The sequence below is a fragment of the Vibrio sp. RE86 genome, assembly GCF_013114545.1.
Classification (GTDB): Bacteria; Pseudomonadota; Gammaproteobacteria; order Enterobacterales; family Vibrionaceae; genus Vibrio.
In genome coordinates this window covers 288,357-346,027 of sequence record NZ_VTXI01000002.1, presented here as the reverse complement: position 1 = coordinate 346,027, position 57,671 = coordinate 288,357, and the positions used below count along the sequence as shown (strand labels likewise).

Sequence of the window (57,671 nt, the reverse complement as noted above, 5' to 3'; positions counted from 1 at the left end):
ATGATTGAGCCATTTGCAAAAGCCGGATTAAACGTATTTGGGTTCTCTCCTGCAAGATACTTTGGGTAGCGAGAAGAGTACTGGCAGTAGGTAATCAAGGCTTTACGAATGTTGCCTAGCGTTGCCATCGACGACTTCATACGTTTGAAGTTAGGAATGTGCGCCGACATGAACGCTTCAAACAACAACACGCCATTTTTCTCAGCCACATCAAACATCTGCTGCGCCAACGCATAACTTGATGCCATTGGTTTTTCGGCAACCACGTGCTTGCCCAGTTCCATCATTTGAATAGCTTGAGGGCCGTGAAAACTGTTTGGGCTCGCAATGTAAACTACATCGACCAATGGTGATTTGCCTAAGTCTTCTAAATCAGTAAACAGTGTTGGAGACTCATATTTTTCTGCGAAAGATTGAGCACTCTCAAGTGAGCGAGAGTAGACACCCGTTAACTGATATTCCCCGGTTTGTAACGCTGCTTCAATAAACTGATCGGTAATCCAGTTTGTTCCTATTACGGCCAACTTTATCATTATTATTTTCTCCCTAGTGTCGCCCGATGATTAATCAAGTAATCACTTGTTATACGGTGAGTACAACACGGACAGCAAGTAAAATGAGTACAGCGCCAGACAGTCGATCAATCAGCTGCGCTTTAGAACGAATTCTATCAATTATTCGTGGGCTAGAAAGTAAAAATGTAATCAGCGTATACCATAGGCCATCCACAATTAGCGGAGTAAGCACAATAAGCCCCTTAGCTGTGACACTGTCACCCACCGCAACAAACTGACTGAACAAAGCGATGAAGAACAGCGCAATTTTCGGGCTAAGCAAAGAGATAAGAAAACCTTCTTTTGCTGATTGCCAAACACTGGTGTGTTCTCCCGACTCTAAACGCGCAGCCACTCCCCCTTTTGAGCGCAATGCGTTATAGCCCAAGTAAGCTAAATAAGCGGCACCTGCATAGCTGATCGACTTAAAAAGAAAAGGTGACTGTTGTAAGACAACCGCCAAACCAATCAAAGTGATAAAAGCATAGATACCAATACCAATAGCATGAGCCCATGCCGCCGCGAGGCCATTTAATCGGCCACCAGCCAAGCTGTGTTTTGCCACCATCGCCAAGCTTGGGCCAGGAGACATAGCGCCTAAAATACAAATGGTGAAAAGCGAGAGCCAAATCGTGAATGTCATTATGGTATTCCTTTAATTCAGTGCAGCGTTTGGGGTACTAGCCCCATGTGCAAAAGCGATTAACACTCACGTTAAAGCAGTTAAGTAATGATTTGAAATCAAACTTAGTCATAGTCGGCATCATTTCAGATCATACCGATAGAATATGGGGAGGTTCTCATCGCATCAAGCACCTTTTCTCTCATCCATTGATGCGCTTTATCGTTATCAAATTTAGGGTGCCACATTAACCAATAGAGGTGAGCCTGTGTGTCAAAAGGAAGGGGCAAATAAGTGAGAGAGGCTTCTTTGGATAAATTGATGGCAATGTGCTCAGGGACCACCATTAGATAGTCACTACTGGTTAAAGCGTTCACGGCAGCCGAGAAAAACGGCACCTTTAACGCGATTCGACGTTGGTAACCCAGCTTGTTCAAAGCGATATCTGCGTTAGAGTCTTTGTCGCCGCCTCCCGTTACTTTAAGGTGAGGATACGAAGTCAGCTCTTCACAGGAAATACGCGCCTGAGACGCGAGTGGATGCTCACTTCGCATTAAACAAACAGATTTATCTTGGCCAATTTGCACGCTACTCAACTGCTGAGGTTTCTCAGCAAGCATGGTCGATGCTAAGTGAATGCCGCTGCGGTCAAAATCCGCCAAAAATTCAGGCTGCCACAAGCGATAGGCAATATTCACTTTTGGTGCTTGTTCGACCACGACGGACACGACATCAGGCACTATGTATTGCGCAACATAGTCACTCGACGACAACACAAACTCTTGTTGCCACACTTTAGGGTCAAAGGGTTTATCCGCCAATAAAGCATCAAACTCTTCAAGCAGTACTCTTAGCTTATCTTGTAGAATTTTTGCTCTGGGAGTGGGTAACAACTGGTTTCCATCGCGCACCAAAAGCGGGTCATCACACAACTCTCTCAGCTGCGCTAGCTGACGACTCATGGCAGATTGAGTGATGTGCAAACGTGCTGCGGCTTTGCTGACATGGCACTCTTCGAGTAATACATACAGAGAACGCAACAAGTTAAGATTGAGATTATTTAGCATAATGCAGAGTATTAAAAAATTCGGTTAGCACTGTATGAGTCATGAGATGACGAAGTTCTGATATGTGTTGCAGCTCATCGCGTATTGCGTTCAAGCGGGTCATTGTCTCTACTTCGACGTAAAGCATCATATCCGTTTCACCACTGATCGCATGGCACCATTTTACGCCATCAATCTTATAAATACGTTCTGAATACGCCTCGCAGTTATGAGTCGATGAGGACGTATCAAACTTCAATGCGAGATAGGCCTTGATGAGCTCTTTACTCTCTTGCTGAGCGACATCAGCGTGGTAGCCCAGTATTACCTTCTCGCTTTCTAGCTTCTGAATTCGAGCAGTGACCGCAGAGCGAGATAAATTCACTTGCCTTGCGATATCACTGATACTTGCCCTTGCGTTCTTCTTGAGTAACGTAATGATTTGATGGTCAAATTTGTCCATATTGAATGCCCTGCTTCCAACTTATCCTGTCGGTTCTAGCAATGTGACACAAAATATCTTGAGATGAAAGCCGACAAAATGACAGATATATAAATTCAAACCGACAATGTGACACTTATCTGCGACGAAATGACTAATGCATGATTAAGCCGCTTCAGATACATTATCCTGAGAAAGTGATTGATAACGCAGGGAGTGCTCATGAGCCAATTAAAACAAGAAATTACCTTACTATCTGGCATTGGACAGCTCTCAACGACTTTATTGGGTACTGGTTTGTTTATGGTGCCTGCCATTGCTGCGGGTATTGCAGGTCAACTCTCGTTATGGGCATGGATCGTTCTATTTGTCGCGATTTGCCCTATCGCCCTCACCTTTGCCCAGCTCGGGAAGCAGTATCCAAACGCTGGTGGTACTGCCTATTTCGTACGTAAAGCTTTTAACTCAAAGCTGGAAAGAAGCGTGGCGTGGCTATTTCTAAGTGTCATTCCTGTTGGAGTTCCCGCGGCGATTGCACTTGCGGCAGGCTTTTTACAGCAGCTGTTACCGACAAGTATTAATAACTCTCTGTTTGCCCAACTTCTCACAGTGGCGCTGCTTATTGGCGTCAATTTAGCAGGTGCAAAATCATCAGGCCGACTACAAACCCTCATTGCGTTAGCGATTTTCGCGCTCATCGCAGCGTTCTGGTGGAAAGGCGGCTTTTCTGCCAGTGACCTAGCGTTACCTACCGTTTCTTCCGACAGCTTAATGCCTATTGGATTAGCGCTAGGCGTCATGTTTTGGTGCTTTGTGGGTATTGAAGCGTTCGCGCACATGGGTGAGGAATTCAAGAACCCACAACGTGATTTTCCTATCGCGATTGTCATTGGCTGTTTCGTCGCTGGCGCAACGTATTGGATTTGCTCTGTGATTATTTTGAAAATGGGAGCATACGGCACACCAGAGTTTGATAGCACTTCGATTCCATGGATTTCTGAACACTTGTTTGGTCCAGAGTTTAAAACCATGATCAGTGTGATTGGTTTTGCGGCCTGCTTCGCTAGTGTAAACCTCTATACGCAAAGCTTGTCTCGTATGGTTTGGGCACAAGCGCGAGACTACAACCCAAACAGCGCGTTAGCACGTCTGTCGATTCGTGGTGTCCCTGCCAATGCAACGTTAGCGGTTGGTGTCGTTGTGGTACTGTCTTGTTTCGCTGGAGAGCTTTCGGGGCTCGACTTGGAGTTTTTTCTTAAACTCGCGAATGGTATTTTCGTTCTTATCTATCTACTCGCAATGTTGGCAGCCTACAAGTTACTGACTGGGGTTAGTCGTCAGCTGGCAGGGTTAGCACTTTTGCTTTGTACTGCGGTGTTTATCTGCCTAGGCTGGTCGATGCTCTACGCCGTCACCGTGTTTGGCCTGCTAAATATGCCATGGGAAAAGTGGCGCACTGCCAAACAGCTCTAGAACTTTCCTTCGGCTGAGCTTGACCATATAGAGCTCAGCCGACTTTCATTTAGATATTAAGACTCCCTTAATATCAGCTACATTTAAATAGCTGTGCCAGCTTCCTCATGCTTGGCTCGATATCAGTCAATGCAACATTACCGAAACCCAAAATCGCACCTTGCCATGAGCGTTCACTGCAAGGCGTATGTTCGAAGTAACTCATGGCGCGAACTGCAATGCCCTCTTGAGCAGCTTCAGACACCAAATCATGCTCAGAAATCCCGTTGTTCCATTTGATGGTGATATGCAGTCCCGCGGCTTGGCTGATTACTTCAACCTGTGGCCCTAAATGCTGCGCGATAGCCTCCATCATTAATTGATGTTTCTGCTTGTACAGACGCCTCATTTTTCGGATATGTCGAATGAGTTCCCCCTCTTGAATGAAATCAGCCAGCGCTGCTTGAGTATGACTTGGGGAGTCTCCTGATATCGCATCTTTTATCTCCAATGCTTTGGAAACCTGATGATCAGGCAGCACTAAATATCCCAATCTAAGACCGTTGAACATGACCTTACTTAAAGAGCCGACATAGACAACGTGGTTTTGATGCCCCATTTTCGCAGCCAGCCCCTGCAAGCTTGGGTACGGTCGATGAGCAAATTGGAACTCACTGTCATAGTCATCCTCTATGATGACGCCATTCACTCTGCTCGCCCATTCAATCAGTCTGAGCCTTTGATTGATGTCCAAGCTTGTTCCCATTGGGTACTGATTACTCGGCGTGACATAGATAGCGCTCGCGCTACTTTGCTCGACCTTATCTAGATTTAATCCTCGCTTTTCGAACACTTCCACTGGGTTTAATGGGCAGTTAAACAGTGAGAGTACTTTGGCCATCTGCGTATAGCCGGGCTGCTCCATCAACATTTCATCTTGGTTAGGGACTACTAGTTTGGTCGCTATAGCCAATGCTTGCTGAGCCCCTGAAGTAATGACGACCTGATCTGGATGACAACGAACCGATCGGCTGCTTGCAAGATAGTTAGCCAGTGCTTGTCTGAGATTAACGTCCCCCTGCACATCCTGAGAACCGAGAAGAGAAAGACGATTTGAATGACGCATCAAGATCCGTTGCCATTTAGAAGTTGGAAACTCACTCAGGTCGGGAACGCCAGGTGCAAATGCGCTCTGAACTCTAATATTCGTCGTCGCATGTTGGTTAAGTGGAGCATTTGATTGTCCACCGACAAATTGATCTGGAAGTTCCAGTGCAACAAAGTTACCCGCGCCAGCTTTACTTTCAATGTATCCTTCTGCCAACAACTGATCATAAACATGGAGCACCGTGTTTCTGCTTATTCCCAGCTCTAGCGCGAGTTTTCTCGTGGAAGGCAGCTTTAATCCTTTCGCCCAAAGTTGGCTAACGATCTTCTCTCTGATCGCATTAAAAAGTGCAGCCTGCTTAGTACAATTCGCCTCGTTGATTTGCAAATCACCGATATCTATCAACGCCATAACTGGATCCATCCATTGGTAAAAAGTGGCTCTAAAAGTAGAACCACTTTAAAGCTACCTTAGAGCTAAAGCAAACAACGAATCAGGGAGCTAAGATGCTATCGACAACAAGAAGAACGGAGTTAAAAAAAGCGGCGCACAAAGCGGCATCAGAAGTAGAAGCGCTTTACGATATCATTGATGAATCGCTGATAGCACATATCGCCATCTATAAAGATGAACAGCCATTTATCATCCCTATGTTGGCTTGGCGTGTTGAGGACAAGGTGTATATCCATGGCGCTAACAATAGCAGACTCATGCGCAGCTTGAATCAGGGGATAAGCACCTGTTTAACCTTCACATTATTTGATGGCTGGGTACTTGCTCGTAGTGCTTTTCACCACGGCGCTCATTATCGAAGCGCTGTCGTTCTCGGTCAGTTCACTGCCGTCGAAAATAGAGAAGAAAAAGACCGGCTATTGAATCACTTTATCGAACATATAGCGCCAGGGCGAACCGAGGATATTCGTTTGAGCAATCAAAAAGAGCTCGACGCAACCATGCTGCTTGAGATGCCGCTGAATGAAGCATCGGTCAAAATCAGCCAAGGTGACGTAAACGATGACCAAGCCGATCTTGATATGACGTGCTACGCTGGCTTTCTGCCCTATCGAACCGTGGTTGGTCCGTTAAAAGCAACGCACGACTCACGCCATTCTCATGAACCTGACTACAGTGCTGCATATCAAGAACGATGGCATTCAAAGTTTGATTAGAAAGGTTTAACGCTCGTCTAAGCTGAAGTGCTGAACATATTGGGTGGGCGTTAACCCGCGATTCTTTTTGAACATACGATTAAAGCTCGCTGGGTTTTGATAGCCTAAACGACGAGCAACTTCGTCAGCTTCAATCCCTGCAGTGAGCATTGAAACCGCAATGTTACTCATCACATAACCGCATACCGTCGAAAAGTTCATGCCCTGCTTACGAAGACTGCGCTGAAACTGTTGCGTCGACATACCCAGTAATCCACTCACGTGCTCTAAGGTTGGTAATCCATAGAATCGACTGTAGTTAAGCACCTCATAGATCACTTTCACTTCATCTTCAGGATCCGGCATATTAAGAAGCTCATCGAGATCAGAAAAGCTCATCGCTAACCGACCTTTCTTTACTTTGCTCTGCTGCTTTGTTGCTAAGCGTAACTCAGAATGGAACCAGATTTCCGTGCACGAATGACTCCATTCTACTTCACAACCAAAGAAATCTCGGTACTTTTCAATGTTCTTTCGAGAGCCTGACAACAATACTCTCAACGGCGCAAAGTCTGCGCCTAGATAACTGCGCATCACTTTAACCAGTATCATCGCCATGCGAACACTGTCGTGCACTTTACAATCGGCGCTGACACTGGGATTTCGGTAAGTCCACTTAATAATAGGGCCGCTGATGGCTGCAGAGAGAAACGCACCATTCTGTAAGCTACTCAATCCATAATTCATCCGGCGAATAGTTGAAGCAAAGTCAAAGCCTGACAGTAACCAATGATTGATGGCACCAATACGTGAAATGTCTTGATCCCTCATCGATTCCAAAACGATGTCAGGGTTGTCAGTGAGCCGCTCAAGGTTGCGGTACCAATCGTTGACTACCGAGACAGGGATGAGTGTCATCGCATTATTAAACACCTCTTTCGGAATCCCTAACTCACCGTCATCCAACTGATAGCGCTTATGTGCAGCTAAGCGAAGGTTATATATACCTATAGCTCGCATGAATCTTACTTTATTCATTTACAGATCAAATCAATATTGGCTCCAATATGAATCAATTTGTCATAGCGTAAGTTATTTTTCAATTCCAAATCACAATCAACCCATCACTGAGATTTGGAGACCTGAATGAGTTTACTAAGTGTCCCGTTTGTTGGAACTGGCGCTGACACCGCTTTACACGTTGTCGCCGCTGTCGTACTTGTCGCAACCGTTGGTGCTGCAATCTACGGCTTTTGGAAATTCCACGAACTACCAATCAACAAAGCCCATAGCAAGGATCACCATCAGCTAGGGCTAATAACCGCATTAACATGGATTGGTTTTATCTGGCACTGGGTTTGGGTTGTTGCCGTTATTCTTGCATTCGTCGATATGGAGAAAGCGATCATTAACTTGCGTGACACTTGGCGTCATGCACCAAAAAGCACACCAACCGACCGTGAGGAGGCATAATGTTAGAAGGTTTAGCCGTCTGGGCTCTGTTTATATACCTACTGCGACTGGTCGGAATGCCTTGGAACAAGGGGACTAAGTCGTTCGCCTATCTCGGTGGTGTTTCATGGTTAATGTTCGTTTGGGTTGGCCTGATCAACTATACGCCAATGGATCTCTCTGGCGGTTCGGTGGTGCAATCACCTCACATTCAACTGCGCCCTGATTCCGCTAACGTGACGGGCAAAGTGGATAAGATCCACATTGAACCAAACCAAAGTATTAAGAAGGGTCAATTGATCTACGAGATCGACCCAACTCAATACCAAATCGCATTGAACCAAGCAAAAGTCGATGAGGAAGCCGCAGAAGTGGCGTACCAAGTGGCCAAAGAAGACATCGAAATTGCCAAAGCTACTCATCAATCGATGTTACTCGATGTGAAAACCACGGAGAGTCGCCTTGCTACAGCAAAGAGCGACCATGAACTTCAAGTCAAAATGCTCAAGCGATACCAAGAGCAAAACCGTGTGGTCGAAAACACCATCACGGCAAGTGATATCGACAAGCAACAAACTGCTGTAGACAAGGCAAAGCACAACATCACGACAATTGAGTCAGAATTGAGCACTAAGATCGTCAATGCTGACAAAGCAAAGCTGAACATTGGTAAAGCTGAATTGACGGTGAAAAGTGAAGAAGCCGATTGGAAAAAGGCACAAGAAGTCTTGGCAAAAGCCCAGTGGGATCTCGATAGTACTAAGGTACACGCCCCTGCAGACGGGTTTGTCACTAACTTCATCTTACGAGAAGGTCAGCGTGTTTCAATGATGCCTCGTCTTCAAATGTACACCGATGAAAAGTACGTATTGATGCGAGTGAACCACCAAGCGATCCGCAACGTGAAACCAGGCCATGCCGCTGAGTTTTCATCATCTGTCTACCCGGGTAAGATATTCTCAGCACAGGTGGAAGGCATCGTAGAAGCAACCGGAGAGTCACAAGCCAACCTACTCGGCTTAGACCCTTCAGTGCGCACGACAACAGGTCAAAACCTGCAGAATAAGCACCACTTCGTTCGCTTAAAAATTGAAGAAACGGAAGGTTATGACATCCCAGTAGGCTCTGTTGGCCTTGCATGGGTGAGCGGTGATAAGCCAATCAGCTTTATGGCGTTTCTTGATGTGATTCGAGGCATTATCATCCGAATGAAGTCTCAGCTGTACTACTTCTATTCAATCTAAACTCTAAGAGCCCAGTTTTACTGGGCTTTTTGCATTACTTTTACCTTCTCGCTTGCTCCCTTTCTGCTACTATGTTCGCAACATGGAATTTATACCGTAACAATACGGAGCAGTTTAGATGAGCGAGTTTCAAGACTTATCTTTTCAAATTGAACGAATCGCGCAATCCGAAGCCGATCAACAAAGTGCTATCTTAAATCAATTGATTGAAGAGGGTTTAGAAGCAGGTTCTATTGCCCTGATTCTCGAAGCTTTCCCGATTGATGAGCGTGTCCAATTATGGCGTGGTCTCCCGCTAGAACTTCATATTGAGGTGCTGACAGAAGCACGTTCTGAAGTACGTCACTCGATCATTGATGAACTCTCAGAAACCGAGCTCAAACTCACTCTTGCTAAGCTTGATAACTTATCGTTGATCGAGTGGGCAGATTCCTTACCTGATGAAATCATCAACGAAGCGCTACAACTTATCGAGAAAGATGAGTTAGAGCTGTACGATCAAGCGAATGAGTATGAAGATGACGAATTGGGTCGTTGGGCTGAGCGTAAAGTCGTCACATTGCCTTTTAATATTTCAGTCGAGAAAGCACAAGTACTCATGGAGCGATACAGCTATGACGCTCCTCAACAGATTTACTTGATCAACAAGCGCAAGCAATTCCGTGGCGTTGTAAGCTACATTGACCTGCTAAGAGCTGATTCCAAAGAGCGCCTGCGCAACCTAGCGCTTGAAAATGTCATTACGCTCAACGCCAAGCTGACGTTGGCAGAAAGCATCGACGCACTTGAACACTCTTCGCTTTCAACGATGCCTGTAACGGACGATGAACAAATGCTGATTGGCGAGGTTGACTGGCAGTTTGCATTAAGTACTCAGCGTGAGATCTACGAGACTCGTTTAATGGCCGGTACCGGTATGGATGAAGGTGATGATCTGTTCGCCCCTGTGATCAAAAGTTCGCAAAAGCGTGGCGTATGGCTGGGTATCAATCTACTTACCGCCATTCTTGCCTCTGTAACGATTGGGCTGTTTGAAGACGTAATTGCTCAGGTCGTCGCCCTTGCCGTTCTTATGCCGATTGTGGCGTCAATGGGAGGCATTGCAGGCAGCCAAACCCTAACGCTAATGATTCGTGCGATGGCACTGAATCAGATCACTTCTGGTAACCGCTGGGCATTACTTCGAAACGAAATCGGGATAGGCTCGATCAACGGATTACTCTGGGCTTTAATCATCGGTGGTTTAGCCGGGGTGTGGTTTCAGTCTGCGGTATTAGGCGGAACAATCGCCTTAGCCATTGTCGTGAATATCATTACCGCAGCGCTGTTTGGGGTACTGATTCCGATTGCATTAGATAAGTTGAAACTCGACCCAGCACTTGCAGGCTCAGTTGTATTGACAACCGTTACCGATGTTGTCGGTTTCTTCGCCTTCTTGGGCACAGCTAGCTTAGTGATGCTTTAGAGAAAAGTAATATAAGTATCACTAGCAATTTAATGCCATTCGCAAAATGCAATTTCATTATGCAAACAACATGTCGTTAAATGGCTAATAATGGCGATATTTTACGCAAAATGGTGCTATTAAAGTTGGCACATATGATGCAATAAGTATATTGACCCTTATTAAGCCGAGGGTCACCTAGCCAACTGACGTTGTTAGTGAACCCATTTTGTTCACACTTATTACGGCCAATTTCACTTTTTGAGATTGGCCTTTTCTTTATCTGCTGTTTCACAACCCTTTCCCAAAAGCACATCAACTATAATCACATTGCGCTAACTACCCTTCACACATTAACACCTCTCACCAAATTATGACTTTTTGCTCTCATAAGGGATATTTAACCTGAACATGGCAAAAAAATAAGTTTTCGTTTCTTTCTAAACGATATTTATTCTGATTACGCTCAATGCCAGAAGGATAACGTTTGCTTATATGGAGGTGTGACCTAAATTTACCCAACAAAATTTATAGAATGATATTCATGGGTGCTAATCATGCCGTTGTCATTCAAAGTCAAAAAATCTTAAGACTATGCCAAAGTGCAATCCATTAATTGATAATAATATGACATCGCAACAAAAATATAAGTACATGAATTTATTATAAATAACTAACCAACTATCGACTCTATTGATTTTATTATCAAAAATACCATTGACAGCGTGATTTAGATCACCATAATACCGGCCGTTTACCCGAAATTTACACACAATTTGTATTGATAATCTATTTGCGGAGGTTATATATGGCTGCGGACAATAACTACAGTCTGGGACCCGTGCCGACAACGGCAAGGAAAGGAGTCGCTTCACTTACCATGGTAATGCTTGGACTCACTTTCTTCTCCGCAAGTATGTGGACTGGTGGTTCTCTTGGTACCGGTCTTTCATTTAACGACTTCTTCCTCGCTGTTCTTATTGGTAACCTAATCCTTGGTATCTACACCTCTTTCCTTGGTTACATTGGCGCTTCTACTGGTCTCTCTACTCACCTTCTTGCTCGTTTCTCTTTTGGTACTAAAGGCTCTTGGCTACCTTCCGCTCTATTGGGTGGTACTCAGGTAGGTTGGTTCGGTGTCGGTGTTGCTATGTTTGCAATCCCAGTACAAAAGGCGACGGGCATTGATACCAACACGCTGATTATCGTTTCTGGCCTATTAATGACGGGTACGGTTTACTTCGGCATTAAAGCATTAATGATTCTGTCTGCTATTGCGGTTCCAGCTATCGCGATTCTTGGTAGCTACTCTGTTTCTATGGCAGTAGACAGTATCGGTGGCTTCGAGCAACTCACTCTTATTCAACCAGAAACCCCAATGGACTTCTCTGTTGCACTAGCAATGGTTGTGGGCTCCTTCGTCAGTGCGGGTACACTAACAGCCGACTTTGTTCGCTTTGGTAAAAAGCCAGCAAGTGCCGTACTCGTGACGATGATTGCTTTCTTCATCGGTAACTCACTGATGTTTATCTTTGGCGCAGCAGGGGCAGCAGCAACAGGCCAAGCCGATATTTCAGATGTGATGATTGCTCAAGGTCTACTACTTCCTGCGATCATCGTTCTTGGCTTGAACATTTGGACAACCAACGAAAACGCGCTGTACGCTTCTGGCCTTGGTTTCTCGAACATCACTGGCCGTTCAAGCACAGCAATGTCTATCATTAACGGTGTCGTAGGTACCATCTTCGCATTGTGGCTTTACAACAACTTTGTTGGTTGGTTAACGTTCCTTTCAACGGCTATCCCACCGATTGGCGGCGTTATCATCGCAGACTTCCTGCTTAACCGTAAACGTTACCAAAACTTTGCAAAAGCAGAATTCCAAACAGTGAACTGGGCAGGTATCATCGCAGTCGCGATAGGTGTAGCAGCAGGTAAGTTCCTTCCTGGTGTTGTTCCACTAAACGCAGTTCTAGGCGGCGCACTTAGCTACGTTGTCCTAAATTCACTACTAAACAAACAAGCGCTGAAAGCACAAACAGCGTAAGGAAGCATCATGACAACGCTATTGATCAAAAACGCGACGCTACGCAATCAAGAAGGTCTTAAGCAGATCTTGATTGAAGACGGTCAATTTAAGCAAATTCTAGACAACGATGCCGATATTGCTTTTCAAGGCGATATTCTTGATGCAGAGGGCGGCCTAGCGGTTGCTCCTTTCTGTGAGCCTCACATCCACCTAGATACGACTCAAACCGCTGGAGAACCAAACTGGAACATCTCTGGAACGTTATTTGAAGGTATCGAGCGTTGGGCTGAGCGCAAAGAGATGCTTTCTATTGAAGATGTAAAAGCACGCGCTAAGCAGACTCTAAAATGGCAAATTGCCAACGGTATTCAGCACGTTCGTACTCACGTAGACGTTTCTGACCCGACACTCATCGCATTGAAAGCGATGATTGAAGTTCGTGAAGAGATGAAAGAGTGGGTCGATATTCAAATCGTGGCCTTCCCTCAAGAAGGGATTCTCTCTTACCCGAACGGTAAAGAGCTACTTGAAGAAGCGGTTCAACTTGGCGCAGATGTAATTGGTGCCATCCCTCACTTTGAGTTTACTCGTGAATATGGCGTAGAGTCACTTCACTACGTGTTCGATCTGGCTCGTAAGTACGATCGCCTTATCGACGTACACTGTGATGAGATCGATGATGAACAATCTCGTTTTGTCGAGACTCTAGCAGCGCTGGCGCACAAATATGAAATGGGCCATAAAGTAACAGCTAGCCACACAACAGCGATGGGCTCATACAATGGCGCTTATGCGTCGCGCCTGTTCCGCCTACTGCGCATGTCTGGCATTAACTTTGTGGCAAACCCACTGGTGAACATCCACCTACAAGGTCGTTTTGATGATTACCCGAAGCGTCGTGGTATGACTCGCGTAAAAGAGATGCTCAACGCTGGCATTAACGTTTGTTTTGGTCACGATGATGTATTTGATCCTTGGTACCCACTAGGTACGGCAAACATGCTTCAGGTTCTGCATATGGGTCTGCATGTGAGTCAAGTAATGGGTTACGATCAGATTAACAACGGCTTGGATCTTATCAGTGATAACTCGGCACGCACGCTTAACATCAAAGACAAACACGGCATTGAAGAAGGTAAGCCTGGTAGCTTACTAATCCTTCCTGCTGAAAATGGCTTTGATGCCCTACGTCGCCAAGTTCCGGTTCGTTACTCTGTTCGTCACGGTAAAGTGATTGCTGAAACTCAACCAGCGACAACGCAAATTCACCTAGGTGAGCAAGAAGAAGTGAACTTCAAGCGTTAATCAATTCTAATACCAGAAACACAAAGAGCTAATCAGCCTCCTGATTAGCTCTTTTTTTTGTCCAAGTCCATTGTCGAACTCGCCCTAATCAGTTTCAAAGATTTAACGTATATGCTGAAGCGCCTAAAGGTTTCAACGCCACTTTAAGCCGTCCTGTCCCCTCAACAACCTGCAACGAAGTTGGGTGGTTTAAGCCCACTTCATCCATCATCATGTAGCGCCCATCGGCCAGATGAAGTGAATCAATGATCTCTTTCGTTATAGTGAGCTCTAAGTCGGTCTTATCAGTAGTACTAAAATTACTGATACCTAGCACGAGTTGTTTATCTGAATAGCGAGCGAACAAGTGACATCGACTCCCTAGTTGCCTCTCGTTTGGTGCATACAGATCAACGTAAGCTCCTAGGGTTGCAGGACTGCTCTGGGCGAAATTGAGTAACCGTTTGTAGAAGTTTCTTAAGTAACCTTGCTGGTCGGATAAACCACCGCCATCAAATCGCCCCCCATTCATCCATTTTTGATGCTCTGGCACACCAACATAGTCAAATATTGACGTTCGACTTGGTTGGCCAAATCCAGCCAGTTCCTTACCGGGCTCTCCGACTTCTTGACCAAAATAGATCATGGTTGGTGAGCGACTCAGTAGAGCGGACACAAGCATCGCTGGCCGACCTTTATCCATATCTCCGGCAAATTCTGGCGAAGCTAAACGCTGTTCATCGTGGTTATCCAAAAAATGAAGCATATTCTGCTCGATATCTAGAACTCGCGACTGAATCTCGCCGATCACCTTGGTCGAAGCTTTCCCTTGTATCACCGCTTTTAATCCATCATAGAGATCGACTTTGTCATACAAAGCATCCATTTGACCGAGTTGAATGTAGTCTCGATAAAGGTCGGGTTGATACACTTCCGCCATCAAAAATGCATCGGGGTTGACGTTCTTAATGTTGGCATTTAAATAACTCCAAAACTCAACCGGAACCATTTCGGCCATATCATATCGAAAGCCATCCACGCCTTTGTCTAGCCAATAAAGGGCAATATCACGGAATTTGATCCATGAGTTCGGCACATTGTGTTGTTGCCAAAACTCGAAATGGTGTTGATAAGAAAGGTGCCTGTACTCCTCTGGCAGTTCAGGGAAATCTTTTGTTCCGTCAGGTCGAACACCGTAGTTTACCTTGACCGTTTCATACCAATCGTCAGCATCGGGCTTAGCAAGGCGAGAGCCATTCCCTGTCCACTTGGCAGGATACTCCACAAAAGGCGTCTTTAGCGTGCTGTGGGTCTCGCCCCCAAGCGGCTTGAACATCTCAGGTATCTCTGGCAACTCAAACGCTTGGTTTGGGATATAGTAAAAATTGTTGTCACGGTGATATTCGACATCAGTGTGGTCATCAGCACCGAAGTCGCTCACCCCTTCAGGGTTGTTCATACCAAGGTAACAACGTGCGACATGGTTTGGGACAATATCAATGATCACTTTCATCCCGTTACGGTGTGTGCGCTGGATCAAAGCTTCAAATTCGGCGAGTCGGTTGGCTGGATCATCTGCAAGATCAGGGTTCACTTGATAATAATCTTTCACCGCATAGGGCGATCCTGCACGTCCTTTCACAACAGCAGGGTGATCATCGGTGATCTGGTACGCTTTGTAGTCACGAACAACGGCATGGTGGGGCACTCCGGTAAACCAAATGTGGCTAATTCCGAGCGCTTGGATTTCTGATAACGCTCTGTCTGTGAAATCACTGAACTTCCCACAGCCATTTTGTTCCAACGTTCCCCACGGAATATTCGCAGTCTCGGTGTTGCCAAACAAACGAGTAAAGACTTGATAGATATGAATTTTGTTGTTCATTATTATTTTATATCCCTAGCAAAATGGTAGCCGTAGCTTCCACTGTTATGACAAGGATTGATTAAAGCTTAACGGCAAACTTGGTACTGGGGGATTTGTCACAAACGCTCACTTAGCGATCCTAAAGTCGAGCTATTCATCGCTCATATCGAACAGATTCAAAGAGACTAGAAAAAGAAAAACCCCACTAAGCTTTCGCCTAGTGGGGTTCTCATTCTTACTCGCAGCAATCCAGCTACTAATAGGTGCTCCCTGCATCTATTCCTTGATAGTACGCTGATTCCTTCAGCACTTTCCTTATCATCGCCATCCTAGCGGTGTCCTTGGCAATCCAGCCCGTTAACAATCCTCGTTAACTCTCATCGCTTTATCCTTAAGCGGTGTCCTGTTTCTATCATCCTGATAGAGTTTGCCTTAGTCCGTTAAGTGTCCATTGTCTTTCCATGTGTAACCATCCTAGTTACTAGCGTCCAGCCAATGTCCTTTGCTTTCCATGCCGACCATTCATCCTGAATAATCGAATCTTCGTCCTGAAGATGACCTATCCTTGGGTCTTTCCTGTTCCGTGTCTGCTTCCTGCTGACAACTTAAGATTATGGTCAGAGCGCTATTTTCACAACGCTATTTTGCACAAATGCCCCTCCCCCACAACGAACAAAAATCAACCAAAGCTATATATTTCAATTGGTTACCCCAATACAGAAACCATTTTCTCATTCATTTCTCTCAATTCACTCACGTATTTGTGAGAGATCTCTTACACGGTGAGTGGCAAAATGTAGACAGCTCCCTTTCCACTGCTCTTGTTATTAAGTGACCTAGGTCACTGCTAAAGCGCATCTCCAATGTAAAAGGTGAGAATAGTTCGCTTTTTACTGGACTATCTCTGCTTAAATTAGGATATTATTGGGAGATCTCTATCACATAACCACATAGAGCCGACCCTGTAATGACGTAGGCTAGGCAAGATTTCCTAGAGGGAAGATTGAATGATTTCAAAATGGGCGCAACGCTTTTACCAAATGGCTGAGCTTGTTGGCTCTTGGAGTAAAGATCCTTCAACGCAAGTTGGTGCGGTCATTACCAAACAAAACCGCATCGTATCTGTCGGCTTTAATGGCTATCCACACGGTATTTCAGACAGTGCAATGACAGACGATCGTGAAATGAAGTACCTCAAAACACTTCATGCTGAAGAAAATGCCATTCTTTTCGCTAAACGTGATTTAGATGGCTGTGAAATATGGGTAACGCATTTCCCTTGCCCAAACTGTGCGGCGAAGATCATCCAAACCGGTATTTCTGCCGTGCACTGTCCAGAGCAGACTCCCGACTTTCTTTCTCGCTGGGGCGAAAAAATTAAAGTAAGCCAAGAGATGTTTTTGCAAGCTGGCGTTAAGGTGAACTGGCTTCCGTTAGCAGAGCTGTCTGAGCTCGATAACGACTAAAACGGCACTCTTAGCTGACCAAACATATCGACAAGCTGCTGCGATTTATAGGGTTTTGGAAGGTACGCGTCCATCCCCGCATCAAAGCAGCTTTGAATCTCTTCGGGTAGCACACTTGCCGTCAAGGCGATGATCGCAGTTCTCCCACAATTATGTTCTTGCTCCCATTTTCGAATCTCTTGAGTCGCCGTAAGCCCATCCATAATCGGCATCATGCAATCCATCAAAATCGCGCTGAACGCCTCCCCCGTTTTAATGGTATTCACCGCTTCTAACCCATTTCCGACAATCACATACTCAATGCCCATTTTACTCAAAAAGAACGAGGCAATTTTTTGATTCATCAAGTTATCTTCAACAATCAGTACCTTTTTTACATTCGGTGAAGGTTTGATGTTGGTATGAGTATCGTTAGACAATCCATGGAAAGCATTGGTCGAAAGTGCCGTGTGCAGTGTTGACTCAAAACGTTTCCCAAGCACTGGTAATGTAATATGCCCATTGAGAAGCATATCCAATTCTGGTTGCGCATATAAATGATGGTGAAGTCCCACTACAACGGCGTTGGAATATCGTGCTCTGAGCGCCGCTAACCCTTTACGAGCGCTATGGTGATTGGAAGTACAGTAGAGGATCAATTCAAAGTCTTGTTCAGAGCTCGTCACCATATCAACGTTTGGTTCAACTCTCAGATTGAGCCCGAGTGCATTCGCTTCGCTTTCAATTAAAGCTTGGTAGCTAGAGTCGTTACTGATCAGTAAGGTTTTGGCCTCAAGTTGGAAGCGTTCTGTCCTACTTTCACTTATTTTAAGAGGGAGAGAAAACGAAAACGTGCTGCCTTTATCGAGCTCAGAGCTCACCCAAATATCACCTTGCATTTGTTCCAATAACTGCCGACAGATCGCAAGGCCAAGGCCAGTGCCACCAAAGCGACGAGTAATACTTCCATCCTCTTGAGTAAACGGTTTAAATATCTGTTCTAGCTTCGATTGAGGAATCCCAATCCCCGTGTCAGAAACGTGACAAACCAATTTATCTCCATCTATCGACACATCGACGTCAATGCTGCCGACCTGAGTAAACTTAACGGCGTTACTGAGTAAGTTCATTAATAATTGTTTAAAGCGGAAGTCATCCAAATCGATGCAACGTGGTAGCTCATCTGCAAAATTAATATGTAGCTCAATACCTTGTTTTAACGCTTTGGTGCATACCATATTGATCGTATCAAACACCGCTTCTCGAACATTCGTCGGTTGTACTGAAAGAACCAAATTACCTGATTCGATTTTAGACAGATCTAGGATGTCGTTGATCAGTAACAACAGCAGGTGGGATGACGTATCGATATCTTGCAAGATCTCTTTTTGACCGGTCGATAAGTGGCTATCGGACAGGATTTCGGTCATACCAATAATGCCATTAAGAGGTGTGCGAATTTCGTGTGACATATTGGCAAGGAACAAGCTCTTTGCTCTATTCGCCTCCTCTGCACTCTCTTTGGCTAGCACTAGGCTATGATTGTCTTCAGCTTGCTGAACAATAATTCCGTTTAACTCTTTCGCAAAGACGGAAAATTCGTCGTCTCCATCGATTGGGATCTGATCCGTACTATGTTTCCCTTTCAAATGGCTCATGCTCGACAATATGATCGAAAGTTTTGAATTGATACGATGAAGCGTGCTCGCCCCCCAAATCAACATCAATACGACCACGACAACACTGAGTACAATTAGCTGCCAAAACCTGCTTTCACTCTTAGCCATTTCTAAATGAAGATTGTTTTTAAGTTCATTAGAAAAGCTGGTCAATTGATTGGAGATCCTCAGGTTTCGTTCTTCGATTATTTTGGAGAACTCACCACCGCTTAAAGCCGCCAAATTACCTCTTAGTAGTTGATGCTTTACATACCCCCCGGTAAGAAATTCTCGACTTGAAAATATGTTAACTAATTCGGCCACTTGATCACTGTCAGCCCCCTGCATGACAAACTGGTCAAGGTAATACTGCTGACGTTCGCTAATGCGATAGTAATCGGCTAGGTAGTCATCAACAGTTAAGTTTAATCGCTCGATCTCTTTCGCCAGCCAAGCCTCTCGTCCCATCCATAAGTAAAGCCAACTCAAATCAGAGATAACCGTATCTAATCGATTCACGGCACCATCATCAACCAGCACGCTGATGGTAAAGAGTTCGGCATGCAGGTCATGCGTGACCGTGTGGATCAACCTTCCTAATTCGACAGTAGCAGCGGTACTTGCTTGTTCAAGTTCCCCCAGCAACTGCTGTAATTCTTCACTGTAACTTTGAATCGTATGGAGGTGGCTTGGGTGACTCAGCATCAGAGGATCATTGAGCATAACCTCGTTAAGAGTGGCCAAGGTTCGGCTTGCTAATGCGATGGAGGTTTTGGGGCTTTGCCCGTTTATGGATTTTGATAACGCCAGATAAGTGTGATCTGAAAACTCGCTCAACAAGTTCATGGATATGTTCTTGCTGTTTATATACTGGTAGCTGTGAAGTCGACTATGAATATCACCCACCATCGTAGCGCTGAAGGCGACAATGACGACAGTAGGAAGTAAGCATAAGATAAACAACCTACTCTTGATAGATATCCGATTGAGCAACATTTCAATTCATTCCTTGAATTTATTTCATTCAATTATTATAAGTTTATATGAAATTTATATGTGCGTATGGATAACGCAAACTGATCACTATTGGTGATGAGTCGCAATATTGAGTTAATTATCATTGAATGGAAGCAATGAGTTGTACATGAGAAATGGATATTGATTAGATGGGCGGTTATCGTACTGCTTCTCTTATTGAGCTTGCCTAGCCGAGCTGAAGAGTTTGCCATCGTCACACTGAACCCCAATTTAGAGTCTTTACGATTGAGCCAAGTAAAGATGCTATACCGTGGACGTACTTCCAGCGTGAACGGCATCAATGTGCGCCTGCTAGATTTACCTAACCAATCACCGTCGCGGGTATCCTTCTACCATCAGTTACTCAGAAAATCTCCTAGTCAAATGTCCGCAATCTGGGCGAGGCAGTCATTTTCTGGCAAAGCGATAGCACCTGCCGTCATCACTAGCGAATCCAAACACAATGTTTTCGCATGGCTACAAAAAAACACCAATGGTATCGCCTACATCCCCACCCAATTACTGTCCGAGGAAGTCCATGTACTCTATCTTCTCAAAGAATAGAACTCAGCTCGCTTTGCTGACAGGCCTTTGGTCCATTCCCTTAGCACAGTCAGGCGCCGCAGACCTTGGTGATTCACTGAACATCAGCGGATTTGGTACCGTTTCTGCAGCCAAAAGTGATAGCGCGACACCAGTATTACTCCACCGTGATATCACCGATGATTGGTGCTTTGATTGTGACACAACTTTAGGCTTACAGCTGGATTGGCTCGCCACCTCACACCTGCGGACGGTGGTGCAAGTCGTCAAACGTCCCCAAGATACGTTTTCTTCACCTGAACTCGAACGCGCACTCGTTGAGTTCGCCATGAATGACCATCACCTTCGTGTAGGACGTTTACGTGCACCTTTGTTCTTAATGTCCCAGTACTACTATGTCTCAAGCGCTTACCCTTGGCTGAGATTGCCGCCTGAAGTCTATAGCAACAACCTAGGCCTAACGCACTATGATGGTGTCACGGTGGATCTCACTCTCTACTCAGGTGATGACGTCCATGTTGCGTTATCTCCTTATTACGCTCTACCAGAAGAGAGAGAGTTTGAACGCTATGGCCAGAGTTACCGCTTAGACACCTCTCGTGCACTTGGGTTATCGAGTGATATTTTCTATGGAGATAACCAACTTCACGTCTCTTATCTCAACACCAAAGCCTCACAGGTTGGAGAAGGGGTAGGCAGCGCAGAACACCAAATCGATTTGGTCTCGTTAGGCATTAGTCACTACTTTGGACAACTCCACTTTCAAGGGGAGGCCATGTTTGCCGAACAAATCTCATCCAATTGGTACGCAGGTTTTGACTACCGTTTCAACCAAATCACACCTTATATTAAATATGGGCAAGCTAGAAGAAGTAAAGTAAGTGATAGCTATTTAGTCGGGGTTCGATACGATTGGACGCCCGCAATCAACACATCAATGGAGTGGCAATGTATAGAAGGTTCCAAAAACGTGATCAACGGACAGTTTACTGAAGCGCAAAATTCAACCCATTCCATCGATTCTAAAGTCTCAATCATTTCTATCGGTCTCTCGTTTACTTTTTAAGTAGGTTAAGTGATCAAGTTCATAATTAATTCGATAATAAATTTGTTTATTACATGAATTACGTGCTTCAGGTATTTTTTGACGCGAAATAAGACTGAGAGTTTTTATAAGTCAATAGGCCGTATTGCCAATAAATAGCAGTTCAGAACACCATAAACTGACCACAAAACAGTATTTTCCATCTGTATTATTTTTTCTAGCAGAATAAGGGCTCTGCACTTACAATCCTGCCGCATAAAAATTACAAAATTACAAAATTAATACAACGCTCTACTCACTCCCCTACAAGTGAAAGTAGAGTCAGCCCCCCAAAACGTGAAAGGTCCAAAAATACAATGAGCCCAGAGAAACATCTCTTAGATTGGCAAACTAGCCAAACGATTGCGGAAACTATCTCTCCCCTTCTTGGTCAACTGTACCGTCATAAAGGCGTCGAAGTATTACTTTTCGGTAAAACACTGGTTAACGCAGCGACTATCGATATCATCAAGACTCACCGCTTAGCTCGCCGTTACACTGGCACTGCACTTACTCCTGAACAAACGCTTCCTCTAATCAAAGCATTATCTGAAATGGAATTATCTCCATGCCGTATTGATATTGGTCAGCTGGCGCACCAATTCTGGAAAGGCCGCGACGACGACCACGGTGTGAAAGACTTTTTACATACTTCGCTAATGGGTGCGATGAACGGCGAGACTGTTGCTGAGCCTCGTGACGTTGTTCTGTACGGTTTTGGCCGTATCGGTCGATTGCTTACTCGTCTACTTGTTGAGAAATCTGGCCCGGGTTACCCGCTAAGACTCCGTGCAGTTGTTGTTCGCGGTGGTAAGAAAGGCGACCTAGAGAAGCGTGCAAGCCTACTTCGTCGTGATTCTGTTCACGGTCAATTCAACGGCAGCATCATTGTTGATGAAGAGCGCAAAGCAATCATCGCTAATGGTAACTACATTCAGTTTATCTATGCGAACAAGCCTGAAGACGTTGATTACACTTCTTACGGTATCAACAATGCGCTTGTTGTTGATAACACAGGCGTTTGGCGTGATGCAGAGGGCTTGAGCCAGCACCTAGAATGTAATGGCGCGGAGAAAGTACTTCTGACTGCTCCAGGCAAAGGCGACATTAAGAACGTCGTATTTGGTGTAAACGATAATGTTATCGAAAGCCAAGACACCATCATCTCAGCGGCAAGTTGTACAACAAACGCGATTACACCGATTCTTAAAGCAATGAACGATAAGTATGGTGTAACGTCAGGTCACATTGAGACGGTTCACTCATTCACGAATGACCAGAACCTGATTGATAACTTCCACTCAGGTGAGCGTCGTGGTCGCAGTGCATCGCTGAACATGGTTCTGACTGAGACAGGTGCAGCAAAAGCAGTGGCTAAAGCACTACCTGAACTGGCTGGCAAGTTAACGGGCAATGCGATTCGTGTACCAACGCCTAACGTTTCAATGGCGATCGCTAACTTAAACCTAGTGAACGGCACAGACAAAGAAGAACTCAATGCTTACTTGCGTGAGATGGCACTAACGTCAGGGCTTTCTGCTCAAATCGATTACACAGAATCAACCGAGATTGTGTCGACAGACCTTGTTGGTTCTCGCTTTGCTGGTGTTGTTGATGGCGCAGCGACTATTGCTCAAGACAACCGTTGTGTTCTTTACATTTGGTACGACAACGAATTTGGCTACAGCTGCCAAGTTGTCCACTGTATGGAACAAATGATGGGTGTACGCTACAAAACTTATCCAACCAAGTAATTAGATATCGCTCCCAAGATGACTTGGGAGCAAGACTCCACAACCTATACCTATAATAATCCCCCTTATTTGCCACTTTCATTGGATGGAAGTGGCTTTTTTGCCTCTTGTTCATGTTTCATTCATTTACTCGGCGTTAATCTGAATACGCAATTGAGAGGTATTAATTATGAATAGAGTCATTTCTGGTATTTTCGCCCTATTTATTGGGGTGTTTACCCTACTATTTAGTCTGGTAATCGCGATTCCACTAACCATCGCTGCCATCATCACAGGCAAAAAAATTGAAAAGTCACTAAAGATGAATCGATCTCCTTTTGTGAACGAAAACAACTCACGCTCAGTATTAGAGGGAGAGTATGAAGACGTATCAAAATAGAAAGGAAAAAATAGAGCATATGATGCGTAAGAAATCTGCGTTTGCATTTTACATCGCTGCAGCGGCTACAACCATTATTGTAGGCTGTTCAAGTCAGCCTACCGATCCTGCATTTGAGAAAGCAGAGTCACTACCAAATTATTCTCAGCCCAGTTTTCATCAGTATGTTTCTGACACGAAAACTTGGTTGAACGAAAACCGACACTTCGTCTCTTCCGATGCTAAGTCAGAAATTGAATCCGTATTGCCGAGAGAGTACCAACCCACTAAACCAAACGGCCAAGGTGTATTACTTGTTCATGGGTTAGGTGACTCTCCTTACTCGTTTGTCGACGTCGCGACGCACCTTGCTGAGCAAGGCTATTTAGTCAGAACCGTGTTGCTTCCTGGACATGGCAGTAAAGTGGGCGACTTGCAACTCCCAACGCTGCAAGACTGGCAAGGTGTGGTTCATCACCATATTGAACTACTAAAACAGGAGACCGACTCAGTGTGGCTTGGAGGCTACTCTACTGGCGCAAACCTCGTTACGTCTGAAGCACTCAGTGATGATTCAATTAACGGATTGCTTCTGTTTTCGCCTGCACTTCAGCCCAACTCAAGCGCCGTCCAATTTGCAGAGATCGCAAGTCACTTTATCACTTGGGCGGATCAAGACCCAGAAGATAACCCACTTCGCTACAACTCATTACCGATGAGCGCTGCGGCAGTGTATTACCAAACATCAGCCGTTGTTCAAGAGCAGCTTATCAACGCACAATACAACAAGCCTGTATTTATGCTGATGAGTGAAGGCGATAAAGTAATCAGCACTCAATATGCGATAGATACATTTAGCGAGAAAATGCCAAATACCCATAACCACATTGTGTGGCAAGGTGAACATGACTTAAATGATCCGCGCTCAACTCGATTTACGATGAAATTGCCAGAGCAACGTATTTCAAATGGTTCGCATATGGGCTTGCTGTTTTCTCCAACCAATCCAAACTACGGTATCAACGGAAGTAACCTAATCTGTAACAATGGTCAAACCGAATCAGATGGTAATAAATGCGCTTCAGGAGAAGATATTTGGTACTCATCTTATGGTTATACGGAATTAGGAAAAACTCACGCAAGGCTGACCTACAACCCCTACTTTGAGCAAAGTATGCAGATTATGGATCAAGTTATGACGCCAAAGAGTTAGCACTACCCTACTTCCCCGTAAGAGAGCCGCTTTTGACTTGCGGCTCTTTCTATTTCTCACCTAAGCTCAAATAGTCATTGCAGTTTATTTACTGGTTTGTTATCAAAGAGTAAATCAATAAAAACAAAGGATTGACTAATGAGTACTGGTCAACGCAACACTACACTACGTTTTCTTGCTGAGCCGAGCGATGTGAATTTTGGCGGAAAGGTCCACGGCGGTGCCGTGATGAAATGGATCGATTTAGCCGCTTATGCCAATGCAGCCGCATGGAGTGGTAAATACTGCATTACGGCCTACGCAGGCGGAATTCGCTTCGTTGCACCGATTCATGTTGGTAACCTGGTTGAAGTGAGCGCCAAGGTAATCTACACAGGTCGCAGCTCTATGCACATTGCTATTGACGTGCAAGCCAGTGACCCTAAAGAACTTAAGAACCGCCTAACGACACACTGCATCGTCATTATGGTTGCCGTGGATGAGAACGGCAAACCAACAGAGGTTCCGGAATGGGTTCCACAAACTGAAGAAGATATTGAACTTCGTGATTCGGCGATTCGATTGATGAACATGCGCAAACAGATCGGCGAAGAGATGGAAGCGCACGTTAAGTACCTCAAGTAGTGATCATCATGCAGAAATAGAGGTTTCGCACCTCTATTTCTGTCAACTCTCTGTAATTCCATTCTTCTGTCATTTTTCTTTCATGTTCGTTTGCTTAAATCCGCTAGCAGTAAAAATACGATGAAGGAATATTACTTGGGTATCAGTGCTACTACGCTTAGCGAATCTACACTGTCGAACTTAAAAGCCGTTGAGTACCAATGGGTAAGGACAATGTATGTAGAAGGATATGGGGATGAGGAGATCAACCACTATATTCGTACTTGCTTTGGCGGGGATGATGTATTCGCTGACCTGTTTCGTCGAGTCGCTCTGTCTCAAGAAAGTATTTACGTCCTTTTGCGCCACCTTGGCTGCGCCCCTTCAAATCGAGAGCTTTGAACAGCACACAATGTGCTAACAGCCGCAACTCTGTGTAATTTGGAGCACAATTTCAGTCGCTAACCTCGCTTCAGTCGCAACGCCTATTCAAGGCAATACACTCCACTGTCTTAATTCTTATAATTGCAACTAACGAAGTCGCTCTGTTAAGAGCATTCGTCAGAACAACAGGCACAAAAAAACCCGGGACAAACCGGGTCAATGGTTACAAAAACTGTTAGTAGTGAAATAGTAAGGAATCTAGCTAACAGCCAGCTATGCGTAACGCCAGTTCTGCCCTCTACTTAACTGATCGGCGGCCAAACCAAAAGTGTTAAGCAGAGAAACAAAATGGGCGACCTCGCGGTCGCCCTTATCGTTCTTATTAACCTTTCACACCACCAGCCGTCAATCCTCCGACTAACCAGCGCTGTGCAAGCAAGAATACGATGGTAATTGGTAGTGCAGACAATACTGCTGCTGCCGCAAAATCACCCCATAGATAGTTCTGTGGGTATAGATACTGCTGCATACCAACCGCTAATGTATATGAGTTTACATCAGAAAGTAGTAAAGATGCTACTGGAACTTCACCAACCACACTGATGAACGACAAAATAAACACTACCGCTAGAATTGGCACAGACAGTGGAAGCAGTACTAATCTGAATGCTTGCCATGGTGTTGCACCGTCAAGTGCAGCCGCTTCTTCTAGTGAGTTATCAATCGTTTCGAAGTAGCCTTTGATCGTCCATACATGAAGCGCGATACCACCTAGGTAAGAGAAAATCAGACCACCGTGAGTATTCAAGCCTAAGAATGGGATGTACTGACCAAGCTTATCAAACAACGCATAAAGTGCTACAAGCGCCAGAACCGCTGGGAACATCTGGAAGATCATCATCGCTTTAAGAATCGTGTTCTTACCTTTAAAGCGCATACGCGCAAATGCGTAGGCCGATGTTGTCGATAGCGCCACAATCAGAATCGATGAAATACCCGCAACCTTCACCGAGTTCCACAGCCATGTTAGTACAGGGAATGGAGGCGGTGTCACCGAGCCATCTGCATTGGTAACCGAGAAGCCAAGAGCTAGTTTCCAGTGCTCTAACGATGGGTTATCAGGGATGATACTACCCGTCGCAAAGTTACCTTCACGGAATGAGATAGCAATAATCATCAGCAACGGGAAGATGATCGACGCTAAGAAGATCCACATCGCAATATGCGTTGCCCACACTCGGTATTTAAGTGATTTACCTTGAACGATTGCCATTGGAAACTCTCCTTAATCCTGAGACAACTTAGTGAAACGTAGGTTAATTAACGCTAGCGCACCAACCAATAGGAAAATAAGCGTCGCGATTGCACTTGCTAGACCAAAGTCTTGACCACCTGCACCCTCAAACGCGATTCGGTAGGTGTAGCTTACTAGTAGGTCTGTGTAACCTGCTGGTTCAGACGTACCAATCATGTTTGGACCACCTTGAGTCAAAAGCTGAATCAGTACGAAGTTATTAAAGTTAAATGCAAAAGCAGCAATAAGTAGCGGTGTTAGCGGCTTAATCATCAACGGCATAGTGATCTTACGGAAGTTATCAATGAAGTTTGCTCCATCGATAGCAGACGCTTCGTAAAGGTCCTCAGGAATCGCTTTCAATAGACCCATACATAGAATCATCATGTACGGGAAGCCAAGCCACACGTTAACGATCAATACCATGGCTTTTGCCATAATCGGCTCAGAGAACCAAGCAGGGCTAATACCAAACAACCCTTCCAGCACCATATTGATCTCACCAAAGCTCTGGTTGAACAGACCTTTAAAGATCAAGATTGAGATAAACGCAGGTACCGCATAAGGAAGAATCAGAAGCACTCGGTAAATAGCACGACCTTTTAACTCTTCCCACTGAACAACAGCCGCTAGCACTAAGCCAATCACTACAGTCAAACCAACCGTCACTGCAGAGAAGACAATCGTCCAAACAAAGATGCTCATGAATGGCTCTTTGATACCTTCATCTTTCCATACACGTTCGAAGTTATGTGTACCAATATCAACAATAAAGCCAGGAGAAACTGTAGAACCAACAAACTGCCCGTTTTCGTCAATCGGTTGGTAGAAACCAACATCCATATTTGGCTTGAGCATCTCATTAGTGCGGTTGTTGTATAGAGACTCACCATCGTCTTGTATGGTGTAAAGCGGTACAACAGCAGCAAATTTACGTAGGCCGCTCATACGAATGTCATCACCAGACGGCAAATGCAGGTCTAATGCGCCTAGTGCTGCCTTGTTCTTGATGATGGTTTTGATTTTTTCTTTGTCACCAGACACCGACTCTACAAGGGTTAAGTCCATATCTGAAGCAGAAAGCGAAGCCAAGTCAAACGACTCAGTTGCAAACAGCTCATCCCCTTTCTTGACCGCAATACGGTGACCATCTTCAGTCTTGTAAAGCGTGAATGGGTAGCTGTCACCACTTTGATACGTGCGATCCATCAATACTGACTGAGCACGCTCAAAGGAGAGTTGGTTTTTCGCACTGTAGTTTGTGAAGGCAAGACCAACGGTATACGCAAGCGGGAAAAGGATGAAAAGAATCATGCCTGCAATACCTGGGTAGATATAACGGTGTGCGTAAGTCTTTTTACTACCGAAAATATACAACGCCAGTGCGGTTAAAATTAGGGTAAGTAGGGCGAAGGCCAACTCACCACGAGAATACATTAGAATTGTCGCATAGCCATTAACGAGACCGACAGAGCCAAGTAGCCCCCACTTAATGAATACGCTTTTACTTGATGGCAAGCTCGCTGATGGAGATGTCATAGCATCTGTACCTTGAACTGACTGCATAAAAGAACCTGCTAACGATGATAGTACTTAGAAACGAAGGAGGGATTGCTCCCTCCTTAAAAAGTGAGAAATGTCTTATTTTGTCATCTGTTTTTCAGCGTCAGCTAGTGCAGCATCCACTGTTTGGCGACCGTCAACAATGTTGATGATTGCGTTTTTCGCGCTACCCCAGAAAGCGTTCATCTGTGGGATGTTTGGCATGATTTCGCCGTTCATTGCGTTGTCCATTGTCGCAGCAATGCGCTTATCAGAATCTAGCTCACGTTGGAATGAGTTAAGTGCAACCGCGCCAAGTGGCTTATCGTCGTTCACTTTACGTAGACCATCGTTAGTCAGTAGGTAGTTCTCGATGAATTCAACTGCAAGGTCTTTGTTTGGTGACGCAGTGCTGATACCAGCAGTCAGTACGCCAACGAAAGGTTTAGACGATTGACCGTTGAATTTAGGCAGTGTTGTTACACCGTAGTTGATGCCTGATTTCTCAATGTTACCCCAAGCCCATGGGCCATTGATTGTCATTGCCGCTGTACCTTGGTTGAACGCAGACTCAGAGACTGAGTAGTCCATATCTGAAGAGATAACGCCTTTATCAACAAGACCTTTCACAAAGTTCATCGCATCTTTAACGCCATCATTTGCGATACCTGCGTCTTTCACGTCATAACCAGCTGCGCCGTATTTGAATGCGTAGCCGCCGTCAGCAGCCATAAGAGGCCATGTGAAGTACGGTTCTTTTAGGTTCCACATGATTGCAGATTTGCCATCCGCTTTCAGCTTAGCGTCGATCGCAGCAACTTCTTCCCAAGTTTTTGGTGGAGTCGGTACAAGATCTTTGTTGTAGATAAGAGACAGTGATTCAACCGCGATTGGGTAACCAATTGTCTTACCGTCATATTTTACTGCGTCCCATGCAAAATCAACGATGCCATCTTGGATCTCTTGAGATGGATTGATTTCAGCCAGTAGACCAGCTTCAGCGTAACCACCAAAACGGTCGTGCGCCCAGAACACAATATCAGGGCCATCGCCTGTCGCAGCTGTTTGAGGGAACTTGTCTTGAAGTGCATCAGGGTGAGCAACCGTTACCTTGATACCTGTGTCTTCTTCGAACTGTTTACCTACTTCTGCTAATCCGTTGTAGCCTTTATCACCATTAATCCAGATCGTTAGTTGACCTTCTTCGATAGCAGCGTTTGCACCAAATGAGCCAAGAGCAACAAGTGTTCCGAGCGCGACAGTGCTTAGGGCGTTTTTCATGTTGATATCCTTTTTATATTTGTGTTGTAGGGGTCGACCAGTGGTTTCACCTTATTTCAGCGTTTATTCTCTGCCAAACTGAGTGTAGGCTCATCCTCCTACTCCCTACGCCCTCGCTATTATGGACTATTTTCGTGATCCCTATCTTGAGACATTGGAGACCAACATCACAAAACGCTCCCTTTATGTGACCAATTTCACTCACTATATCGAAAAATATTTGAACTCGATCTCTCTCCCCCTTCTACTCCTCCTTTCTGCTCCTCCCTGACTACTCCCCCTCTAATTATTTGTATTGGGAGGATGAACAGAGCCGCTAAGCAACGCAGAATACAACCATCCAATGAGTGGATGGTAAGAACCCTTTTCCAGTAACACATACCAAGGTGACTGGTTACAATGCCGCAAAGGTTTGCTTAGAGTGTTCAAGCACGTAGGTATTCAGGAGACTGATTCTTCCGGGGGAGAAGCTTGAATAACACGGGGGAAGCAAATCTGTATTTGGCTTGATGGGTGTTGAAATAGTTCTTCACCCTTCTTTTCTTATCGTCTGATAGAATTCACACTCAGACCCAATTCCTACTGTTATTGCCGACGATATAATTCATATAATGAAAGGCAGTAAAAAGATAAACATCGATCGAGGACGAGCTAGATGGCGAGTGTCACGTTAAAAAATGTATGTAAAGCATACGGCGACGTACTAATTTCAAAGAATGTTGATTTAGATATCCAGGAAGGCGAGTTTGTTGTCTTCGTTGGCCCATCAGGTTGCGGTAAGTCAACACTTTTACGTTGTATCGCAGGTCTAGAAGACATCACTTCTGGTGACCTTTACATCGGCAATGAACGCATGAACGATGTTGAGCCTTCTAAGCGTGGCGTTGGTATGGTGTTCCAGTCTTACGCACTGTACCCTCACCTGAACCTATACGATAACATGTCATTTGGTCTTAAATTGGCGAAAGCTGATAAAGGCGAGATCGACCGTCGCGTTGAACACGCCGCTGAAATCCTTCAACTTAGCCATCTTCTAGAACGTCAACCTAAAGCACTGTCAGGCGGTCAACGTCAGCGTGTTGCGATTGGCCGTACACTGGTCTCTCAACCTAACGTATTCCTCCTTGATGAGCCGCTATCAAACCTTGATGCCGCGCTTCGCGTTCAAATGCGTTCTGAAATCACCAAACTGCAGCGCAAACTCGGCTGTACAATGATTTACGTAACGCACGACCAAGTTGAAGCGATGACGATGGCCGATAAGATCGTTGTTCTTGATGCGGGTTTCGTTTCTCAAGTGGGTAAACCATTAGAGCTTTATCACTACCCTCAGAACCGCTTTGTTGCTGGCTTTATCGGCTCACCGAAAATGAACTTCATGAGCGTATTCATTGAAGCGGTAGAAAAAGAGCGCGTGATGGTTCAACTGGCGAACGGAACCACTTTCTGGATTCCTGTAGATGGCACAACTGTGACAGCAGGTGAACGTATGTCACTAGGTGTTCGTCCAGAGCACTTGCTGCCAGCGAACGAAGGCGATGCAACCATCGAAGGCGAAGTGAACATCGTTGAAAAACTAGGTAATGAAACGCAAGCTTACCTACACATCGACGCTGCTGATGCGGATATGATTTACCGCCAACCAGATACGCTAGATGTAGAACCTGGTGATAAGCTGTCAGTCGGCATTCCTGCGCACCGTTGTCACCTATTCCACAGCGATGGCAAAGCATGCCGCCGTTTATACCAAGAAGCGGGCGTTGAATAAACCAATACACAAACTAAAGAGCAGGAGCACAGTTTCCTGCTTTTTTATATTAAAAATTTGTAAACAAAAGGTATTGTAAACTAAATACAGAACATGGTACCGTTACTAGTATATACAACCTTTTCTTATCATCGTCGTGAAATCCGAAAATCAACTCAAAAACCTTTCGATTCTATTAATCGCTCTAACGTTGATGACGCTTGTTGCTTCTGGCTATTACCACTTAGGATTTAATCGCACCTTAGACCCACTCAAAAGCGACGACTTTTCACTGCGAGTCAATACAGACCAAGACCACGGCGGGCTTACAAGAGGTACATTAACCAAGTTAGACTCGGGAGCCTTGCTTTTAAATTGTGATATTTCACTCTCATATAAACATCCATTTTGTGAAATTAGCTTTGATTATCATCCTGTTGAATCCGAGGGCACTCACCTCGATCTCTCTGTCTATAACGAAGTCGCATTTGACGTAAGGTACTCTGGAGATAGCCTACCAAGAGCTCGTTTTATCATTCGTAACTTCGATAATCAGTACAGCAAAGAGGGTGATTTACAGTCGGATAAATTCAATATTTTTGAGTTCGATACCAGTGTTCATGGTGTAACCTCTCCGCTTTCTCTTGATTACCTCTATGTGCCCAAATGGTGGTTCGACTATTACAATCATCCTGTCACCCACACTGCTGTTGATATCAGTGACTCAGTGTCCATCGAGATTGGTACTGAAGAATTAGTATCAGAAGGTACAAGCACTTTTGAGATTCACTCAATTGAATTTCGTGGCAAATGGTTACCTTTGGCTGAGTACCAGCGCATCATCATAGCGGTTTGGATCCTAACGCTATTTGGCTATTTGATTTTCTATCTCATCGCAACTCAAAAGATGTTGAGAGTAGAAAAAGCAAAGATTAACCAACTGCAAAGCCATTTAACTACGCTGCAAAAAGAAGTTTCACTTGATCCACTTACGGGTCTTCGGAATCGTCGCGGGCTTGATGAACTATTCGAAGCAGTGGGTATGTTGGCGAAGCATAACCAGCATGTTTCGATCGCCGTTCTTGATATTGATCACTTCAAGAAAATTAATGATACCTATGGTCACTCGGTCGGAGATGACGTACTGCGTCAATTCAGCCAAACACTGATCAACAGCACTGGCGATAAAGACATTCTGATTCGCTGGGGGGGAGAGGAGTTTGTCGTGATTAATGTTGGGCGGACACTACCAGAAAATGAATCGTTCTTTAACAGTATTCTGACTAACTTAAAGCTTGTCGCATGGCCAAGAGGCATCAACTTAACAGCGTCTGTTGGAATTACCGCGCTGGGTGATGAGCCGATTGAAGTCGCAATTGAGCGCGCAGACAAGCAACTGTATATCGCGAAAGCGACTGGTAGAGATAAAGTCGTTGCTCATTAGTCGATGCTTGAAGAGCTTTTGATACAGAAAAGCCACCATTGCGGTGGCTTTCTTTTATGAGGGTTTGCTTATTTCGCTAGCGGTGTATAACCATATTCACTGATGAGTGATTTCGCTTCTTTAGTTTTTAAGTAATTGATAAAGGTTTGTGTCTCTTCTTCGACCTTCTCTTTCTTGTATAGAATCAAGAACGGACGTGAGAGCTCATAATCGCCACTAGCAATGGTTTTATTGCTTGCGGTGACCCCTTCAAACTGAATCGCTTTAATAGAGCTATCCACCGAGCCTGTAGAGATAAAACCAATCGCTTGTTTATTATGATTCACGATGGTTTTTACCATGCTGTTGCTGTTTACAACTAGGTTGTCTGGATTAATGTCAGAGACAAGACGGCCATTAATAATGCGCGTAAGACCCATTAGGCTTTCAAAACTGTAACGAGAACCAGAGGAAGCTTCACGAGTAACAACCGCTATCTTTTGATCGGCACCACCTAACTGTTTCCAGTTCGTAATCTTACCTTTGTATACATCGAAAAGCTGTTCGCGAGTAATGTTCTCAAGGCTATTGGTCTTATTCACCACAACCGCTAAGCCATCAAATGCAATCGGAGTAACACTGAGTGAATCATCTTGTTCGCTCTCTGTTAAATAGCGAGAGCTCATACCAATATCCGCCACCCCATTGTTTACTAGCGTGATACCCGCTGTAGAACCTATCCCTTGCACTGCAATGTACGTATCTGAGTGTGTGCTATTAAACTGTTCTGCTAGTACATCCATTACACGTGCAACCGATGTAGAACCCGAAACATTTACTTCTTCCGCAAATACGGGCGCCGCCAACAGCGAAGACGACAATAGTGCCGCTAGAGCAACACGAACCATAATTCTCTCCTATTCGAGTTTAGTTTTATTAACAGAATACGGCCGTTATGGTATTGCGATTAGATGACATTTTTGTGAACACAAGGTAGACAGTTTAAGGTTGAGCGAAACTCTAGATGCGAGGAAAAAAACCGGAGTCAGAAACACGAGACTCCGGTGAAAGGATTGATGTACATCAGGAGGGTATATGTACATTCGGGAGCCACACTACGAGTAACGCCCCTACGTTAAACGTTTCACAATCCCACAGCGAGAAGCTGATATATCTATATTAGCGTCAACTGAAACAGTTGGGATTGGCATTGAGATTTTATCGAAGAATAAAATGCTAAAACACCAAAACAAACTTTTCGTTATCTAAATACCAAGGTTGGCGGAGAGGCAACATCATCAAGTCTTCATTTTGTGAAATAGCCATACAGACAACCTATGTGGTTACACCTACTATTCTTATAGCAAAGTGAACCGTCAGAGAGATTCCAATGGGTTTAGTGAGTTTGTTACAGCGTCAAGTCGAAAGCAGAGCGCAGCTAATATGTAAGCAGCGTAATCAAAGCACACCTGCCGAATTAGGGAAAGCCAGTTATGAACCCCTGCCAGATGGTGTTGTGTTTATCAAACAGCACTTTCTGCTCGACTCTAGCCATTGCGACTATATGAACCCTATCGCCAAGGTATTGTGGAGCCATGATACCAATCAATGGCAACTGTTTTTGCCACATGAATCAGACTCAGACAGGTGGCTACCTTACCCATTCCTTGCCCAAAGCAGCGACCTCACCGCAATTATGAGAGAGGTCGACAAAGACCCTAAATCGATGTTTTGGACTGATTAGAGACGCTTGGTTCGAGTCACTTCACGAATATCTTATTTCCAATTGTCTTTTCTAACTCTATGTGAAACATAGTAATATTCAACCAAACGCAGTATGGAATAATCACACTCAGCTTTAGGAACTAGCTAACGTTAGTGTGACTTCAATGGATGGACATGAAAAGAACATTTCTAAACAGTAAAAAGGTCACCTTAGAGCAGCTTCGCTGCTTCGCCTCGGTCTATGAGAACGAAAACATCACCAAAGCAGCTGCAGAGTTATGCAAGACTCAATCTGCTGTCACGCTCTCTTTAAAAAAGCTTGAAGACCAACTCGACTGCGCCCTGTTCAAACGCAGCACGGGTAAGCTACTCGTTAAGACTGAACGAGCTCACGACATCTATCAAAATGCGGTCAAACTATTAGAGGGCGTTGAATCACTGTTATTGCCCCCAGCTAAGACCCTTAGATTTGGTATCCCAGATGATTTAGGTCATAAAGAGATCCTCGCCCTACGTGAAATCACTCAGAGGCACTTTCCCAACTACCTTATCTCTTTTGTGGTCGACAAAAATGAAAATCACAACAAGCATTTTACCGGTGGCACGATCGATCTCTTTTTCCAAAAACGTTTACATACCAATTTAGAGCACGAAGATACCGACTCCTATTATCTCTACAGTACCCAACTGATCTGGGTCAGCCACACAAACAATATAAACGACCTCGCTTCCCGACTACCGCTGGTGGTATTTCAGGAGGGATGTATACCGAGGATCAGTCTAGAGCACAGCCTTCAACTTATGGCAGTGCCTTATCACATCGCATTTCAATCTTTCAATTGGCAGCAAAACATTGAAGCGATTAAGAGTGGATTAGGTATCGGAGTCATTTTGGATAAGATGCTTGATGACGAGCTGTACGTTTTGGGAAAAGAGCATGGCTTGCCAGATTTACTCAGTATTGATGTTCACCTAAAGATGGCTGACGGGTTTAAGAAACGAGAATTCATTGCCGAATTAACCTCGTTTTTCCAATCTTCCTGAGAAAAAGCGACTAGGCTCTAACAGGCCTAGTCGCTTCCATGATTGGGTAGCTACAGAGTCGTCACTTCGTCAACGTGACAAGAAAGCGAGTGCAGAGATCGTTGATCAAGGCACTGACCATTACCGAGAACCCCCAACAATAAACTGCATGAGCTTGAGCCGTCATTCCTATAGTTAAGCGCTGTTATCGAGCTCCCTTCAAACAAGGTATTTAACACCGACAGTAAAGTACCTCGCTTTTCAGGAAACTTTAGATTGTAGAAAGTCTCTTGCTCCAGTGGGTAACGCTTTCCTGACATCGCCATCATAAAGCGGTAATGCGACTTATCTATCGATTGTTCTGCAATGTCAGATACGCGATAGCCTGCCTTCGAGAGTTGCGATAATTTACTCAAGTTCAAATCAATATCATGAGAGAAATAGCTGATTAATAGGTGCGCCTTGCTGTACTTATCAATTCGGTACTGCAGTTCGCTAATGTTCACATCTTCAAGTAGAGTCAATAACTTCGTTAGTTCACCCTGTTTTTCAGGTAGTTCAACAGAGATCAGTTTCTCGGTCATCAGCCCCAAGTTGCATCGCTGAGCAACATACTCTAACTTCTCAAAGCTAATATTACTTCCAGACAAGATAGCGCCGATTTTCTTCCCTTGTAGATTGTGCTGATCCATATACTTTTTAGCCCCTGCAAGGCCAACCGCCCCACTCGCTTCAGGGATTGCGCGCGTATCTCGATGAACCAATTGGATTGCAGAGCAGACTTCATCTTTGCTCACAGTAACGTAATCATCGATAAGTGACTGACAAATGTTGAACGTCACCTCTCCCATCTGCTGAACAGCCACCCCGTCAGAAAAGCCGCATACTCGATCCAATTTAACCACTTTCCCAGCAGTCAATGACGCTCCCAAGCTTTGAGCTCCCTCGGGTTCAACGGCAATGACTTTCGTTTGGGGGCTGAGTTCATTGATAGCCAGCGCCATACCAGCTGCCAAACCACCCCCACCGACTTGAACAAAAACGTAGTCCAAGTCTTGCACCTGTTCGACAAGTTCGACCCCGACAGTGCCTTGCCCCAATATCACTTCCATATCATCAAAAGGGTGAATAAATTCAATGCGCTTGGTCTCTGCGAGATGCTTAGCATACTGATTGGATTCATCAAACGTATTACCATGCAAAATGACGTTAGCACCAAATTTACGTACACCATCCACTTTGATTTTTGGGGTGGTCTCTGGCATTACAATGGTGGCGGCTATGTTGAGTTCAGAGCATACCTTAGCAACCCCTTGAGCATGATTCCCCGCCGAAGCCGCCACCACTCCCAAGCTTTGTGATTGGGGCGAAAGTGACGTAATTTTCTGAAAAGCGCCTCTGATCTTAAAAGAGTTGACCGTATTATGGTCTTCTCGCTTTAAGAAAATATCGTTGTGTAACTCTCGGGATAAACACTCCATTTTTTGAGTCGCTGTAGGCGTGATGTAGTCCAGCACGGGTGAAGTCTGTAACCGATGAGCAATGGTTGTTTGTGTGTGCATAATCATTCCTAGTATCCCGACGCATAACGATAGTTTGATTGAGTAGAAAGTTGGTCAAACACATGATTTAAAGCAGTGTGCAGGCCCCAAATATCAATGTACTCAGGTTCGTTATCTCGCAGTTCTCCCAACGCATGGTTTCTAAGCTCTGCGGCATTGAGCCAGTTGGTCACGATCGGGTGTCTGTGATGGAAATCATGTTGCGGTAGGTCTCCAACCAAAATAAACAGACGAACAGGTAAGTGATAGAAAATGTTCAGGAAATACCACATAGGAACATTGCTCAATTTCGTCGGGTAAGGCAGCCCACAAAAGCGCCCCCAAGAAATATCAGCATAGAAATACGGTGTATTTCGGATTTCCTCTGAATTTCCGTACCATAGGTGCTCGCTACAGATTTCGACAAATGCACTTATCTGATAGCCGACAACTAAGGCGGCCACAAACATCACAGCCCCCAAGACACTACCGTGTAGATAAAACAGCGTGCTTATACCCATTAACGTAGCCAACACAACCGAGGTTCTGATCGGGTTAGAAAACGATAAGTTATGACCTAACCTTTTCGCTAAAAATCCCAGATGAAACTTAGGTGAAAGTAAACACGTTAGAAAACCTAATACGACATCTTGTTTGGTCTGTTTCTCATCCAGGCCACTTTTTTTCATGAACATGATGATTGGGTCTTCAGCCGTTGCGAATGTCTCCGGAGAGTGATGTGAACCACAATGATCGTCCTGATAACTTTTATAGCCCTGACTTATGGTCAGTATTGAACACACCTCGCCAATCATTTTGTCGACGAACTCTACGCCAGACAGACGATTGTGCACCGCTTGATGAAGGATGACGGCCGTCATACGACGTGACAATGCCAGTACCACTAGACTCGCGATCCCTTGATAAACCAATGAGTCGACATAAATTAACGTGCCTACTGCGGCGATATACGCCCCAATAATACCAAAGGTATAAGTCCACCAAGTCAGTAAGGTATTGGCACTATGAGTCGAGTGCGCTTTACCTGTTAGCCAAGTCGATAATCGATTGGGAATAAGACTGTTATCGTATGAGTCTCGAATCAATTGAGATTGTTTGGTGTTGCCAATGACGTTGTGAGTAAAATCCATTTTTTGCCTACTGTTCAATTGTGATGTTTGATTTAGGGTATGTTTGGCAAGCAAGCGTAATTTTTGTTGGGCTATCTATTTCACCTGTGATTACTTTGACGGCGCATTGCCCACAAACACCAGAACCACAGTTATGTCTTATTGTTGTTTTATTTTCGATGACGGAGTGCAATATTGTTTTTTTAGTCGACCCCTTAATTTTTTGGCCTCGAAATTGGATGGTTACCTCTTCACCAAATAGCCATTTAAGCATTCTTTAGCCTCCTGCGTGAGAATAGGTTTAGGTTGTAAGCAACGATAGAACCCAACATGATTGTTGTGCCAAGCATTGCCTGAAATGAAAGTGTTAAGTCGTAAACAATCACATCAATCATGAGCGCGACAATTGGGTATACAAATGAGATCACCGCTAGACTCGCAACCGATGTTTTCTCATAAGCGCCATAGAGGAATATGTACATAATTCCCGTATGAACGAGTCCCAAAATGACAAGGTTCATGTTCCTTTCTGGATAGTTCCAGTAAGCGTCCACATCAATGAAAAAGGAAAAGACTACGGCGCCAACAATGAGGTGAGTCACTGCAATAAACTCAGGCGCTAGATTGGTGACTTTCTTGGTATAGATGGTCGAAAGAGCATATAAAATCGCCGCCGATAATGAATGGAGAACCCCCGTCACATTCACAGAGCTACCCGCCTGAGGCTCAGACATAACCATAATCGTTAAGCCAGAAAAAGCGATAAGCATTAAAAACACATGTTCTCTTTGAATCGACTCGTTCAATACAACTGCACCTAAAATCAACAAAAAGAACGGCTGCGTATTATAGATCACCGTTGTTAATCCAATTGAGATAGACTGATAAGCATTGAACAAAAAAAGCCAGTTAAAGACTAAAGTGACTCCCCCTATAAGTAGCAATATTAGCGTGCGTGAATCGAGTTGTTTTCTCTCTGGAAGCTTATTAAAAAAGTACGCGTAAGTTCCTAATGCTAGTGCTCCCAGAACACAGCGGACAAAAACGATATTTTCTGCCGCTTGTTTCGATTCCAGAGCAAAGTAACCAATCGTCCCTGATAGAACCATGGCAATAAACATATAGGTTTTGCCTACACTCTCTGATGAGTATTTCATGCGTAACCTCCTTGGCGAGAAGGGTCTTCTAAATTCACTAACATGACGTCACGTCTTGCCACGCCAGATTTTGAGCCAACTGGGGTTACGGCATGTTTTAGACTTGGGTCGACAATAAGGCAGTCCATGAATTCGGTTAGCCTGATCACCTTGGTCGGCAAGTCATCCATACCTGCAATCACATTGTCCGCGCCAAGTGCATTATCTGTTAAGTTGACAAGGTGAATAAAAACAATAGGTTCATCATCTTTATGAAGCCAAACAGGAGAGCTGTACGAGGCTTCGCCTTTATTTGCTTGGTAGCGAATGAAATGAATACTGAGCTGCGCTTTAGGTACATCATTGCGCTCACAATATTGGCGGATAAGCGGTTCATGCTTCGCAAAGAGGGCTTTAAAGATAGGCAGAGCTAACAGCTGGCTGTCGATGGTATTAAACGTTCGAGCGCTACCACCATTCAAGTTGTTAGCGTCCGCTGATTGAAAATAGGACTGTACTTGAGCTTTGCTTAAATCACGAGACATATAGTCATATTCAAGCTTTAACATTCCTCGAATTCGAACGTTCGAGTAAGGGTCTAAGGCAATGTTGTCATCAAAAAACTCTCTGAAGCCAACAACGTCATCCAGTGTTAGATTGATGTCCGATAGCAGTTCTTGTCCTTCGATAAACTTACATCCATCGACATAAGGGTATTCTTCTCGCATGGTCGTTCCTTGGTTAAAAGCGATACGAGAAGATTACCCATTAATTTTTATCTCGAAAAATTGAATAAACTCATTACTCATCAATTAATTTTATAGGTAGGTCTAGGCACTTAACAAAGGGGGAAACAGAATACAAAAAAAGCCCCAGCATGATACTCGGGCCTTGAAATATTTAGATTAACCACTGGAGCAATAAGAATGAGCTCATACCGATAACCACAACCGCTAACGTATTTTTGATCTTCAGGCTGGCTATCACCGTCAGTATGCCCGCATATAGAAACGGGCTGGTGATAAAACTCTCCTCAATTGTCTCATGACCGAAAAATACAATGGGCACCCACATTGCGGTTAATACCGAAGGGGCTGTGTATTTGAGTAAAGCTTGCACTTTGGGCCCTAGCGTAATGGGTAACGAATTCATGAAAAATAGATAACGACAACTGAATGTAATTGCGGCCATCAATAGAATAAGCAGTTCGAGATTAAGCGTCATGATTGTCTCCTTTTTGACCTAGAACATACCCTGTCACCATTCCGACTATCGTCGCTGCAATGAGTGAATACTCAAAATTTAGTGTTTCGAGCACAACGACAGTTAAACCACTGGCGACGACGGATGCGAACATTGGTTTATCCTTGATAGAAGGGATGACGATGGCGATAAACGTCGCTGCGATAGCAAACTCCAAACCCAGCGCTTCTAGGTCATGGATGCTTTGTCCAGCCGCAATACCTGCTAGTGTCGATAGGTTCCACATCACATAAAACGTTACCCCAGAAGAGACCGCATATAGGTAATTAAATGTTCTGTGCTTAGCAATATAATCGTTGGTTATAGCAAACATCTCATCGGTTAAGAAAAATGCAAATATCGCGCGCTTGTGCCAAGGAAGATTTTTTACTTGACCATGAAACACCGCAGAATAGAGAAGGTGCCTAGAGCCAATAACGAAAGTAGATGAGAGTATTGGCAGGCTTGGGCTACCTGCGCCAATCAATGAAATAGCGGCGAGTTGCGCAGCACCTGCAAAAACAAACAGCGATAACGCCTGAGCTTGAAACGGGGTAAGACCAACTTGTATTGCTAAAGAGCCACAAAGTACACCCCATGGAATAACCGCAGCACATAGTGGGAAAATGTCTATCGCCGCTCTCGTCGCGGTTGAAAGAGCCTCTTGTCGCCCTTTGGGGTTTAATACCATCGAATTTGAATCCATAACTTATCTCGGTGTAAACATCTTAGATAAGTTACGTTAGTTGGAATAGCTATTTAGCTCTTGTACAAAGTTGCTTGTGTCTGGAAATGTTTAGGCGTTGTTCCGAGTGCTTTCTTAAAATGGCGCGTGAAATGGCTTTGATCATGAAAGCCACAATCGCTCGCCACATCCGCAATGGCAACGCCAGCTTTGAGTAAGCCCTTAGACTTTTGCAACCGAGCTTGGATTTGATAAGCATGGGGCGAAATGCCAAACTCCTGACCGAACTGGCGAACAAAATGGTACTTGGTGTACCCCGTAAGGCCCGCCAAGCTATCTAAGGAGATATCGACCTCTGGGTATTCATCAAGAAACTCTTTAGCTTGAAGCAGCCGTTTTCGGTAACCATCTACATCACTTGGCGGCTCAAGTGTTTTGCCGTATTTACTCGCGATAGAGAATAAGGTCGAGCAAAGCAACGTCTCTACCATCAGTTTGGATGCACCGATTTCGATTTGATCATGGATAAGCCTTAGTTGATTGGCCAACTGCTCATCTTCAATGACCGAACTTTTAAAATATGGAACAAGCGAGTGGTTACCGAGAAAGTCTTGGGAGATCAGGTCAAAGTGCTCAACCGTGGGGTAAATAGCTTTGTAACGCCAACCGCCTTCTGTGGCGGTTTCACCGTTATGGACATCATCAGCATTGACCAAAATGATACTGTTTTTACCCGCGACATGATTGGCACCGCTACGAAAGAAGCGTTGTGCCCCCTCTTCAATCACACCAATGGTATAGCTTTCGTGGACATGCTTGGAGAAAGACTGCTTTTTATACTGCGCATTCACTACTTCGATACCATTTAAGGCTTCAGAGGTTCGGTAGTCCGCTTTTTCCTTATTTTCCATCGAGGGTTTCTTCCTTGCAGTCTTGTACAAAATTGCTCTGTTCAGCTCTCTGCGTGAACAATAGCACTGCGAAAAACGTTAACCAAATGTTATTTATAAATCAAATCTATCAATAAAAGCTCCGATGCATTGCAAGGCCATAGAATTCAAAGCAATAAAAAACGCACATTCCAATTTGAAATGTGCGTTTTCAATGTGTTGCTGTAAGCGAAACTAAACGTTTACCAGACTAGTGGCGCCCACTTACTCAGCCGCTTTCTCTACTTCTGCGACTGTTTTAACGTCATCAAAGATTTGAGTTGGTTTCGCGACTAGGTTGCGGTTTTCTTGATTCACTTCCGTCAATACCACTTCAAGTACATCACCCAAACGGTAGGTTACTTCTTTGTCGATAGAGACTGTACCGTTATCTGCGCTGCACTCTAGGCGCTCTTTGTTCGCTAGAATCAGAGAACCAGGGATAAACGCCGCGGCACCGTTTTCAATAAGACGGATACGCATACCCGCGCGGTTAATATCAAAGATCTCACCATTGAACTTGGTTTCTTTTGCTGGCTCTTCTGCAAGCGTGCGAGCGTATAGCCAATCACCAACATTACGCTCAGCAATCTTATGATGTTTACGGTGCAGTGCGAGCTCCTCACCGACCGTTTCATCCGCAGTTTGCACTGGCTCTTTACCCAAGACGTGCGCTTTCAACATACGGTGGTTGATCATATCGCCATATTTACGGATTGGAGATGTCCACGTCGCGTAGATATCAAGGCCCATTGCGTAGTGCGGTAGTGGCTCGTTGCCAATCTCACTGTATGCTTGGAACTTGCGAATACGGTTGTCTAAGTAGCTAGACTCTTGCTGACCCAACCAACGACGAAGTTCAGCAAAACCTTCTAACGTTGCGACTGATTCAGCGGTAAATGGCAATTCACCTTCAGGGTTTACAAAGCCCAGAACGTCTGCAATTTTCTCTGGTTTGAAGCCTAGGTGCGTGTTGAATACACCTGAGTTAAACGTCGATCGAAGTGTACGGCCAGCACAAATGTTTGCCGTGATCATAGCTTCTTCAACCAAACGGTTTGCACTACGACGCATATCAGCGTGAATAGCCACAACATCGTTGTCTTCGCTTAGTTCAAAACGGTAATCTGGGCGGTCTGGGAATACCACAGCATTCTTTTCACGCCAATCAGCACGCGCTAGAGAGAACTCATACAGGTCACGAACAATCTGCGAGATCTCATCAGCTGGCTGCCACTCTTGAGACTCACCATTTTCAATCCAGTCTGATACGTGATCGTAAACAAGGCGAGCGTGAGACTTGATGTTCGCCGAAAAGAACTTGATGTCATCACCGATAACACCGTCTTTAGCAACAGTGACGGTGCAGCAAAGTGCTGGGCGAACTTCGTCTTGCATCAGTGAACACAATTCATCAGCCAAATCACGTGGCAGCATTGGAATATTGCGACCCGGCATGTAGATGGTGAAGCCACGTTGACGAGCGACTTTATCCATTTCACTTTCTGGAGTGATGTAAGCCGTAGGATCCGCGATAGCGATGGTCAGTTCAAAGTCACCAGACTCAGTTTTTTTAGCGTAAAGCGCATCGTCCATATCTTTGGTCGAAGCACCGTCGATCGTCACGAATGGAACGTGCGTCATATCCACACGCTCAAGATCAGCGTCGTCTTTGATTTCCCAATTATCGATGCCCGCAGGTTCACTGTTTGGTAGATCGTTTTGCGCCAGTGTTACCCACCAAGGTGCAATCTTGTCGTCTGCGTCAGTGATCTTCTCAGAGATCTCTACGAAGAAACCATTGTCACCTTTTAGTGGGTGTTGGATAAGATGAGCAACAACCCAATCTCCCTCTTTAAGATCATCACTCTTGATGCCTTTGCGAGTTTTCGCTTTTAAAGAGAGCTTTTTAAGTTGCGGATGATCAGGGGTGACATTGAGTTTGCCCTTAAACAGCTTAACGCGGCCAATAAAACGGTTAACGCCTTGCTCTAGTAACTCTTCTGGTTCAGCTTGCTCACGATCTTTTTCAGTACGAATGATCGCTTTCACTTTGTCGCCGTGCATACATTTTTTCATGTACGGTGGCGGAATAAAGTAGCTTGTCTTGCTATCGACTTCTAAAAAACCAAAGCCTTTTTCCGTTGCTTTGATTGTTCCTTCCTTTTTAGGAAGGTTTTCTTGAATTTGCTGCTTAAGTTGAGCCAGTAGAGGGTTATCTTGAAACATTTATCTTGTATTAACCGAGTAAGTATCTATCCGAAAAATTGCGCACACTATATCACTCAGCCTATGCCCTATCTACCTAATCCCGATGACAATCTACGCTTTAACGAACAATTCAATCAGTTAGCATTTTGAACTCACTGGTGACTATTCATTCGATTTATGTATCAAAATGTCGTTTCTATGAACAAACGCTCTCAAATTTGGAAAAAATTGTGATGAAATTCAATTTTTTCTAGCTTTTTTTGTGCTTTTCAGGAATAATCCGCCCCCTTATATCGGTGCCTCTCACTATATGCTCCACAGATTGCCTCGCAATACCGAGCAAATAGTCAGTGGTATCGATGTGTTTATGTCCCTAGAGGCTTGATGCGATTTACGACTTATCCGCATCTGAACGGATCTCAGCAAATATCTGGATTGGTATTGGAATTGGTAGAGCTCGTGGGACCTTTTATTGACTTATATACAGTAGGATCCCAATGACAGATTCTGTAATTCAGTTTAGCGATCTAGCGCTTAACGACTCTATCCTTTCAGCTCTTGACGGTATGGGTTTTGTTTCACCAACTCCAATTCAGGCAGCGGCAATCCCGCACCTATTGGCTGGTAAAGACGCACTAGGTAAAGCTCAAACTGGTACTGGAAAAACAGCAGCTTTCTCTCTTCCTCTTCTTAACAAGCTAGACCTTGCACAGCGTAAGCCTCAAGCAATCGTTCTTGCACCAACTCGCGAACTAGCGATCCAGGTAGCAGCAGAAGTTAAGAACCTTGGTAAAAACATCTCAGGCCTTAAAGTACTAGAGATCTACGGTGGTGCTTCTATCGTTGATCAAATGCGTGCACTTAAAAACGGTGCTCACATTGTTGTAGGTACTCCTGGCCGTGTTCAAGACCTTATCAACCGTGACCGTCTACACCTAGACGAAGTACACACATTTGTTCTTGATGAAGCTGATGAAATGCTAAACATGGGCTTCGTTGATGACGTAACAGAAATCATGGAGCACGCGCCTTCTTCTGCACAACGTGTACTATTCTCTGCAACTATGCCTCCAATGCTGAAAAACATTGTTGAGCGCTTCCTACGCGATCCAGAAACGATCGACGTTGCAGGTAAGAACCACACTGTAGACAAAGTAGAACAGCAGTTCTGGGTTGTTAAAGGTGTAGAAAAAGACGAAGCAATGTCTCGTCTTCTAGAAACAGAAGAGACTGACGCATCAATCGTATTCGTACGTACTCGTCAAGACACTGAACGTCTAGCGGATTGGCTATGTGCACGTGGCTTCAAAGCGTCTGCACTGCACGGTGACATTCCTCAGTCTCTACGTGAGCGTACTGTTGACCACATCAAACAAGGTGTTATCGACATTCTAGTTGCAACTGACGTTGTAGCACGTGGTCTTGACGTTCCACGTATCACACACGTATTCAACTACGACATCCCATTCGATGTTGAGTCTTACATCCACCGTATCGGCCGTACAGGTCGTGCGGGACGTAAAGGTAAAGCGATCCTTCTAGTTCGCACTAACCAACTACGTATGCTTCGCACTATCGAGCGTGTAACTAAGTCGTCTATGGAAGAGATCCAACTTCCACACCGTGACAAAGTTGCAGAAGCTCGCGTAGCACAACTTGGTGCAGAGCTTGAAGCAGATAAAGAACACAAAGCACTAGAGAAATTCTCTGAGCTAGTTGAAAAACTACAAGAGTCTCTAGAGCTAGACGCAGCGACACTAGCAGCAATCCTGCTTAAGCGCCAGCAAGGTAAGCGCCCACTATTCTACATTGGCGAAGACCCAATGATTGAAGCAATCGAGCGTGATAAGCAACGTCGTAAAGAACGTCGTGAGAACGGCCGTGACGGTGGTGCTCGCCGCGAATTCAACACTCAAGACTGGGATACTTACCAGCTTCAAGTGGGTCGTGAGCAAGGCGTTCAAGTTAAAGACATCGTTGGTGCACTTGCAAACGAACTAGGCCTAACAAAAGGTTCTATCGGTGCAATCAAACTGGCACAAGGCGAAACTTACGTTCAGCTTCCAAAAGCAATGTCTTCTGAAACAGCAGGCAAGCTACAGAAACTACGTATCCGTCAGAAGCAAGTTGATGCCGTAGTCTGTGACTTCACTGATTTCCGTGAACCACGTCGTGACGGTGGTCGTCGTGATGGCGGTCGTGGTCGTCGTGATGGTAACGGTGGTGGTTACCGTGGCAACCGTGAAGGCGGTCGTCGTGATGGTAACGGTGGTGGTTACCGTGGCAACCGTGACGGCAATCGTGATGGTAACGGCGGTGGCTACCGTGGTAACCGTGAAGGCGGTCGTGATGGAAACCGTGAAGGTGGTCGTCGTGATGGCGAGCGTCGCTTCGACCGTAACCGTGGTGGCGATCACCGTGGTAACTACCGTGGCGAACGTGGCCATGGTCGTGGTAACCGCAGCGAAGGTTAATCCTCGAATACAAAAGAAAAAGGGTACGCATTGCGTACCCTTTTTTTATCTGTTGAAAACCACCTCGAAGCAAGGTGGCTTTCCTATTCAAACCTAGTTTGTTTTACCGAAGATATACTTGTCCATCATTGTCACCATACGGCCAATCTCTGGTTTAGTGATGGTATCGTTGGCACCCAAAGCAAGCGCTTTAGCACGGTTATCGTCGCTCATCAGAGATGAGAACATCACAATCGGCATATTGGCATACGCTTCACTGTCACGTAGACGTTTCACCAAATGCATCCCATCCATACGTGGCATTTCAACGTCGGTTACAACACCGTCAATAAGCTCGCTAATCGGAAGGTTCTCTTCCTTTGCCACCTCAATTAGGTTCATCAGCTTCTCGTGCGCTTCACCACCATCTTTACATGCAATGACGTTGTAACCCGAAGAAGTCAGCGTATCTTGAATCATCGAACGAATGAACGCAGAGTCATCCACAACCATTACCGTTTTAGCGTTACGCTTAGTGACCATACGTTGGTTTAGATCCACGCTCTTATCGAGCGTCACATCGTATTTCTCCATGCTGAGCTCTGGGTTAATGTCAGCAATGATCTTCTCGAAGTCTAGAATCATGATTAGGTTGCCATCTTTACGGACCACAGCAACCACACAATCTTGTTCTCCTGCTTCTAGAAACTGACTCGGCGATTCTACATCATTCCAAGAAATTCGGTGAATACGGCTAATAGAGTCAATGAGAAAGCCATTCGTCATGTTATTGAAATCTGTCACGATGACGAATTTACGAGCTAAGTCTTGACTGGTAGGAACCCCTAGCCACCCCGCTAAATCCACCAGCGGGGTTAAAATATCACGCGATGAGAACACCCCTATCATATGTGGTTGAGCATTCGGGTAGTCTGTTGTGTCAGGAACCTGAATCACTTCTCGTACCTTGGCTACGTTAATGCCGTAATAGCAGGTCTTTTTACTGCCATCCGGCATCTCTTTCACTAAGTGAAACTCAATGATCTCTAACTCGTTAGTACCACTTTCCGTCAATATAGTACTGCTTGATGCACTCATATTTTCTTTATGCCTACGCTAAACTTTCGAGGGATACGCCTTTGTAACTGCAATTGGACAATTTGTAAATTTCATTTGTAGCGGTTACCCAATGTTGTGATTCACTCAACAACTCCAAGCCCTAATCTATCGGTTTCCAATGCGCCGGCGGAGTAACGCTCCACCGCTCCATTACCGATGTTGAATAGATTGCTTTCCCTTGATTACCAATTTGAATCGGGATGTTTTTCGCCGATTCACCCTTCACTATTTGATTCACCAAGCTGCCTGCAGCTCGCCCTTGGCTATCTCCAAACAACACTACGCCGCCTGCCGCTTTTCCTGCCCCCACTGCAAAATCCCAAAAGGCAAACAGTGGTAACTCTGAATGTTGGCTCGTCCAACTGATCACTTCATCAGCAGGAACGTTTTGCCCAGTATGATCGATCAATGTGTGGTAAAGACCAACAATTATCGTACTCACGCCTTCATCTTTCGCTTGCAACACTTGTGCCCGCCACTCTTTCTTGGTCGCTACGGACTGTATATCTACCTCGATACCTAAATTTTGTCTTATTAGCCGATACTGTTTCTCTATGTAGCTCTTTGCGATTTGGGAGGTTACGCCCGAGTCAAATAACACTTTTACTTTGAACTCTGGTCCAGAAAACAGTTTACGCAGTTCACCCAACGACTTAATAAATAGCGGCCTTTCAAGCACACCTGTGACCTCGGCTTGCCCGTGATACCTCGATAAAAGCGCTCTTGGGTTTGAGTTAATACCAAGAAAGACGATCGAAATAGGCTCATCGTACAATTTTGGCAGCATGTAACTCAGCGCGTTGTCATCCCCTAAGATCACGATGTCAGGTTGAAGCTGTTGGTATCGTTCGAATGCTTTATCGGCCATTACCTCATATTGCGGCTTAGGTAGGCGTTTAGTGTCCATTTGGAACGTTTCTAACTCAATCGAAGGCAACAACGTCTCCTCGATTCCAAAAAGATAATCTTTATCCCACGAGTATTCAGAGTGGTAGCTTTCAACGAGTAGCACTTTTGTAGCAAAAACCTGAGTACTGACAAAAATGAGCGACACAACCAACCAGCGCATAGACACCTCCTGTGACTAGTTACAGTGTAGCCCTCCTACTGAAGCTTCGCCTTAGCTTATCGAGATAATTATCAATGACAGTCTATACTCAAGAATAAACGATAGAGTGAGCCTTATGAGCCGAACTCAAAAGATCGAAGAGAGCCAAAACAATCCCTTCTACAGTCGTATAGGTCGACGGATCATACTAATCATGATCCTTCTCAGTGGCGCAATTACTCTATTCACCACATTGTTGCAGCTTTCGTGGGACTATAAGAAAGAGTTCAATACCGTTAAGCAGCGCCAAGTCGAAATACGCGATATTCACGCCCCCTTACTGGCGACGTCTTTATGGGAGTTTGATCTTTTAGCACTTCAGCAAGAAATTGATGGATTGGTTAACTTACCCAGAGTCGATTACCTACGTATTGAAAGTGGCGAATACACGTTTGAAGCTGGAACGGAAATTACCGAACGTGCAATCACCAAGCAATACCCACTTGTTTACCATCACCCTAATACCACTCGCGTCGAGCAGATAGGCCAAATCCAAGTTCAGTCCGATGCTAACGAGATTTATCAATACCTTATTTGGCAAGCGGTCTATACCTTAGCGCTTAATGCCGTTAAAACCCTGCTCGTCTGTTTTCTTGTACTGATGGTTTTTCATAAAAGTATTAATCGACGAATATTCTCTATTGCCCGCTATCTGCGCAAATACAACCCTCGCCACCCTGCCGACCCATTAGAGCTTGAACATAACGCTTGGATAGCCGAAAAAGAGGACGAGCTCGATTGGCTTGCCGATGAAACCAACAAGATAACCAGTAATGTGACGCTGCTCTACGACAACATAAAGCAAGAACGAGAGCGCTTAGCTGAGTTTGCTCATATCTCTTCAGACTGGTTGTGGGAAACGGACGCAGATGGTCGTTTAATTTACTGCTCTGAAAGCATGCGCTCTGCACTCAAGATTGAAACAGACACCAAACCGCTACTGACTGCCATCGACGCACTATCACACTGTGCGACGCTCCATACGAAGATAAGCAATCACTATGATATTTCCATGTGTGAGGAGAAAATCACACTCAAAGACAAGCCGCACTATTTACTTTTCAAAGCCAAAGCACGATATGAACAGGGCGCGTTCTTTGGCTTTCGAGGCACAGCGATTAATATCACCGAGCTCAAGCTGACCCAGATCGAGATAGAACAACTCAACCAAAACCTAGAACAAACCGTAGAGACTCGAACACGCGACCTAGAACGCAGCATGCAGCAGTTACAACAAACGCAGGAGCAGCTAATAGAGTCCGAAAAACTTGCCGCTCTCGGTGGGTTGGTTGCTGGGATTGCACATGAGGTAAATACTCCCTTAGGTATTGCAGTAACGGCCACATCCGTTATCAAAGATCTGACAGAAGAGGCCAACAAAGCGTTTAACGAACAAACACTGACGACCGATCAATTTCAATCCTTAATGTCACGACTGTCGGACAGTAGCACGATGTTAGAACATAACTTGAACCGTGCCGCTAAGCTTATTCGTGACTTTAAACAAACGGCCGTTGATCAAGTATCGGAAAGTCGCAGCCAATTCAATATTCATCAGACGCTCGATGCCTTAGTGGCGAGTCTGCACCCAGAAACACGAAAAGTCCCAGTCGTGCCAGTATTAGAAGGCGATCCATTATTGACCATGAACAGCTTGCCTGGCGTGCTCACGCAAGTGATCTCAAACCTCATTATGAACAGTGTTAATCACGCATTCGAAGCAGGGAGCTCGGCCGAAATTTCGATTCAATTTAGGCAAGAGAATGAGTCAATCATTGTTGAATATAAAGACAACGGGTGCGGTGTACCGAGCGAATCACAGCAGAAAATTTTCGAACCTTTTTACACCACAAAGCGTGGCTCAGGCGGGTCAGGGTTAGGACTAAACCTAGTGTTTAATCTCGTGAAGCAGAAACTGAAAGGTGAACTGCTATTTGAGTCTGAGGTAAGCAAAGGGGTTCACTTTCAATTGTCATTGCCACAAAAACTCCCCATTGATTAAGATTTACATCGTTCTGGGTCAATGACTTATTCTGCGTACGACTAGTCCGGCAGTGACGCGCGAATCTGCAGGAACTCATCCCAATGGTCAATCAGTAGATCTACTAGCTTGGGTTCAAAGTGTAGTCCTTTCTGAGATAAGATCTCTTGCTTGATTTGTTCGTCACTCCAAGGCTCTTTGTAACTGCGCTTTGAACCCAGTGCATCAAAGACATCGGCAAGCGTAGCAATACGGCCAAAGATGGGAATTTGTTCTCCCGCAAGTCCATTTGGGTAGCCACTGCCATCCCACTTTTCATGATGGTACGCCGCCACCTCTTTTGCCATGACGATCAAACGGCGTTTGGACTGCTCTAAAATCTCCACGCCATAGTCGACATGCTTTCTCATGATTTCCCATTCCTCTGCATCCAGCTTTCCTGGCTTGTGAAGGATAGAGTCAGGCACCGCGACTTTGCCTACATCGTGCAGCGGTGCCGCATGTTTCAGCATGGTCGCTTGGTCAGCGGTCAAGCCATAGAGCAACGCGAGCTTCTCACAAAATAGTGATACCCGTTGGACATGAGCCCCAGTTTCACGACTACGCGCTTCTACTGCATTGGCAAGGCTATAGACCAACTCTTTGGAGGTCTCTTTTATGTCCAGTAATAGACTCAGATTCTCAAACGTCAGTCCTATATTTTGCATGTAAATTTCCAGCAATTGAACGTCTAGTTCAGAAAGTACTTGATGGAAATTGACATAAAGTAGACTGTCAGCGCCCTGTTCGTCGGTGGTATACAAAATAAAGGCATCACCAAAATGTTGCGAGTAGCGCTGTTTTAGTACTTGTTTGCAACGCGAAGAGACCTCTTCAGGAAGCTTTTCAAATGCACATTCGGTGTAACAGTCTACGTATTCGCCCGTTGCGGCAAGCGTTAACGCTCGTGAGGCCTCACCATCAGGTCGCGGCTTAACCACGCAGTAAAAAGCGGATTTCTCTAACTGAAGTAAAGAAGTGAGCTGTTCTAATACAGCGGCGGCGTACGCCTGAAGGGTTGTCGTATTTTGTACCTTCGCTGAAGATTCGATCACCTTTTTCAACCCAGTTTTTTGCGCTTCAATCAAGCACAAATCACGGTATGAGCGGAGCATTGAATAGAGCAGTGTTTTAAGCTTTTGGGTGGTGAGCTCGGTCTTCTCTTTGTAATCATCAATCTCATATTCGCGTATGACCGTATCTTCAGGCGCCTGACCTGCTTGGCCTGTCCGAAGCACGACTCGAATAAGGTTGTTGTTTATCTCTTCGCGAAGGTATTTCACTAGCTCAAGACCAGCATGTTCCGTCTCCATCACGACATCAACCAGTGCCAAGGCGATATCATCATACTCTTGGTACAATTGTTTGGCTTGGCTAGCTGAGTAAGCAGAAATGAGTTTTAACGGTCGACCATCAAAAGTAAAACCGGAAAGCGCGAGTTTGGTGACTTGATGCATCTGCTCATCGTCATCAACCAGTAACACACTCCAAGGCGACAGGGACTTTGCTTGAGTCCCCGATACCTTTATCGGGTTATCTTGTTTTCTCTGATCTGCGAAAAGTTCCATATTTTATGTCAGACGCTCTTATATGTACTCATACTAAAGGTTTAGCACAAGCAGCAACAATCTGCTCATACGGCATCAAGAGCAAAGACTAAGCGACGTGTTTAAAGATAACGCGATTGCGACCTTCACTTTTGCCTTGATACAAGGCTTTGTCTGCTTGTAAAAAGTGGTCGCTGTTTTGACTAAGCTGTTTAGCTTGTATTGGCCCGACTGCACCAAGCGTTATGCTGGTATTAATTGCGCCGACTCGCGTTTTCATCGGTTGAGCGCATATCGACTGTCTGACGGCTTCTAAATCATTTTCAAACCTGATTGAGTATGGCATCAAACAGGTGAACTCCTCCCCACCCCAGCGAATGATTTGACTGCCACTTGGAGTCGAAGCTCTTAATCGACTTGCTGTTTCAATCAATATTTCATCACCCACATCATGACCATGCTCATCATTAATCGACTTAAAGTAATCAAGATCGACAACAACCAATGTATACATACGCTCATTCTGCATTTGCTCTTCAATCCACTGCTTATAATATCGCCGATTTTTTAGGCCCGTCAGAGGGTCAGTGCTTGAGATGGTACAAAGTTCTTTGTTTCTGCGTTGGTATTGTGTCGAACGATTGATTACGTACACCAACAGCCCAAAACACGCAAAAGACATAATGAGTAATACACGATTTCGTAGCTGTTCTTTATCAAGATTAAGTTGGCTGAGTTGCTGCTGCGCATCTAACAGGTCACGCTCTTGGACAAGCTGGTTATTAGCGAATTTTTCTTCGACGAGATAGAGCTCGCTCTGTCGTCGATCAAACAACAACTCTTTCTCATTCTCGTAGTAGCGTTTGTACATATCCAATGCCAATTGCGACTCACCTTGGGCATCATAAGCATCAGACAAAAAGCGATACACGGCAATCAACCAGTTTCGAGCTCCGATCCTTTCAAAAAGTACCTGAGCTTCTTGTCCTAATGATACGGCCTTTTCTGTCTCCCCAAGTAACAAAGCAATCTCCCCCTGAAGCAACAAACATTGCCCATGTTCAGAAGGAAACAGTTCTGAGTCTGCATTTTTGATACACAACTTTGCAGTTTCTAGCGCCTTATCGTATTGGACTTCAGCTTTCTCGACATGTGCTAGAGCCTTGATCTTAATCAGCTTTTGACGTGTAGGTGCAACATCACTGTAATAGTCGAGTAAACGTTCATATGCCTCTCTCGCTCCAATTGGCTCTCCAAGGCGGTAGTGGATATAAACCAGGTTGCCATACATAATCAACGGCACACCACTCTCAACTAAATTATTCTGTTGATATGCTTTGAGTGCTTGGTCAAAAAAAGAGCGAGCTTGTTGCCACTCTTCTAGCTGAACATAGAGAAAGCCCATATTGCTTAGAAGCTTGCTGTTGTATATGTGCTCAGGGTAGTGTTTACCTAGCTCAATACCGCGATGAAAGTAGTTTTGTGCGGCGACGAAATCACTCACTTCAGTGTGAAGCGCACCCGCGGTATTATAGATTTTAACCAACAACTGCTCATACCGAATACGGAGAGCGATCTCTTCAGCAATGACGATTTTCTCCAAACCCACAGCTGCTTCACCATGCTTGGCATGTTCAATACTTTGCTCCACTAATGCGCTGGCTAATATCCATTCAATATTCTCTTTTTGCGCAAGTTCTAACAGAAGTCGGGTGTAATACGTTACGCGCGTATTATCTTCTGTATGCAAAGAGATATTTACCATGACCATATAGCGATAGGCCGTTTCTATCGGCTGCTCTAAACGCCAAAGTTGGGAGTGAAGAATACTCAACCGAGCTAAAGCTTGTTTTGGTTGACTGCGGGATAGATTGCGCAAATCGACAAGTTCACGACCATAGTCAGTTTTAGAAACTAAAGAGTCCGGCTCAAAAGGCTTGAGTTCTCCCTCTTTCTCAGGAAAGTGGGCAGTACTAGAAAATGGACGAAAAAGGTAGATAGAAAGCAGAAAGAAAACAACGATCAGGATGAAAAACAGCTTTAGGAATCGAAACACTGATGACTTTCTTTATAAATACAGGACGAGAACCTGTAATTATAAATTAGAATCGGACGAACAACAATACGCCATTCTTTATGTTATTTTAGAACCTTTATTGTATTTCTACTCACCAATGTAGGCTCTAGCTGAACCACTTGTGCGTCGGTTTCTCTTCCCTCAACCTTATTGAGTAATGCTTCAACAGCGGCTTTGCCTAGGCGATATTTGGGTTGGTGGATGGTAGTGAGCGACGGCGTCATAAATTTCGCTATGTGGATATCGTCGTAACCGATGATTGAGAGGTCTTCAGGGATCTTGATCCCTTTTTCGTGAGCCGCATTGATCACACCCATTGCCATCATATCGTTACAAACAAAAATAGAACTTGGAAGTGGCCCTTTTTCGTACATGCGATTAAAGGCTTCATAGCCCCCTTCACATTCGAAATCAGATTCAACTATCCAGTCTGCATGGAAAGAGAGCTGCGCTTCAATGAGGGCACGCTTGTAACCCTCATAACGCATTTGTGCTTGGTGTTTAATCAGCGGGCCGGTAATACACCCAATATCTTTATGACCATTATCGATCAAATGCTTTGCCGCCAGATAGCCACCACGTAGAGAGTTGTCTTGGATTTTATCGCTCGTAAATAGCATTGGGCCCCAATCCATCACCACAACAGGGATGTCTGGGTATTGTTCGAACACATCAATGCGTTCACCTTCAAGGGATGAGCACATTAAAATTAACCCATCGACACGCTTTTGCAATAGGGTATCTATTGAACCGCGCATGCGTTCGTTGTCGCCTTCGGTGTTACATAAGATGAGGTTATAACCTTGATGGTAACAGCTGCGCTCTACCCCTTTCACCACTTCACCGAAAAATGGATTCGTTGAGGTGGTGACGAGCATACCGATGGTTTTCGTGCGGTTGACTTTGAGGCTACGCGCCAATGCAGATGGGCGGTAGTTAAGCTCTCGAGCGGCTTTGTTGACGCGCTCAGAGATCTCTTCACTGACAAAGCGAGATTTATTGATGACATGACTAACGGTAGACGTCGATACACCTGCTAATTTGGCAATGTCTTTCATTGTAGCCATGTCATTATCTCCCTATAACGGCTAATTGTTGTGCTCGGCTAGGAATGCATCAACTTCTTCTCTCGTTGGGATTGATGTCTGTGCACCAAATCGTGTCACTGAGATTGCCGCCGCTGCATGAGCAAACTTAATCGCTGATTCTAAAGGTAAATCCTCTAGCAAACCAGTGACGAGTGCCCCATTAAACGTATCGCCCGCCGCAGTTGTATCGGTCGCATCGACTTTAAAGCCCGAAATAAGCTCCCCTCGACCATTTTGGCTCAACCACACCCCTTTTGCACCTAATGTAATCATCACAATTTCGATGCCTTTACGGTGCAGTGCATTCGCCGCTTCTTGCGCACTTTCATTGTCTGTCACCGTCACACCTGTCAACACTTCAGCTTCGGTCTCATTGGGTGTAATGACATCGACACATGAAAGCAGTTCATCAGACAATTCACGTGCCGGTGCAGGGTTTAAAATCACGTTGGTGCGTGCCTCTTTCGCCACTTGCGCTGCTTTTTCGATACCACAGATAGGGGTTTCGAGTTGCATCAGAAGGTAATTGGCTTGGCGAATGCGTTCAAGATCACCTTCGATCGCTTCTGCTGTCAGTTTTGCATTGGCTTCAGCGGATATACAAATGCTGTTTTCACCGCTGTCAGAGACCTGAATCATTGCAATTCCGGTTGGGCAATTTGGCTGCATTTTCACACCAGCGATATCCATATTGTCCATTTTGAAGTTTTCACGGATATTGATGCCAAACGCATCATCACCCACACAGGCGATAAACCCAATATCCGCTTTCAGGCGAGCAGCGGCAACCGCTTGATTCGCCCCTTTACCACCAGGAATAACTTGATAGTTTCGACCATGCAACGTCTCGCCCGGGCGAGGAAAAGAAGGCACTTGAAGAACATGGTCAGCGTTAACACTACCTAAAACCACTAACTTATTCATACGGTTATCCTCGGCTCTCATGAGCCCTTATACATTTGAACAGGAAGAATAGCGATGAGCTTTGCAGCAAAACTCATGGCTATTCGCCCTTCTCCCCTAAACGACAGATATAAACGGGGAGAAGGACAAAATGAGTTGCGATTACTTAGCGATTACTTTTAGAGGTACTGGGATGTACTCTTCAACTTGAGCGCCTTTCAACACTTTGTCCGCCGTTTCAATGCCAAGTGCACCAATTAGATCGGGTTGCTGAGCAATCGTTGCAGAAAGCTTACCGCGGTTAACCGCTGCAATGCCGTCGTCTGTACCATCAAAGCCAACGATCATCACATCTTTACCTGATGCTTGTACTGCACGTAGTGCGCCTAATGCCATTTCATCATTCTGAGCAAATACGGCTTGCACATCTGGATTAGCAGCTAACAGGTTCTCCATTACGTTTAGACCTTTAGTACGGTCGAAATCTGCTGGCTGGCTAGCAAGAACGTCCATTTCGCTGCCTTTAACCGCATTCATGAAACCTTCACCACGTTCACGAGCCGCAGACGTACCTGCGATACCTTCTAGTTGGATAACCTTCGCTTTCATACCCACTTTCTCAACGATGTAGTTACCTGCCATTTCACCACCAACAACGTTGTCTGATGCGATGTGGCTTACTACGTCTCCACGGCT

At 44.9% G+C, this 57,671-nt stretch carries 49 protein-coding genes (2 of these 49 cut by a window edge); 21 read left to right on the top strand and 28 right to left on the bottom strand.

Annotated elements, in window-relative coordinates:
• From F0231_RS03765 to F0231_RS03750, 4 genes are all read right to left on the bottom strand, one after another.
• Nucleotides 1–533: the 5' portion of a Gfo/Idh/MocA family protein gene (locus tag F0231_RS03765; protein ID WP_171758368.1), read on the bottom strand. The gene continues 463 nt to the left of window position 1, outside the view; only the first 533 of its 996 coding nucleotides appear in the window; its start codon is at nt 531–533; the stop codon falls past the left edge of the window.
• A gap of 49 nt (nt 534–582) precedes the next feature.
• The gene (locus tag F0231_RS03760) at nt 583–1,197 is read right to left on the bottom strand and encodes a LysE family translocator (RefSeq protein ID WP_171758367.1); all 615 of its coding nucleotides are present in this window, start codon (nt 1,195–1,197) and stop codon (nt 583–585) included.
• A gap of 125 nt (nt 1,198–1,322) precedes the next feature.
• Nucleotides 1,323–2,243, bottom strand: a complete 921-nt coding sequence (locus F0231_RS03755; protein ID WP_171758366.1) for a LysR family transcriptional regulator — start codon at nt 2,241–2,243, stop codon at nt 1,323–1,325.
• Nucleotides 2,233–2,685, bottom strand: coding sequence for an Lrp/AsnC family transcriptional regulator (locus tag F0231_RS03750; protein WP_171758365.1), 453 nt, complete (start codon nt 2,683–2,685; stop codon nt 2,233–2,235). Before F0231_RS03750 ends, F0231_RS03755 begins: the two co-directional genes overlap by 11 nt.
• Nucleotides 2,686–2,886: 201 nt before the next feature.
• On the opposite strand from F0231_RS03750, the gene yjeH reads away from it, so the two are divergent.
• On the top strand, nt 2,887–4,137 hold the full coding sequence (gene yjeH, locus F0231_RS03745) for an L-methionine/branched-chain amino acid transporter (RefSeq protein WP_171758364.1): 1,251 nt from the start codon (nt 2,887–2,889) through the stop codon (nt 4,135–4,137).
• Nucleotides 4,138–4,210: 73 nt separating this feature from the next.
• Here the strand turns inward: yjeH and F0231_RS03740 are convergent, their stop codons facing one another.
• On the bottom strand, nt 4,211–5,635 hold the full coding sequence (locus F0231_RS03740) for a PLP-dependent aminotransferase family protein (RefSeq protein WP_171758363.1): 1,425 nt from the start codon (nt 5,633–5,635) through the stop codon (nt 4,211–4,213).
• A gap of 95 nt (nt 5,636–5,730) precedes the next feature.
• Here F0231_RS03740 and F0231_RS03735 point away from each other — a divergent pair, with 95 nt between their 5' ends.
• Nucleotides 5,731–6,393 carry a pyridoxamine 5'-phosphate oxidase family protein gene (locus tag F0231_RS03735; protein ID WP_171758362.1) on the top strand — a complete coding sequence of 221 codons (663 nt, stop codon included), beginning with the start codon at nt 5,731–5,733 and terminating at the stop codon, nt 6,391–6,393.
• 6 nt (nt 6,394–6,399) lie between these two features.
• Here the strand turns inward: F0231_RS03735 and F0231_RS03730 are convergent, their stop codons facing one another.
• Nucleotides 6,400–7,410: an AraC family transcriptional regulator gene (locus F0231_RS03730; RefSeq protein ID WP_171758361.1), complete on the bottom strand. Its 1,011-nt coding sequence runs from the start codon at nt 7,408–7,410 to the stop codon at nt 6,400–6,402.
• A gap of 108 nt (nt 7,411–7,518) precedes the next feature.
• On the opposite strand from F0231_RS03730, the gene F0231_RS03725 reads away from it, so the two are divergent.
• The 5 genes from F0231_RS03725 to F0231_RS03705 all read left to right on the top strand — a co-directional run bounded on the left by F0231_RS03725 (nt 7,519) and on the right by F0231_RS03705 (nt 13,846).
• Entirely contained in the window at nt 7,519–7,845 is a 327-nt protein-coding gene (locus F0231_RS03725) for an MFS transporter (protein WP_171758360.1), read from the top strand.
• Nucleotides 7,845–9,068, top strand: a complete 1,224-nt coding sequence (locus tag F0231_RS03720) for an HlyD family secretion protein (RefSeq protein WP_171758359.1) — start codon at nt 7,845–7,847, stop codon at nt 9,066–9,068. Before F0231_RS03725 ends, F0231_RS03720 begins: the two co-directional genes overlap by 1 nt.
• A 118-nt stretch (nt 9,069–9,186) precedes the next feature.
• A complete protein-coding gene (locus F0231_RS03715) occupies nt 9,187–10,533 on the top strand; it encodes a magnesium transporter (RefSeq protein ID WP_171758358.1) in 1,347 nt (448 codons plus the stop codon).
• Between the two features lie 787 nt (nt 10,534–11,320).
• Nucleotides 11,321–12,559, top strand: coding sequence for a cytosine permease (gene codB / locus F0231_RS03710; RefSeq protein WP_171758357.1), 1,239 nt, complete (start codon nt 11,321–11,323; stop codon nt 12,557–12,559).
• Nucleotides 12,560–12,568: 9 nt separating this feature from the next.
• Nucleotides 12,569–13,846: a cytosine deaminase gene (locus tag F0231_RS03705; RefSeq protein WP_171758356.1), complete on the top strand. Its 1,278-nt coding sequence runs from the start codon at nt 12,569–12,571 to the stop codon at nt 13,844–13,846.
• Nucleotides 13,847–13,940: 94 nt separating this feature from the next.
• On the opposite strand, the gene F0231_RS03700 is transcribed toward F0231_RS03705, so the two are convergent.
• Nucleotides 13,941–15,710 (bottom strand): alpha-amylase family protein, encoded by a 1,770-nt coding sequence (locus F0231_RS03700; protein ID WP_171758355.1) that lies wholly within the window; start codon nt 15,708–15,710, stop codon nt 13,941–13,943.
• Between the two features lie 989 nt (nt 15,711–16,699).
• Between F0231_RS03700 and F0231_RS03695 the strand changes: the two genes are divergently transcribed.
• A complete protein-coding gene (locus F0231_RS03695; RefSeq protein WP_171758354.1) occupies nt 16,700–17,158 on the top strand; it encodes a dCMP deaminase family protein in 459 nt (152 codons plus the stop codon).
• On the opposite strand, the gene F0231_RS03690 is transcribed toward F0231_RS03695, so the two are convergent.
• The gene (locus F0231_RS03690) at nt 17,155–19,641 is read right to left on the bottom strand and encodes an ATP-binding protein (RefSeq protein ID WP_253825714.1); all 2,487 of its coding nucleotides are present in this window, start codon (nt 19,639–19,641) and stop codon (nt 17,155–17,157) included. The genes F0231_RS03695 and F0231_RS03690 overlap by 4 nt on opposite strands.
• Before the next feature lie 312 nt (nt 19,642–19,953).
• Between F0231_RS03690 and F0231_RS03685 the strand changes: the two genes are divergently transcribed.
• From F0231_RS03685 to F0231_RS03655, 7 genes are all read left to right on the top strand, one after another.
• Nucleotides 19,954–20,376 (top strand): hypothetical protein, encoded by a 423-nt coding sequence (locus F0231_RS03685; protein ID WP_171758352.1) that lies wholly within the window; start codon nt 19,954–19,956, stop codon nt 20,374–20,376.
• Complete coding sequence (locus F0231_RS03680; RefSeq protein ID WP_171758351.1) at nt 20,351–21,421, top strand: sulfate ABC transporter permease; 1,071 nt, start codon at nt 20,351–20,353, stop codon at nt 21,419–21,421. The genes F0231_RS03685 and F0231_RS03680 overlap by 26 nt, the downstream gene beginning before the upstream one ends.
• Nucleotides 21,422–21,756: 335 nt before the next feature.
• Nucleotides 21,757–23,193, top strand: a complete 1,437-nt coding sequence (locus F0231_RS03675; RefSeq protein ID WP_171758350.1) for a glyceraldehyde-3-phosphate dehydrogenase — start codon at nt 21,757–21,759, stop codon at nt 23,191–23,193.
• A gap of 169 nt (nt 23,194–23,362) precedes the next feature.
• Nucleotides 23,363–23,572, top strand: a complete 210-nt coding sequence (locus F0231_RS03670) for a hypothetical protein (protein ID WP_171758349.1) — start codon at nt 23,363–23,365, stop codon at nt 23,570–23,572.
• Nucleotides 23,573–23,594: 22 nt separating this feature from the next.
• Complete coding sequence (locus F0231_RS03665; RefSeq protein WP_171758427.1) at nt 23,595–24,764, top strand: carboxylesterase; 1,170 nt, start codon at nt 23,595–23,597, stop codon at nt 24,762–24,764.
• A 138-nt stretch (nt 24,765–24,902) separates the two neighbouring features.
• Nucleotides 24,903–25,388 (top strand): acyl-CoA thioesterase, encoded by a 486-nt coding sequence (locus tag F0231_RS03660; RefSeq protein WP_171758348.1) that lies wholly within the window; start codon nt 24,903–24,905, stop codon nt 25,386–25,388.
• A 135-nt stretch (nt 25,389–25,523) separates the two neighbouring features.
• Nucleotides 25,524–25,769 (top strand): hypothetical protein, encoded by a 246-nt coding sequence (locus tag F0231_RS03655; RefSeq protein WP_171758426.1) that lies wholly within the window; start codon nt 25,524–25,526, stop codon nt 25,767–25,769.
• A gap of 364 nt (nt 25,770–26,133) precedes the next feature.
• Here F0231_RS03655 and malG read toward each other — a convergent pair whose 3' ends face one another.
• The 3 genes from malG to malE form a co-directional block, all read right to left on the bottom strand.
• Nucleotides 26,134–27,024 (bottom strand): maltose ABC transporter permease MalG, encoded by an 891-nt coding sequence (gene malG / locus F0231_RS03650; RefSeq protein ID WP_171758347.1) that lies wholly within the window; start codon nt 27,022–27,024, stop codon nt 26,134–26,136.
• A gap of 12 nt (nt 27,025–27,036) precedes the next feature.
• Nucleotides 27,037–28,611 (bottom strand): maltose ABC transporter permease MalF, encoded by a 1,575-nt coding sequence (gene malF / locus F0231_RS03645; RefSeq protein WP_171758346.1) that lies wholly within the window; start codon nt 28,609–28,611, stop codon nt 27,037–27,039.
• Nucleotides 28,612–28,686: 75 nt separating this feature from the next.
• Complete coding sequence (gene malE, locus F0231_RS03640) at nt 28,687–29,868, bottom strand: maltose/maltodextrin ABC transporter substrate-binding protein MalE (protein WP_171758345.1); 1,182 nt, start codon at nt 29,866–29,868, stop codon at nt 28,687–28,689.
• Between the two features lie 655 nt (nt 29,869–30,523).
• On the opposite strand from malE, the gene malK reads away from it, so the two are divergent.
• Nucleotides 30,524–31,636 carry a maltose/maltodextrin ABC transporter ATP-binding protein MalK gene (gene malK / locus F0231_RS03635; protein WP_171758344.1) on the top strand — a complete coding sequence of 371 codons (1,113 nt, stop codon included), beginning with the start codon at nt 30,524–30,526 and terminating at the stop codon, nt 31,634–31,636.
• A 136-nt stretch (nt 31,637–31,772) separates the two neighbouring features.
• On the top strand, nt 31,773–33,059 hold the full coding sequence (locus F0231_RS21220; protein WP_171758343.1) for a GGDEF domain-containing protein: 1,287 nt from the start codon (nt 31,773–31,775) through the stop codon (nt 33,057–33,059).
• 68 nt (nt 33,060–33,127) lie between these two features.
• Here the strand turns inward: F0231_RS21220 and F0231_RS03625 are convergent, their stop codons facing one another.
• Nucleotides 33,128–33,946 carry a phosphate ABC transporter substrate-binding protein gene (locus F0231_RS03625; RefSeq protein WP_171758342.1) on the bottom strand — a complete coding sequence of 273 codons (819 nt, stop codon included), beginning with the start codon at nt 33,944–33,946 and terminating at the stop codon, nt 33,128–33,130.
• Nucleotides 33,947–34,428: 482 nt separating this feature from the next.
• On the opposite strand from F0231_RS03625, the gene F0231_RS03620 reads away from it, so the two are divergent.
• The gene (locus F0231_RS03620; RefSeq protein ID WP_171758341.1) at nt 34,429–34,782 is read left to right on the top strand and encodes a DUF3024 domain-containing protein; all 354 of its coding nucleotides are present in this window, start codon (nt 34,429–34,431) and stop codon (nt 34,780–34,782) included.
• A 155-nt stretch (nt 34,783–34,937) separates the two neighbouring features.
• Nucleotides 34,938–35,807: a LysR family transcriptional regulator gene (locus F0231_RS03615; protein WP_171758340.1), complete on the top strand. Its 870-nt coding sequence runs from the start codon at nt 34,938–34,940 to the stop codon at nt 35,805–35,807.
• A 50-nt stretch (nt 35,808–35,857) separates the two neighbouring features.
• Here the strand turns inward: F0231_RS03615 and ilvA are convergent, their stop codons facing one another.
• From ilvA to rnb, 9 genes are all read right to left on the bottom strand, one after another.
• Entirely contained in the window at nt 35,858–37,348 is a 1,491-nt protein-coding gene (gene ilvA, locus F0231_RS03610; RefSeq protein WP_171758339.1) for a threonine ammonia-lyase, biosynthetic, read from the bottom strand.
• Between the two features lie 8 nt (nt 37,349–37,356).
• Nucleotides 37,357–38,478, bottom strand: coding sequence for a hypothetical protein (locus F0231_RS03605; protein ID WP_171758338.1), 1,122 nt, complete (start codon nt 38,476–38,478; stop codon nt 37,357–37,359).
• A gap of 7 nt (nt 38,479–38,485) precedes the next feature.
• Nucleotides 38,486–38,731, bottom strand: a complete 246-nt coding sequence (locus F0231_RS03600; RefSeq protein WP_171758337.1) for a 2Fe-2S iron-sulfur cluster binding domain-containing protein — start codon at nt 38,729–38,731, stop codon at nt 38,486–38,488.
• On the bottom strand, nt 38,724–39,614 hold the full coding sequence (locus tag F0231_RS03595) for a DMT family transporter (protein ID WP_171758336.1): 891 nt from the start codon (nt 39,612–39,614) through the stop codon (nt 38,724–38,726). The genes F0231_RS03600 and F0231_RS03595 overlap by 8 nt, the downstream gene beginning before the upstream one ends.
• Nucleotides 39,611–40,321, bottom strand: a complete 711-nt coding sequence (locus F0231_RS03590) for a 2OG-Fe dioxygenase family protein (RefSeq protein WP_171758335.1) — start codon at nt 40,319–40,321, stop codon at nt 39,611–39,613. The genes F0231_RS03595 and F0231_RS03590 overlap by 4 nt, the downstream gene beginning before the upstream one ends.
• A gap of 172 nt (nt 40,322–40,493) precedes the next feature.
• The gene (locus F0231_RS03585; protein WP_171758334.1) at nt 40,494–40,817 is read right to left on the bottom strand and encodes an AzlD domain-containing protein; all 324 of its coding nucleotides are present in this window, start codon (nt 40,815–40,817) and stop codon (nt 40,494–40,496) included.
• Entirely contained in the window at nt 40,807–41,541 is a 735-nt protein-coding gene (locus F0231_RS03580; protein ID WP_253825713.1) for an AzlC family ABC transporter permease, read from the bottom strand. The genes F0231_RS03585 and F0231_RS03580 overlap by 11 nt, the downstream gene beginning before the upstream one ends.
• 53 nt (nt 41,542–41,594) lie before the next feature.
• Nucleotides 41,595–42,431 carry an AraC family transcriptional regulator gene (locus tag F0231_RS03575; RefSeq protein ID WP_171758333.1) on the bottom strand — a complete coding sequence of 279 codons (837 nt, stop codon included), beginning with the start codon at nt 42,429–42,431 and terminating at the stop codon, nt 41,595–41,597.
• A 243-nt stretch (nt 42,432–42,674) separates the two neighbouring features.
• The gene (gene rnb, locus F0231_RS03570; RefSeq protein WP_171758332.1) at nt 42,675–44,678 is read right to left on the bottom strand and encodes an exoribonuclease II; all 2,004 of its coding nucleotides are present in this window, start codon (nt 44,676–44,678) and stop codon (nt 42,675–42,677) included.
• A 479-nt stretch (nt 44,679–45,157) separates the two neighbouring features.
• Here rnb and F0231_RS03565 point away from each other — a divergent pair, with 479 nt between their 5' ends.
• Nucleotides 45,158–47,134, top strand: a complete 1,977-nt coding sequence (locus F0231_RS03565) for a DEAD/DEAH box helicase (protein WP_171758331.1) — start codon at nt 45,158–45,160, stop codon at nt 47,132–47,134.
• A gap of 93 nt (nt 47,135–47,227) precedes the next feature.
• Here the strand turns inward: F0231_RS03565 and F0231_RS03560 are convergent, their stop codons facing one another.
• Together F0231_RS03560 and F0231_RS03555 are read right to left on the bottom strand one after the other, a co-directional pair.
• Nucleotides 47,228–48,211, bottom strand: coding sequence for a chemotaxis protein (locus tag F0231_RS03560; protein ID WP_171758330.1), 984 nt, complete (start codon nt 48,209–48,211; stop codon nt 47,228–47,230).
• A 121-nt stretch (nt 48,212–48,332) separates the two neighbouring features.
• Entirely contained in the window at nt 48,333–49,301 is a 969-nt protein-coding gene (locus F0231_RS03555) for an ABC transporter substrate-binding protein (RefSeq protein ID WP_171758329.1), read from the bottom strand.
• 115 nt (nt 49,302–49,416) lie between these two features.
• Here F0231_RS03555 and F0231_RS03550 point away from each other — a divergent pair, with 115 nt between their 5' ends.
• The gene (locus F0231_RS03550; RefSeq protein WP_171758328.1) at nt 49,417–51,342 is read left to right on the top strand and encodes an ATP-binding protein; all 1,926 of its coding nucleotides are present in this window, start codon (nt 49,417–49,419) and stop codon (nt 51,340–51,342) included.
• Nucleotides 51,343–51,383: 41 nt separating this feature from the next.
• Here F0231_RS03550 and F0231_RS03545 read toward each other — a convergent pair whose 3' ends face one another.
• The 5 genes from F0231_RS03545 to rbsB form a co-directional block, all read right to left on the bottom strand.
• Nucleotides 51,384–52,928: a DUF3369 domain-containing protein gene (locus F0231_RS03545; RefSeq protein ID WP_171758327.1), complete on the bottom strand. Its 1,545-nt coding sequence runs from the start codon at nt 52,926–52,928 to the stop codon at nt 51,384–51,386.
• 88 nt (nt 52,929–53,016) lie between these two features.
• Nucleotides 53,017–54,963: a diguanylate cyclase gene (locus F0231_RS21215; RefSeq protein WP_171758326.1), complete on the bottom strand. Its 1,947-nt coding sequence runs from the start codon at nt 54,961–54,963 to the stop codon at nt 53,017–53,019.
• An 83-nt stretch (nt 54,964–55,046) separates the two neighbouring features.
• Entirely contained in the window at nt 55,047–56,051 is a 1,005-nt protein-coding gene (locus tag F0231_RS03535) for a substrate-binding domain-containing protein (protein ID WP_171758325.1), read from the bottom strand.
• 21 nt (nt 56,052–56,072) lie between these two features.
• Nucleotides 56,073–56,996 carry a ribokinase gene (rbsK, locus tag F0231_RS03530; RefSeq protein ID WP_171758324.1) on the bottom strand — a complete coding sequence of 308 codons (924 nt, stop codon included), beginning with the start codon at nt 56,994–56,996 and terminating at the stop codon, nt 56,073–56,075.
• Nucleotides 56,997–57,137: 141 nt separating this feature from the next.
• Nucleotides 57,138–57,671, bottom strand: the 3' portion of a protein-coding gene (gene rbsB, locus F0231_RS03525; protein ID WP_171758323.1) for a ribose ABC transporter substrate-binding protein RbsB. The gene runs 345 nt beyond the window's last position; 534 of the gene's 879 nt are visible here — the last part of the coding sequence; its start codon lies beyond the right edge, outside the window; it ends in the stop codon at nt 57,138–57,140.

Coding starts and splice junctions, on each gene's coding strand:
- F0231_RS03665 (WP_171758427.1), top strand. CDS start 23,595: ATGCGTAAGAAATCTGCGTTTGCATTTTACATCGCTGCAGCGGCTACA.
- F0231_RS03675 (WP_171758350.1), top strand. CDS start 21,757: ATGAGCCCAGAGAAACATCTCTTAGATTGGCAAACTAGCCAAACGATT.
- rbsK (WP_171758324.1), bottom strand. CDS start 56,996: ATGAATAAGTTAGTGGTTTTAGGTAGTGTTAACGCTGACCATGTTCTT.
- F0231_RS03705 (WP_171758356.1), top strand. CDS start 12,569: ATGACAACGCTATTGATCAAAAACGCGACGCTACGCAATCAAGAAGGT.
- ilvA (WP_171758339.1), bottom strand. CDS start 37,348: ATGCACACACAAACAACCATTGCTCATCGGTTACAGACTTCACCCGTG.
- F0231_RS03680 (WP_171758351.1), top strand. CDS start 20,351: ATGTACTCTATCTTCTCAAAGAATAGAACTCAGCTCGCTTTGCTGACA.
- F0231_RS03695 (WP_171758354.1), top strand. CDS start 16,700: ATGATTTCAAAATGGGCGCAACGCTTTTACCAAATGGCTGAGCTTGTT.
- F0231_RS03585 (WP_171758334.1), bottom strand. CDS start 40,817: ATGACGCTTAATCTCGAACTGCTTATTCTATTGATGGCCGCAATTACA.
- F0231_RS03615 (WP_171758340.1), top strand. CDS start 34,938: ATGAAAAGAACATTTCTAAACAGTAAAAAGGTCACCTTAGAGCAGCTT.
- F0231_RS03555 (WP_171758329.1), bottom strand. CDS start 49,301: ATGCGCTGGTTGGTTGTGTCGCTCATTTTTGTCAGTACTCAGGTTTTT.
- codB (WP_171758357.1), top strand. CDS start 11,321: ATGGCTGCGGACAATAACTACAGTCTGGGACCCGTGCCGACAACGGCA.
- F0231_RS03760 (WP_171758367.1), bottom strand. CDS start 1,197: ATGACATTCACGATTTGGCTCTCGCTTTTCACCATTTGTATTTTAGGC.
- F0231_RS03560 (WP_171758330.1), bottom strand. CDS start 48,211: ATGAGTGCATCAAGCAGTACTATATTGACGGAAAGTGGTACTAACGAG.
- F0231_RS03575 (WP_171758333.1), bottom strand. CDS start 42,431: ATGGAAAATAAGGAAAAAGCGGACTACCGAACCTCTGAAGCCTTAAAT.
- yjeH (WP_171758364.1), top strand. CDS start 2,887: ATGAGCCAATTAAAACAAGAAATTACCTTACTATCTGGCATTGGACAG.
- malE (WP_171758345.1), bottom strand. CDS start 29,868: ATGAAAAACGCCCTAAGCACTGTCGCGCTCGGAACACTTGTTGCTCTT.
- F0231_RS03600 (WP_171758337.1), bottom strand. CDS start 38,731: ATGCTTAAATGGCTATTTGGTGAAGAGGTAACCATCCAATTTCGAGGC.
- F0231_RS03730 (WP_171758361.1), bottom strand. CDS start 7,410: ATGAATAAAGTAAGATTCATGCGAGCTATAGGTATATATAACCTTCGC.
- rnb (WP_171758332.1), bottom strand. CDS start 44,678: ATGTTTCAAGATAACCCTCTACTGGCTCAACTTAAGCAGCAAATTCAA.
- F0231_RS03565 (WP_171758331.1), top strand. CDS start 45,158: ATGACAGATTCTGTAATTCAGTTTAGCGATCTAGCGCTTAACGACTCT.
- malG (WP_171758347.1), bottom strand. CDS start 27,024: ATGGCAATCGTTCAAGGTAAATCACTTAAATACCGAGTGTGGGCAACG.
- malK (WP_171758344.1), top strand. CDS start 30,524: ATGGCGAGTGTCACGTTAAAAAATGTATGTAAAGCATACGGCGACGTA.
- F0231_RS03725 (WP_171758360.1), top strand. CDS start 7,519: ATGAGTTTACTAAGTGTCCCGTTTGTTGGAACTGGCGCTGACACCGCT.
- F0231_RS03755 (WP_171758366.1), bottom strand. CDS start 2,243: ATGCTAAATAATCTCAATCTTAACTTGTTGCGTTCTCTGTATGTATTA.
- F0231_RS03620 (WP_171758341.1), top strand. CDS start 34,429: ATGGGTTTAGTGAGTTTGTTACAGCGTCAAGTCGAAAGCAGAGCGCAG.
- F0231_RS03720 (WP_171758359.1), top strand. CDS start 7,845: ATGTTAGAAGGTTTAGCCGTCTGGGCTCTGTTTATATACCTACTGCGA.
- F0231_RS03700 (WP_171758355.1), bottom strand. CDS start 15,710: ATGAACAACAAAATTCATATCTATCAAGTCTTTACTCGTTTGTTTGGC.
- F0231_RS03740 (WP_171758363.1), bottom strand. CDS start 5,635: ATGGCGTTGATAGATATCGGTGATTTGCAAATCAACGAGGCGAATTGT.
- F0231_RS03735 (WP_171758362.1), top strand. CDS start 5,731: ATGCTATCGACAACAAGAAGAACGGAGTTAAAAAAAGCGGCGCACAAA.
- malF (WP_171758346.1), bottom strand. CDS start 28,611: ATGCAGTCAGTTCAAGGTACAGATGCTATGACATCTCCATCAGCGAGC.
- F0231_RS03625 (WP_171758342.1), bottom strand. CDS start 33,946: ATGGTTCGTGTTGCTCTAGCGGCACTATTGTCGTCTTCGCTGTTGGCG.
- F0231_RS03580 (WP_253825713.1), bottom strand. CDS start 41,541: ATGGATTCAAATTCGATGGTATTAAACCCCAAAGGGCGACAAGAGGCT.
- F0231_RS03535 (WP_171758325.1), bottom strand. CDS start 56,051: ATGGCTACAATGAAAGACATTGCCAAATTAGCAGGTGTATCGACGTCT.
- F0231_RS03590 (WP_171758335.1), bottom strand. CDS start 40,321: ATGCGAGAAGAATACCCTTATGTCGATGGATGTAAGTTTATCGAAGGA.
- F0231_RS03690 (WP_253825714.1), bottom strand. CDS start 19,641: ATGAACTTGTTGAGCGAGTTTTCAGATCACACTTATCTGGCGTTATCA.
- F0231_RS03605 (WP_171758338.1), bottom strand. CDS start 38,478: ATGGATTTTACTCACAACGTCATTGGCAACACCAAACAATCTCAATTG.
- F0231_RS03750 (WP_171758365.1), bottom strand. CDS start 2,685: ATGGACAAATTTGACCATCAAATCATTACGTTACTCAAGAAGAACGCA.
- F0231_RS03595 (WP_171758336.1), bottom strand. CDS start 39,614: ATGAAATACTCATCAGAGAGTGTAGGCAAAACCTATATGTTTATTGCC.
- F0231_RS03715 (WP_171758358.1), top strand. CDS start 9,187: ATGAGCGAGTTTCAAGACTTATCTTTTCAAATTGAACGAATCGCGCAA.
- F0231_RS03550 (WP_171758328.1), top strand. CDS start 49,417: ATGAGCCGAACTCAAAAGATCGAAGAGAGCCAAAACAATCCCTTCTAC.
- F0231_RS03545 (WP_171758327.1), bottom strand. CDS start 52,928: ATGGAACTTTTCGCAGATCAGAGAAAACAAGATAACCCGATAAAGGTA.
- F0231_RS03670 (WP_171758349.1), top strand. CDS start 23,363: ATGAATAGAGTCATTTCTGGTATTTTCGCCCTATTTATTGGGGTGTTT.
- F0231_RS03660 (WP_171758348.1), top strand. CDS start 24,903: ATGAGTACTGGTCAACGCAACACTACACTACGTTTTCTTGCTGAGCCG.